This is a genomic window from Lactiplantibacillus sp. YT640 (assembly GCF_049745435.1).
In the GTDB taxonomy this organism is placed as follows: Bacteria; Bacillota; Bacilli; order Lactobacillales; family Lactobacillaceae; genus Lactiplantibacillus; species Lactiplantibacillus plantarum.
Genome location: NZ_JBMNVY010000018.1, coordinates 1 through 57,671 on the forward strand (window position 1 = coordinate 1; position 57,671 = coordinate 57,671).

Below are 57,671 nucleotides of genomic sequence, written 5' to 3' on the forward strand. Positions count from 1 at the left end.
TTGACTTCGCAAATGTTTTGCTCTTGATTCAAAATCAAGAGACCCTACACATTTGATTCGTCGAAACTTTGTTCAGTTTTCAAAGGTCTAAATCGTTCGTTGATTACCTCAACGCAACTATTAAAGTTTATCATCATCAGAACAAGCTGTCAACATCTTTTTATAAATTGTTTTGAATAACTATTCAATGTAAATGCTCACATCAATTTGAATATTCATAATAATGAGTAATGTTGCATATCGCTCTTAACGACAAGAAATATAATACCAAGAATAACGACCCGGGTCAACCCTTTTTATGAATTAATTTCAGAAAAGTTTTAAACACCGCTTAATGTCGCAATAGACTATATTCTACGGGGTTTTTATTAAGATAGCAAGCAAAAGTTCAATAAATCTCCCTTTAATTTTCAACGACTGTTTTTCAAAGTAAACCAACGCTAGCATAATGAATATTATTTCGCTGACAATCTACCAAATCAAGACAACCAATCAGTCAGCATCCCCACCTCATCACCGTACTTTATCGGTTCACAACATCCGCGACGCGCCTACCATTCCAACTTTGCATTTACTTGGGACTCCAAAATTGGTAATACTTCATCGTTCACCATCAGTGTCAATTCACACTGCGCAACAATCGGCTTAATAATAGTGTACCGCGCTGTGGTCAAAACAAGTGGCAGCTTATTTCCGCAACCAAAAAGGGATAACGCCGTCAGCGTTATCCCTTAGTTGATACGAGTTCGATTAATCAGAACTACTGCTTGAACTACTACTACTGTCACTTGAGCTAGACAGTTCTGGTGCATCCGTCTTATACAGACTCTCCGTTGATTTGCCCTTATGCTTCGAGAGAACACTCGTCTTCTTCTCAGCTTGGATCTCTTTCAATGATTTGAGGGTCTTAGTCAGCTTATAACTATAGTCCGACTTATTGACCTTCTTAAAGCCCTTAGGCGTGTAGAACCGTAGTAAGTCACCCTGGATGACCCGATCAGAGAGTGAGAGTTCCGTCGTCACATGATTTTGCATCTGTTTGACAGTATCCTTCTGCTTCGTCGTCATATCCGTTAGCTTCTTACCGGTCTTCGAATCATAGACTGTCCCACTGATCTTCGTATATGTCGGTGAGACAAAATCCCCGTTCCGGAAAGCCACTGTCTGGTTATGCTGTTTCGACAGTAAGTCCGTTCCGAACTGGATGTAACCCTTGTTCTTGATCCCTAACAGGTCAAAAATCGTTGGCAACGCATCAATTTCACCACCATACGTGTGGTTAATACCACCCTTGATTCCTTCAGAATGAATCATAAATGGTACTTTCTGGAATTGAGCCAAGTCGAAACTCGTTACCGACTTTTTACCCAATAACTGTGCAATGGCAGCCTTATGGTTGTTTGAAATCCCATAATGATCTCCATAAAGCACAATCATACTATTCTTATATAAGCCGGCCTTCTTCAAGTAACTAATGAATTCGGCAAAGGCTTGATCAAGATAATGGGCCGTTTGAACGTAGCCATCAACGGTTGAATCCCCGGTCGTCGTCTTATCGATCGACTGGTTCTTCTTATCCAATTCGTATGGATAGTGGTTCGTCAACGTAATCAGCTTTGCGTAGAATGGTTGTGGTAATTGCTCCAAATACTTAACAGAGTCTTTGAAGAAGATTTTATCCTTCAAGCCATAACCAATATTGTAGTCTGACTTCTCTTTATAGTAAGAAGAGTAGAAGAAGTAGTTATACCCCCACGACTTATACGCGTTATCCCGATTCCAGAAACTAGCCACATCACCGTGGAAAGCCGCAGTCGTATAGCCCTTTTGTGATAGGATTGCTGGCGCTGCCTGGAACGTATTCGACGTCCCATACTGCGTCATCGCTGACCCGGTTGGTAAACCAAACAAGGAGTTTTCCATCATCATTTCAGCATCAGAGGTCTTCCCTTGCGCCACTTGATGGTAGAAATTATCAAAACTCAAAGTACTCTTATCATGATAGAACTTGTTCAGGTTCGGGGTAACTTCCTTACCATCGACCTTATAATCAATTAAAAATTGCTGGAAACTTTCCAAATGAATCACGAAGACGTTCCTGCCCTTCGCTTTACCAAAGTATTTGACGTTCTCGCCAGCCTGGTTTTTCTTGAGGTAGGCTAGCACACTCTTCATATCACTACTACTTGCTTGGGCGCGCGTCGCACTTTCCTTTTCGGTCTGATAGAAGCTATACCCTGCATATGTGTTGAGTCCCAAGTACTTAACGATGTAGTTGTTATCAAAAGTCCGCGTCAATAAATCTGAACGGTCATGTTCAGACATGCCGAGGTCAACAGCAAACAACGCCACCCCAATCATGGTCAGTGTTGCAGCATACCGAATTTTGAAAGGCCGTGGATCGATCCGAATGACCTTGAAGGCTAATAACAGAATCAGCAACACGACATCTGCATAAACTAGGAAGTCGGTTCCATGAATGATCTGTCCCAAACTCTTTCCGAGGTTATTACTAGCAGCACCGGAACTCTTAATTACCCCCGCCGACATGAAATCAGAGAATTCCCGGTAATACAAGATATTGGCAAATAACCACGTCGTCTGTAGGGCGTCAATGATCATCATAATCCAATACTTTAAGCGACCACGGAAATATAGGGCAATACCGAACAGCACGATCGCTGTCGGAAATGGATTCAAGAACAAGATAAATTCCTGAACGGGTCCCTTAACCCCTAAAGTAAACTCGCTCTTATAAGCGATATATGTCTTTAGCCAAAATAAGACCACGGTTAGGAGGTAAAAGCCCAACGTTGTGTTGACCTTCCCAACCGTGTTTTTTATAAATTTAGGCATGGTAATTTCTTCCTCCGTTATTGCTATTAACAAATCCATATTATAACGGTTGCGTACTAGTTAGCAATATCTTGAAGATTTCTTCAAAAATTCTTCAACATTACAACGCGTCATAATATGGATCTATCGAAAATCTATCTGGATTTTGGGGGAATCTAGTTATCCGTTAGCAAATCGTATAATTCAATTGCCACGAGGTCAATGTTATCAAATTCAAACGTTTGGTCTGGATTGAATTCTTGTAACGTGTACGTCGAGGTAGCGGGATCATACGCTACTTGCCCACGTTGAACGCCTTCCTTTTCGAACCGCCGTGATTGCACTTCGGTTGCTTCAGTTGTGCGCATGGCTTCTAGTCGTTTGAGAATTGCTGATAGTTCAGATTTATCCATTATACTAATCTCGCTCCTTCAAGTTTTGTTTACATTCTAGCAAAAAATAGGACTAATAACACGTTTTTTTAGTAGAAAGCCCATTTTTACCACAAATTTTCACACTTATAATTATACCCTAACTTCCTGCTAAGACGGTGAGAAGTTGTGCTAAAATTAGAACAACTTATAAATTAAAGGAGTTCGGATATATGACACTATTTAGAGACGATCTCAATGAAACCATCAGTCACATTCAAGTTTCAACCATCCGCCAGTTTGACGAAGAAGTTAGTGCGATACCTGATATGGTCAAGTTAACGCTCGGTGAACCCGATTTCAACACGCCTGAGCACGTTAAAGCGGCTGCTAAAAAGGCGATTGATGACAACTACTCCCACTATACTGGCATGGCAGGTCTGTTGGAGCTACGCCAAGCGGCCGCCCACTTTCAAGAGACAAAGTACGGCGTCCACTATGATGCTGAAGACCAAGTCTTAGTGACCGTGGGAGCGACTGAAGCTATCGCAACTGCATTAACGACGATCTGTAATCCTGGCGACGCCATTATCATTCCGTCCCCAATCTTTCCAGCGTACATCCCCATCATTCAAGAAGCACACGCCAAGCCCCTCTTCATGGATACAGGCGTTAACGATTTTGTCATTACGCCTAAGATGGTCGACGATTTTATTGCTGCTCATCCTGACGAGAACTTCAAGGGAATCGTGTTAAACTACCCGAATAACCCCACTGGTGTCACCTATGTTGAAGATGAAATCAAAGCGCTCGCCGACTGTTTCCATCGCCATAACTTGTGGGTCGTATCCGATGAAATTTACAGTGAACTGACTTACGGTAGCGACCACGTCTCAATTGCTAAATTCATTCCTGACGAAGTGATCCTGATCAATGGATTATCGAAGTCTCATGCTATGACTGGCTGGCGAATCGGCTTCCTGTTTGCCTCTAAGGAAATGACGGCCCAACTTAAAAAAGTCCACCAATACTACGTCACTGCAGCAACCACGATTGCTCAGAAGGCCGGTGTTGAAGCCCTCACCAACGGAATCGATGATGCGCAACCAATGCGGCAAGAATACCAAGCTCGGCGTGATTTCGTTTATCAAACGATGTCGAAGCTCGGTTTCAAAATCGCACGTCCTACCGGAGCCTTTTATATCTTCGCGAAAATTCCAGCTGGCTTTGAACAAGACTCGATGGCATTCTGTAAAGACTTAGCACGCAAGAATCAGCTCGCGATTATTCCAGGGACTGGTTTTGGTGCCGAGGGGGAAGGCTACGTGCGTCTAAGTTACGCTGCTAGCATGGAAAAGCTCCACCAGGCCATGGATCGCCTCACTGCATATATGCAGGAACCTGCTAACCGTATCAACTAAGCAACGACAGTCCACCAGCTAACTGTCCTAGTTCATCACTGTTAGTCATTTCAATGACTGAATTGGATTCAACTCAAAAAGGTGCGCCAACTACTCGTAAATTACGATAGTTGGCGCACCTTTATTTGTCTTCAGCATCACACGATCTATTAAGCGAGCATCACTTTGCGAACGCATACGTGCCCGTGGTGGTCCGTTTTGCGGGCGCTGTTGCCCATTGAAGTGGTCCAAGCATCGTCAGCGCTTCAGGCGTCCGATAAATGACTTCCTTCGCCGTTCCTGACAATGGATCCGTCAATCGCAATTTAAGAACGGCCGTATTAGCAGCCAGATAATTTGGCGCTGTCCGATGTAATGGCCACAAAGCAATTTTGGTCTGCGTCATTGGCTGCTTACTATTCACCCACAGTTTTGAATTGTACTTCGTCACCAGACGCACTTTGGTCTGCGTCCCCGGAATCTGATAATTGATGCTCTTAGGCACAACCTGTTTATACTGCTCGGTCGTTTTGAGCATCAGCCGCAAGTTGTTGTTCGCCGTAAACTGCCACGCACCGCCAAGTGTTGTTGCAATCATCCGGTGGCCGTTCTGCCGGTATGTAGCGACTAAGCAAGCACCGGCCTGATTCGTATAACCGGTCTTCAGTCCATCGACTGGCACGCGGGGATCATAGTACTCGGCGCCCTTCAGGATCTCCACCGAAGTTGGGACCGTATACTTATGAATTTTGACTGAACGTTGATTAGCAACTTGAATAACATCGGGGTAAGCATCAATCAAATGTTGTGCAATGGTCGTCACAGCCCTTGCTGACACCAGATTTTGGTCCTGATCGCTGGTTCCCTTAATTTTTAAATCGTAATTTTTCAAATCAGTATTATCAAGTCCCGAAGCGCTAATAAAACTCGCATCCAAATGCCATTTGGACGCTTGTTGATTCATTAATTTAATGAACTTATCATTACTGCCAGCAACATACTCCCCCAGCGCAATGGCACCACTATTCGAAGACCCTACCAAGGTAGCTGCGAATAACTCCCTAACCGTAAACGTCTCCTTGGCGGGCATCGGCATTACGGATAAAGTTGCACTGGTTGCCATCTTACGGACATTTTTGCGAATTGGGACTGCATCCGTCCACTTGATCTGACCATGCTCGATGGCCCGTTCAACTAAATACAGCGTCATGAGCTTACTCAAGGACGCAATTGGTAATTTCTGATCGGCATTCTGCGCATAAACGACCTGACCAGACTTGGCATCCATCACGTAGGCGGCTTTGACCTCATCCGCCTTACTACTGGTCGCGTGTGCCGCTACATTGCAGCTCAACACCCCGCTGACTGTCGCTGTCAACACTAGTCCCCATACCAACCGTTGTTTGATTAACTTTAACATAGTACCTTCCTTTAATTCGTAACCGCGAAAAATGGGTCGAACAATGATGTCGGCCCATTAAAATTACTGTTCTTGTGAATCCGACCGGCTAGGTGCCGCAATCGGAATTTCTTCTGCTTTTTCAGGCCGCATCGCCATGGCGATCATCCCTAAGAATAGTCCTAAATAATACGTTAAGATCCGCCAGATCAGCATCGCTAAAATCAGCTTACTGTGGCTGGGAATGAACTTAGCAAACAACGCCGTGAAACCAAATTCAGCACCACCGGCCCCACCTGGAATCGGGAATAGTGATGTCACTAAGAAGATCAACACGTTCAAACTAGTCACCATAATCAAATTAACATCATCGATTCCCATTGCCCGCATAATAAAATACGGAATCAGGTAGTAAAACAGTAGCTGTAAGAAGGTGACGATACAAACTTCGACCAGCATCCGCCAGTCCTTGGTCATTCGAACGCTTTCTTCGTAGAACGAATCGATTTTTTCACTAATATTGTTTTCGAACTTGGCAAATCGCTCAGCTTTCATAAACCAGCTGACCGGGATCAAGACGATCTTCACCGCTCGTTTTGTAAAGTTGTACCAGTACATCACCAGCAACAGACCAACAATCACCGCAAAGTGAATCAGAAAACCTAACAAAACGTATAGTGACAGGTAACTTAACTTTTCAGCTAAATAATGAAAACCAATTAACATGGCGAATAAGAAATTCAATACCACCATGGCCTGAAAAACAACAAACTTCATCAATGCAACTGAACTTGCCCGCCCAGCGTCAATCCCTGATTGTGCCATCACGAAGATTTGGGCAGGTTGGCCACCCGAAGAAAACGGGGTGATACCGTTGAATAGTTGCTCGGCTAAAGGAACGCGCAGGGCACTCTTAAAGCGATAGTTCCGATAACGGTGCCTGACAAACTTTTGCACCACCACGGCTTCCAGACCGAAGTATAGTCCGACACACCCTAACGCAACTAATAACCACCACCAATTCAAAGTGAGAATATCGTCCATTAGATTGCTTAGTTTGACATTGCGCAGTGAGTACCACGAAATGCCGACGCCTAACGCAACCATTACGAGTAATGACCAGATATTTTTTCTTGTCATTGACTACCCCTCTTTTGCCTGTTGCAAATAAAAATCATGCCAAACTTTGGCAAGGCGCTCTTCCGAATAATCCTGAGCAGCCAAAACCGCCTTGTCATGCAAGAATTGCAACCCGGCTGGATTATGGCGTAACTGGTCGATCTGTCGTTGCATATCATCAACATCACTGGCCGCTTGATAGTAGCCATCAATGATTGCCCGGTACAAATCTAAATCCCGGAGCAATACTGGTGTCCCACAACTGAAAGCTTCCAACACGGACATCGGAAATAACTCGTTATAAGAAGGCAGTAAGAAAAGATCCGCCATATTATAATAGTCCACCAATTTCTCACGAGGAACGATGCCTGGAAACGACAGATTAGCTGGCGGGTTATCCACCACCTGCTTCAACTCCTGATAACCATCCGTAATTCGGCCAAACGAGAACCCACCGGCCCATACAAACTGGATATCTGGATTCTGCTTTGCAAGCGTAATAAAATCAGGAACACCTTTCCGATCCTGAATCTGACCGGTCCCGATAATCATGAATTTATTTTGATCATAGCCGTATTGTTGGCGCAAGCGCAACTGTTTAGCCTTAGTCATTTCGTAAAATTCACGTTTGCTGACAAAATTCGGAATATACGTTACATCCGCTCTTTTGATATGGTATGCTTCCAATTTTGGAATGAAGGTCGGGTTCACCACCACAATGTGGTCCATCCGCTTATAAAATGAGATTAAATAACGATTGAAAATCATTTGGAATGGTCGTGGCAACTTCAAGCTACCCTCGAGCGTCTCTGGTAAGAAATGCACGTAACCGATTTTACGGCCTCGATTAGGCATAAACGTAGACAGGTAAAACATTGGATTAACCGTATGGTAATGTGAAACGGCGGAGCGCCCATATCGATTGACTTTAATATTAAATTCATCCTGCCAATGGGTCCGCAACAACCGCATCAATTCTAGATAGGCGCTGCCGACTCCCTGACCCTTGACGGAGTCAGCTTTTGAAAACATGGTAATGTCTAACATAATTCGTCCCCTTACGCGTCATACGTCGAATAAGCATCCCCGTTTTGGCGGTGCTCATTGACGATTTGACACACGTTAATTACTAATATTCGCCGATTTATCCGCTGATTCAGAATACGCCAGCTGTACGTCTTGATAGTAGTTGATCACTTGCTTGCCGAAATACTCTGCGGAAATTTGGTAAAGCTTCTTCTGCCGTGGCTTGGGATCGTTAAAAGTATTGGGATGTTGTAAATAACGCACAACATCCTTGATCAGATCGGTCTCACTTGTAAAGGTCGTCCCCAGTGACGGATCATCAAGTAATTGATCCGTGTACGGACTAGCAGCCACTACCGTTTTAAGGCCAGCAGCCATTGCTTCAATGTACGTCAGCCCCTGTGATTCTGAGTTCGAAGCCGAAACGAACAGGTCAGCCATCTGGTAATAGTTATAAACTTCATCATTATCAATTTCACCGGTAAATTGTACGTGCGCCGTTAAGCCGGCGTCTTGAACCTGATTTTCCAGTGTTTCACGTGCCGGACCATCACCTACAATCAGGAGTTGGGCATTCGGCACCTGTTCTAAGATCGCCGGTAGGGCTGCAATGACTTCGTGAATGTTTTTCTCGTAGGCCAAACGACTCAAGGAAAGTAATACTGGCGTATCAGACTGATAGCCGAGTCTTTGCCGATAATCCACCGTCGACTGCTGCTCGTACTGATTAATGTCGATTCCAGTCGGAATAATGCGAATTGGCGCTTTAACGCCGTAGCCCGTCAGTGTATTTGCAACCCGCTCACTCGGTGCTACAATCCCGTTCAGATGATAACAATACGCCCGTGTGGCCTCCTTAACGTGGTATGGCTTTAACAACTTACCATTCGCAATATAATGTAGATAATCCTCATACATCGTGTGGTACGTATGGATACATGGGACTTTTAATTGTTTGGCAACAAACTTACCAATCATCCCCATGGAGAATTCTGTCTGCGTATGAACAATATCCAGGCCAAGATCCTTAGCAACCTGGTAAGCCTTAAAAAGCCCGCGAACGGCGATGCGCCGATCCGTGAACGAAACAAATGGAATACTCGTAAACCGAAAAATATTGCGTTCATAAATATTCTTATCAACATGGGGATCCGTGGTCGTAAAGATATAGACTTGATGACCAGCCCGTTCGAGTTGATTGCGTAACACCTTGATTGACGTTGCGACCCCACTCACTTGTGGATAGTATGTGTCTGTAAATATCCCGATATTCACGTAGATTCTCCCCTTATTTCCATCAATTAACCGTGCTGCTAATCGATGTTGCTTAACCGCGCTTAGATCATTATTTCATGATCATCACGAATTCGACTTAATGCCTATATTATAAACATTATATTGGTTAAATATCCGAGTTGCAAATAATCTTAATATAAATTAAGAGTTCATGACAAAATCTATCTGACCAGCTACACCTATAGAAAATGAATTCGAAATGATGAATTGTAATCGCTAGGCATCACTCAACACCGCCATTACATCGTTTCCACTACACCAACTCTTCACCGTCAACAGCGAGTAGCAATGTGCCCTGTGTCCATCATTGACTAGCGCGCGGTCGCAACTATGGACAATTGTCACAATGCCTAAATGTCCAGTCAATTCGCGTCATGTACTGTGCCAGCTCTCATCATACCGGTGCGGGTAGCCCACTCCCCGTCGTGCTAAACCCGGGGCTAGTACAAACTGGTTAATGACCCGCATTTACCCACAAAAAAAGAGCAAATCCACAGATTTGCTCTTAGTTTGATTGTTTATTTACCGAAGACGTTCTTTTCAACTAATTCTTTGACTTCTTCGTTAGTAACACACTCGTTAAGTGCCTTATCAGCTAATTTAGCCATTTCCTTAGTATCAAGTTTCTTCATTAATGAACGTGTCTTAAGCACGGAAGTTGAACTCATTGAGAATTCATCCAAACCTAAGCCCATCAATAATGGCACCGCAATCTGATCCCCAGCAACTTCACCACACATACCCGTGAAGCGGCCGTTCGCGTGAGCAGCGTCAATAACATGCTTGATCAAACGCAACAACGATGGGTTGTATGGTTGATACAAGTATGACACTTGTTCGTTACCACGATCAGCAGCAAATGAGTATTGAATCAAGTCGTTAGTCCCAATACTAAAGAAGTCGACTTCCTTAGCAAACTGGTCAGCTAAAATAGCTGCCGCTGGGATTTCAATCATGATACCAAGCTTGATGTCGTCAGCAACAGGCGTACCAGCTGCAACCAACTTGGCTTTTTCTTCCTCAAAGATAGCTTTGGCTTTACGGAATTCGTCAAGCGTTGCAATCATTGGGAACATAATCCGTAATTGACCGTAATGTGACGCACGTAATAACGCACGTAACTGGGTCCGGAAGATGTCATCACGATCGAGGGAAATCCGAATAGCCCGGTAACCCAAGAATGGGTTCATTTCATCAGGTAATGGCAAGTAAGGTAATTCCTTGTCACCACCGATATCCATGGTCCGAACAATAACGGGTTTGCCGTTCATCCCTTCGACAACCTTCTTGTAAGCTTCGAATTGGGTATCTTCGTCAGGTAATTCTGAACTGTTCATGTACAAGAATTCTGAACGGAATAATCCAATGGCTTCAGAGCCAGCATCCAAAACCCCATCCATATCGTCAGGTGTCCCGATGTTAGAAGCTAATTCAAAGTGCTTGCCGTCCTTAGAAACGGTGGCCTCGTTCTTCAACTTAGCCCATTCAGCCTTTTGCGCAACAAAGTCTTTAGCCTTTTGTTGGTAATCAGCAACTTCAGCATCCGTTGGGGCTACTAAAGCGTCACCGTTGATACCATCCAAGACGACCGTATCGCCTTCTTTGATATCAGTCGTGGCAGATTCAGATCCAACGACCGCTGGAATTTCAAGCGTCCGTGACATGATGGCTGAATGACTAGTCCGACCACCAATGTCAGTAATGAAGCCCTTAACATACTTACGATCAAGTTGAGCTGTATCACTAGGTGTTAAATCGTGGGCAACCACGATTACTTCGGAGTCAATTAAAGCTGGACTTGGTAAGGTTACCCCTAACAAGTGGCTTAAGACCCGCTTCGTTACGTCGCGAATATCACCGGCTCGTTCTTGCATATATGCATTATCCGTCATCGCTTCAAACATTGAAATGAAAGTATCAGTAACTTCCTTCAAAGCTTCTTCAGCATTGACTTTATCATCCTTGATCTTACCTTCAATTTGTCCGAGCATTTCTGGGTCAGACAAAATGGTGATATGAGCTTCAAAAACTTCTGCTTCTTCTTCACCCAAGTTTTCAACCGCTTTGTCTTTAATGACCTTTAGTTCAGCCTTGGAAGCATCGAAAGCGTCATGTAACCGTGCAACTTCAGCATCCGTATCGGAAACTGTTGTCTTTTCGAATGATAAATCTGGATCAACTAGCATATAGGCCTTAGCAATTGCAACACCATCACTGGCCGCAATTCCTTTTAGTACCTTTTCAGCCATTATTCAGATAATCCTTCTTTCTTCATCGTTTCAGTTAAAGCTGCGATAGCGTCGGCTTCGTCGGCACCTTCAGCAGAAATGGTAACGTCAGCGTCTTTACCAACACCGAGTGACATAACACCCATGATGGACTTTAAGTTAACGGACTTGTCTTGGTATTGCAACGTAATTTCTGAGTTGAACTTACTTGCTGATTGTACCAATAAAGTTGCGGGACGTGCGTGGATACCAGTGTCTGCGATAACGTGAAATTCTTTCTTTTCCATAACTATTCGATCTCCTTCAAGATAAATAAATTTAAAATTGGTTCCGAGTCAATTCGAGTTGCCGCCAACACGTATACTCAAGAGCCCTTAATAATGATGATAGCAATTATCCAATTAAAATACAAGCCCTTTCATTCAAGCTAGGCCTATTAATTGGTTGTCTTACCATCCTTCTCGAAATGGTAAACAATGCGGCCATCTAAGTCCGCCGTACCAATGACTCGTTTACGATACTCATACTTCATATAGGCATCGTGAAAAGCCATAAATTCATCCGGCGTTACGGTAAAACTGTCGCGTTCGCCATGACGCAACGCTTCCATTAACTGGGTATAATCCGTTGCCAAACAATTACCGCCTCCTCAAAGTTAGGTTGACACATTACTGCATCATTATTTTGATATTTACGAACAAAGTTCTCCGCCGCTCACTGGCTGTTGACGGTCACCAATGAAAAACGATGCGCTGCAAACATCAAAACTGGTCAGGCTCGATACATGCAAAAAAACCGCTTTGTACTATAATATAGACAGACAGTTACATCATCACTTATCCTAACCAGATAATTAATATACAACGAATCCGGTTACATGACAAGCTATGAGTTGCGACTATCCAGACTATTCAGAAATAATTGAATCAATCAGCCATTGCGAATTATCCCGGCCGCACGTCCAGTTTTGACCCTGAGGCTTTTCACTTGCAACAGTCCGTAAATTCGCTATACTAATAGTCAAAGGTCAACAAAGGTCAAAGAGCCGATGAACCTTTAACTATGATCCTAATCGATTTAGTTATATTTCTGATGCGAAAGGTGTGTGACAGCATAATGCTTTGTGACAATTGCCATAAGAACGAAGCGACGATCCATTTATATACGAGCGTCAACGGTCAGCGGCGACAAATCAACCTTTGTCAAAATTGCTATCAACTGCTAAAGAATCAGGAACAGCAACCAAATAACGGAGTTGGAGGTGCTGATATGGCACAAGATCCATTCGGTTTTGGTGGTCTTGACGACATTTTCCGTGCAATGCAGGGTGGCGTTGATCCTAATAACGCTTACCGGCAACAACAGACCCCACCGACCCAGCCAGCTGGTCCTAATGGCGGCAATCGTCGTGGCAATAACAACGGCGGTGGCCTCCTTGGCCAATACGGCTTCAACTTAACAGCGCAAGCTAAACAGGGCAAAATCGATCCAGTGATTGGTCGCGATACCGAAATTAATCGGGTTATCGAGATTTTGAATCGCCGGACCAAGAATAACCCCGTTTTAATTGGTGAAGCTGGGGTTGGTAAAACGGCGGTCGTGGAAGGACTAGCACAGAAAATCGTTTCTGGTCAAGTTCCACAAAAACTGTTAGATAAAGAAATTATTCGTTTGGACGTGGCTTCCCTTGTTCAAGGCACCGGTATTCGAGGTCAATTTGAACAACGAATGCAACAATTAATGAAGGAAGTTCAAAGCAATCCGAATATCATCCTCTTCATTGACGAAATCCATGAAATCATGGGTGCCGGTAATGCTGAAGGTGGTATGGATGCTGGGAACGTTCTGAAACCCGCCCTTGCCCGTGGTGATTTCCAATTAGTTGGGGCCACGACATTAAACGAATACCGCGACATCGAAAAGGATGCCGCCCTCGCCCGCCGGTTCCAACCGGTCACGGTCAACGAACCGAGCGTGGAAGAATCTATCAAGATTCTCGAAGGCATTCAGAAGAAGTACGAAGACTATCATCACGTTAAATACGATCAAGATGCCATTGTGGCAGCCGTCAAGTTGTCAAATCGTTACATTCAAGATCGTTTCTTACCTGATAAGGCCATCGATTTACTCGATGAAGCTGGTTCACGTAAGAACTTGACGTTGAAGACGGTCGATCCAAAGACGATTCAAGAAAAGATCGACGAGGCAGAAAAGCAGAAACAGGACGCCTTGAAGAAGGAAGACTACGAAAAAGCCGCCTACTATCGCGATCAAGTTGCTAAGTTAGAAAAAGCTAAGCCCGATGAAAGTTCAGACCAGCCTAATAACGATACTGCCACTGTAACGGTCAAGGACATGGAACAAATTGTCGAAGAAAAGACAAGTATTCCAGTTGGTGACTTGCAGGCTAAGGAACAGGCTCAAATGAAGACCTTAGCACCCGACCTTAAGAGTACGGTTATTGGTCAAGACCAAGCGGTTGAAGCAGTTGCCCGGGCCATCCGGCGTAATCGAATCGGTCTGAACGGAACTGGCCGGCCAATTGGTTCCTTCATGTTTGTCGGCCCAACCGGGGTTGGTAAAACTGAATTGGCTAAACAACTTGCTAAGGAACTGTTTGGTTCTCAAGATGCCATGATTCGGTTTGACATGAGTGAATACATGGAACCACATTCAGTGGCTAAGTTGATCGGTTCACCGCCTGGCTATGTCGGCTACGAAGAAGCCGGTCAGTTAACTGAACAGGTTCGTCGTCATCCATATAGCCTAGTCTTACTAGACGAAGTTGAAAAGGCTCATCCGGATGTCATGCACATGTTCTTGCAAATCCTCGATGATGGCCGGCTGACCGACTCACAAGGTCGGACTGTCAGCTTCAAGGATACGATCATCATCATGACTTCCAACGCTGGGACTGGCGACAGTGAAGCTAATGTCGGTTTTGGTGCCGCTGCTGAAGGCAAGACGCACGATATCACTAGCCGGTTGACGGACTACTTCAAGCCAGAATTCTTAAACCGGTTCGATGACATCATTCAATTCAACGCTTTATCTAAGGAAAACTTGATGAAGATCGTTGGTTTGATGATCGAAGACGTCAACGGTATGTTAGCTAACCAAGGCTTACACGTCCACGTCACAGAACCTGTCGAGGAAAAACTCGTTGAACTAGGTTACAACCCTCAGATGGGGGCTCGCCCACTCCGGCGTGTTATCCAGGAACAAATCGAAGATCGCATCGCCGATTTCTATTTGGACCACGGCGACGTTAAGAACATGGTTGCAAAAGTTGAAGACGGCAAGATTGTTTTGGCGGCTGAGACGAAGTCCGAATAAGATAATTAAATTTAGAGCCAGAAGCGTAAACAATCGTTTACACTTCTGGCTCTTTTTTGTGCCTACCTCAAATCCTCATTGAGTCGCTATGAATAGCCCGCGTCTCTGCCATAATTAAACGCCTAATTTAAAGTCCCATAATTGTCGTTCCAAATTATCACGCTCAATGCCAATATAGCGTTTTGTCACCTGCTCGCTCGAATGATTGAAAATCATCATCAATCCGGCAATGTCACGAGTCTTTTGATAATAATGATAGCCAAATGTCTTGCGCAACGTGTGCGTACCAATATCATCCCGCTCCAGGTACTCACCGGCCGTCTGAAAGACTCGATAGACACCATTAACGGTTAAAGCTCCGCCCCGACCACTACAGAATAACGGTTCATTTGCCCCCCGATACCGCGTAAAGTGGGCTAATTCCGTTTTGAGGTTTTTCAAAAACAACCAGCGCTTCTTGCCCGTTTTTTGTTCCATGATCATAACACGATCTTTGCCACGTACTTGCCCAACCTTCAGTCGTAAAATATCACTCATTCGTAATCCCGTGTTAATTCCAACCAAAACAATCATGCGATTACGTTCCCCATAACGCGCTTGTGAAACAGCCCATAAAAAATCATCGATTTCTTGGTCCGTTCTTAGCGGTTCAACATTATAATGCATACGCTCCATTACACCTCAATCAATCTTATTAAGTTTAAATTACTTAACCTAGAGTAAACTAAACAAAGTAATTGTTAACCTATAATGCTCCCCACTATTAAGTGCTAAAACAAAAGCGCGGGACAAAGAGTCTCCCCTTTATCCCGCGTTAAGGATATTACTTCACTTAATATCCGTGAACGTGTACATCTGCCTATAATTGCAAAGCTGATAATTGATCCGCTAACTGTGTTGCTGGCGTCGTGTCAAGTGATTTAGTCAATTGTGCATCAACATCTTTCATTCGATCCTGACCAGCCTTCGTAAGCGTTAAGACCCGTAAACGCCGGTCTTGTTTAATTGGTTGACTTTTCAACCATCCTTGGGTTATTAAGGTGCCAATGTTTTGTGCCAACGAGGCTTTCGCCACATTCAACGCATTTGCCACATCACCAATCTGGATACCAGGATGTTGTTCGACATAAACTAAGATCCGTAACTCGTTCAAACTAAGCCCTGTGGCGGACGACCAGTTCGACGTAAGTCGTTTTAAGTCCCGTTCAAGGTGCATGATATTCATAATATAATTAATTGGTTGTTGCATACTAACAGCATCCTTCCTGAAATTTGTACTTTTTTCATTAACCGTTCAAAACAAGCCATTGTCCCTTCGCATGATTTTTAAAAAAATGGTGCGAATCAATTATTAAGACGAATAGTTATATTTGTTAACAAACTTTATTAACAATATTATTATTGCATAATTACAAAATTTACACAAATAACTTTGACTACCGGTCACAGTTTAGCTGGTCAAAAATAGCCGTCTATCCCCGATTTAATCGGCTTTTTGACAATTGATTCCATCAATATTTTTTACATATTAAATTTATATGTCAAGTTAACATGAGTTAATTATAATGGTTATTAATTAATAAACTTATCTAAACAGTTAATTAAATATTCTACTGAATAATAAAACAGACGTCGAGTATTCGCACTCGCCGTCTGTTTTATTAGCCGTTACTCAGAAAATTCCGTAATTAACCCCGCGTCAACAGCCCGCTTGGTGTATATCGGGATTTCGTCTTCAGTTGCCCGGACAAAGTGCCCTGGTGCAATTTCGACCATTCGCCGCTTCTTACCGTCATGTTCGGTCGTTTCGTCATAAGGAACCTGCTTACGGTTACGTTCAAACTCTGGATCAGGTACCGGCACCGCCGAGATCAAACTCTCGGTGTACTTGTGTAACGGATGATTATACACTTCATCCGCAGGCCCAATTTCCAGAATCTTACCGTAATGCATAACGCCGATCCGGTCACTGATATACTTAACCATTGACAAATCATGCGCAATAAATAAATAAGTCAAGTTCTGCTTAACTTGTAATTCCTTCATCAAGTTAACCACTTGGGCTTGAATCGAAACGTCCAGCGCAGAAATTGGTTCATCAGCAATGATGAATTTAGGCTCTACCGCTAACGCCCGGGCAATCCCGATCCGTTGACGTTGACCACCTGAAAATTCATGTGGATAACGACTAGAGTGGTCCTTGTTAAGACCAACCGTCTCCAATAAGTCTTCAACCTGCTTGGTTCGGTCTGCATCATCCTTGGCTAAACCGTGAATATCAATCCCTTCCGCCACGATATCCTTGACTTTCATTCGTGGATTCAATGAGGCGTATGGGTCCTGGAAAATCATTTGGATCTCCCGGCGAAATTCATGGCGTTCCTTCTTGGTGTGTAATTTGGAAACGTCCTTACCGTCAAAAATGATTTCACCATCAGTTGGTTCATATAAGTGAATGATGGAACGTCCGGTCGTGGTCTTTCCTGAACCAGATTCACCAACTAACCCAAATGTTTCACCTTCATAAATGTCAAAGGAGACGTCATCAACGGCCCGGACTTCATCTTTTTTGCCGACATTAAAATACTGCTTTAAATGGCGAACTTCTAGAATTTTTTTACGTTCATCAGGCATGTCTACTTACTCCTTTGCTACGGGATTTGAAATTGGTGCTTGCGGTTTTTGCATGGCCGCAAACTTTTGCTGACGCCGAACGATTTCAGCAGGTGGCGTTACCTTTGGGGCATCTGGATGAAGCAACCAGGTTGCCGCGTAATGGGTATCAGAAACCTTAAAGAATGGGGGTTCCTTCTCCGTATCAATCTTCATCGCGTAATCGCTCCGCGCTGCAAAGGCGTCACCAACTGGTGGTTCCAACAAATCTGGTGGGGTCCCTGGAATCGCTAATAATGAGCCACTTTCAGTATCCAAGGTTGGCATCGAATTGAGTAACCCCCAGGTATAAGGATGTTGTGGATTGAAGAAGATCTCATCGACTGTCCCGTATTCCACGATTTTACCGGCATACATCACTGCGACCCGATCAGCCATTCCGGCCACGACACCTAAGTCATGGGTGATAAAGATAATCGACGTATCAATTCGATTTTGTAAATCCTTCATCAAGTCCAGAATCTGGGCTTGAATCGTCACGTCCAAGGCAGTCGTTGGTTCATCAGCAATCAGGACTTCAGGATAGCAGACCAATGCAATCGCAATCACAATCCGTTGCCGCATCCCGCCTGAGAATTGGTATGGATAATCATTGATTCGGCCTTCAGGATTAGTAATCCCAACCAATTTCAACATCTCTAGCGCTTGGGCGATCGCTTCTTTTTTCTTCAAACCCTTATGTTTCATCAAAGGTTCCGCAATCTGCATCCCAATCCGCATTGTTGGGTCCAATGATGTCATTGGGTCTTGGAAGATCATGGCAATATCCTTACCACGAATGTGTTGCATGTCTTTTTCGGACTTTTTAATAATATCTTCACCGTGGAACATAATGCTCCCACGTTTAATTTCAGCATTAGGTGCTAACAGGCCCATCAGTGAACGTGTCGTCACTGACTTACCAGACCCTGATTCACCAACAATTGCCAAGGTTTCACCCTTACGTAAATCAAAGCTAACGTCACGGATGGCTTTAACTTCGCCCGCATAAGTATGGAAATTGATTTCCAAGTTGCGGACCTCAATCACATTTTCTGGTTTTTCCATAGTGCTGCCGTCCTCCTAACGTTTTGACTTTGGATCAAACGCATCGCGCATCCCGTCACCTAACAAGTTAAAGGCGAGCATCAAGATGATCAGCACGATGGCTGGGTACCACATCTGATATGGCAAGAATTGGAAGTTCTTCTGCCCATCAGAGATCAACGTCCCCAATGAAGCTTGTGGTGAACTGATCCCAATCCCGATATAACTCAAGAACGCTTCGAAGAAGATCGCACTTGGTATCGTGAACATCGTTTGAATAATAATGACACTTGAAAGGTTTGGTAACAAGTGTTTCCAAGCAATCTTGACGGGTGATTCACCCAGTGTCCGTGCAGCCAAAATAAAGTCTTGATTCTTCAATTGCAAGGTCTGTGCTCGAGTCAGCCGGGCCATCGTGGTCCAACCAGTGATCGCGATAGCCGCAATGATTGAGGCCATCCCAGTCTTCGTGAAGGCCGTGGCCATCAACACCATGATAACCAATTGTGGGATGGACGAGAGGATTTCAATCACACGTTGCATGAATAAATCGACGCGCCCACCTTTCCAACCGGAGAGTATCCCGAATCCGACCCCAATCGTCAGGTCAATCAAAGTAGCAATCAACGCAATTTCAAGTGAGATCCGGGTCCCATACATAATCCGCGCCAGTAAGTCCCGGCCCAGATAATCAGTCCCGAGAAGATAATGCACGTCAGACTTTGCACCGGCCGCCGCATACGCATCAACGTCCTTACCAGATTGAGTCAAGTGACCATTCAAACCATGGATACTAACACCCGGAATCTTCGGAGGGAGGTTCGCATACCGTGGCGACTGTGCATTAGGATCAACATGGTAGACTGCCCGTCCACCAAATGCCACTAAGAATAAGAATACTAACACGATAAAGCTGATAAAAGCGGTCTTGTTAGACTTCAATCGCCGCCATACATCTTGGCCGAACGTTAAGGAAGGTGCTGCGATCCGTTCATTATCAGGACCCGCTTGTTTATCTAACGGCTCGAAGTCGCCGGGCTTAATATCGATACTACTTGGATTTTCTGCCATTAACTAGTCCCCATTTCCATTTAAACGAATCCGCGGATCAATAATTCCGTAGACAATATCGGTCAACAATAATAGTAAGCAAAGGAGTGCTGAATAGAAAATCGTCACACCCATGATGGTTGGGTAGTCGTTAACCAGAATTGATTTAACGAATTGTTCCCCAATCCCAGGTACTGAGAAGATATTTTCAACAACCATTGAACCCGTCATCAAGGCGGCGGCCAATGGTCCAATCAGCGTAACCATTGGAATCAAACTGTTCCGCAACGCATGGTGATACACGATACCAAATTTCGACAACCCTTTGGCTTTAGCTAGCTCAATATAATCCGAACTCAGCACGTCCACCATGTCGGTTCGGATAAACCGAGCCGTTTCGGCCAGCGGACTGGCGGCCAAAGCTAACGTTGGTAAGATCGTGTAAGCGAAGCCTTCCCAACCAGCAACAGGGAACCAACCAGCCTTTAAGCCGAGGTAGTATTGTAACAGGATGGCTAACACGAAACTTGGAACTGCGATCCCTAAGATCGATAAGATGGTTGCTAAACGGTCGGCCCAAGTATCCTTCTTGATGGCCCCAACGGCCCCTAGGATAATCCCAAAGACGATTCCGACGACCATCGCTTGACCACCTAACTGCATTGATGGTCCCATCCGGCTACCAATCAGGTAACTGACGGCTTGATCAGAGAACTGGAAGGATAGCCCTAAGCTCCCCTTGAAGATCCCGCCAATGTAAATGAAGTATTGCAACCAAACAGGTTTGTCCAACCCGTATTGGGCCAAGATCGACGCCTTTTCGCTAGGGGTCAATTTAGCTTCATTTTGCAGCGGTGTTCCGGGCATTAACTTCATTAAGAAGAACGTGGCGGTCGCCACAATGAATAATGTCAGGAACAAGTAAAATATCCGCTTTAAAAGATACTTTCTCATGAGAATTCCTCGCATTCTATTAAAATCAACTTAAAAAATAATGACATCCCTCATTATAAAACAAAATGGTAAGGATTAACAATGTGTCAATCCTTACCCCTTTGCTTCACATTCATTCAGTTAAAGCACACACACTTTTTTCTGTGGATTTACATCATTATTTTACGGACATGTACTTGAAGTTGTAGTTTGAGCCCGCAGTGTTGTAGATGATGCCCTTCAGATTGCTCCGAGTCAACGTTGCTGAGGCTTGTTGATAGATTGGGATGACCCCTTGATCATTCATCAATTGCTTTTCAGCAGCAACCATGTCAGCCCAACGTGCAGTCTTGTTATTGGCATCGGCACCTTCCGCCTTCTTCACAGCATCGTCGTATGCGGCACTGTCATACTTCCCATTGTTGTATGAGTTGTCGGACGTGAAGAGTGACAAGAAGGAAATTGGGTCGGTAAAGTCAGCATTCCAGGCAGAGATAACCGTATCGAAGTTCCCGTTTTGTGACCGTTGAAGACGGGTCTTGAATGGGACGTTCTGGTTAGTAACGGTCAAACCAGGTAATTTCTCCCAAGCACCTTGAATAAATTCAGTAGACTTCTTACCACCATCAGTATCGTCAGAAAGAAGCTTGATGTTCAGCTTAGTTTCACCAATTTCTTTCATCCCTTCTTTCCACAACTTCTTAGCTTTCGTTAAGTTGTAGTCAACTGCAGAAGGAACGGCAGCGTCAGTCGTAAAGTCCTTACCAGTTGTCGGGTTTTTAGCTAAGTCTTCAGAAACGTAACCTTTAGAAACGGTCGAACCGTTACCTAACGTATTATTAACGTAGGACTTCCGGTTAATTGCTAATGACAAGGCCTGACGAATCTTCTTGTTCTGGAAAGCTTTGGCTAAAGTCTTATCGCTATCCTTACGATTAAATTCAACGTAGAAAGTTGAAGCCGTCTTCCGAACTAAGTAGTTCTTATCATTCTTATAATTCTTAACTTGTTCGTTGGAAAGTGTCGTAAAGTCGAGCTTATTGGAATTAAATAAGTTCAAGCCAGTTGAAGGATCCTTAACGACTTGGTACTTGATGCTGTCCATCTTAACAGCTTTCTTATCCCAATAATCGTTATTCTTCTTCAAGGTCCATGACAAGTTTGTCCCAGTCCAACCAGTCATCTTGTAAGGGCCGTTATAAACCATGGCCTTACTGCTCGTCCCATACTTAGAACCGTACTTCTTAACCACTTTTTCATTTTGTGGGAAGAAGTTGACAAAGCCCATCAGCTTGTCAAAGTAAGCAATTGGCTTATCCAAAGTGACCGTCAACTTGTAATCACCATCAGCCTTGATTCCTAAACTAGAAACGGGCTTCTTGCCATTGACGATAGCGTCAGCGTTCTTAATCCCTGAATATAAGTATGCGTATTGTGACGCAGTCTTTGGATTAACGGTCCGTTGCCAACCATAAACAAAGTCTTTGGCAGTAACTTTATCCCCGTTACTCCATTTTGCGTTCTTCCGTAAAGTGAACGTATATGTCTTCCCACCATTAGTAACCTTAGTGGATTTCGCAATTCCGGGTGTGACCTTCCCGTTCTTACCGAGACGGTATAACCCTTCATTAGTGTTATTCAACGCGTTAGAACTAACCACATCGGTGGACTTAGAAATGTCCATCGTTGGTAATTCGGCTGATTCGGTCCAATTGGCCGTTTGCTTAGAACTTGAAGAACTCTTGCTTGAGCCACAAGCAGCTAAGAATAGTACGGATGCGCCGGCAACGACGGTTACTTTTGCAGCTGTTTTGAAATTCATATAACCCAACCCCTAACTTTAAAATAGTTTGTGTGTGCTTTTCCCTCGAAAAGTTAAAGTAATTGTATATTATAAATAAATTAAAATCAATCCTAAACTCTAATTTTTATCATTATTTCGTCATAATCGTCTTAATTATTTCATTTTGCGATTATTATCCATACTGATAAACATGCCTGAAATTACTGATATATAAGCAATTATATTCTCACATCAGTGTTCAATTATCAAGTGAACACAATCGGCAATTTTTCTTAATAAATAATTCAAATAACGATAAAAATGACGATATTAGGTCTTTTTTACGTTAGTCAAAACAGCTAAAAGTGCACAAATAAAAAAGAATGCTGATTTTTTATCAGCATTCTCTTATTATTAAACAATATTGGCTAGTTAAGTACTCGTACATCGGCATAAAACACACCAGCCCGTGAATTTACACCAACTTAGATTCTTTCCACATTAACCTCGAAACAAGCTGGTAGCCATTTTAGATGTGCGCCCATTTTAATCACGACTCAACCTGATTAATCAGCTCCGTCTAGCCTAGTTACCGAGATACCCAATCACCGAAGCAACAATCAAGATGATGAGAACAATCGTCGTAATCCAAACATATAAGTGGTCTTTTTCCACTGCAAAGGCGTAGATAGAGACCGCAACCCGCAAAGTTGGCGTTAAAATCAATAGAAATAAACCTAACATAATCACGGCATATGGTTTAAGTGCCACAATGCCGGCTAGAATATCAGCGACCGTATGGGGTTCCATACCATTTGCATAACCACCATTGCCCTGAATCAACATCAGAAGCATCCCAATAATAATCACGATTGCAGAAACAATGACGCCAATTCGTAGAATATACCCAATCATCATTTCAACGGCGTGCATCTCTTGCGCTTTAGTTGTTTTTTGCTTATCCATTAGATGGTCACCCCGAATCCTTTAGCAATCATTTGAATTCCCAGATAGAGCATCACGGGCACAAAGATCATGCGAATCAAGCGTGGCTTGAGCCGCGTCATGATTCGTGAGCCGATTAAGGCACCGACGATAATCCCGATAGCTAATGGGGCCGCGATTCCGGGTTTGATTGACCCATTAAAGAAGTAGACCATCGCACTCGCTGCCGCCGTCACCCCCATCATCAGGTTAGAAGTTGCTGATGACGGTTTAAGCGGCATATGCATAATCGTATCCATGGCTAGCACTTTGAACGCGCCACTCCCGATCCCCAACAAGCCACTGGCGAAACCAGCACCGAACATCATGGAAAAACCACCCGGCACGTTTTCAACCTGATAATCAACTTGCTTATTCAATGCTTTATCATAATAAGTACCATTTAAGTTCAACTGTGTCGCCAGCTTGTCATCTTTGACTGACAGTAATTCACCGTTCTTACTCATTAATTTACGAATCATATTATACGTCGTGAAAACTAACAGCGCCCCAAATAGGAAGTACAGGAATGTTGCATTAAGCACCCCCGTCAACACTGCACCGAGGACGGCCCCGACCGTCGTCGCAATTTCAAGAAACATCGCGACGCGTAAGTTCAACATCTCATCACGTAAATATGCAATGGTAGAGCCCGAACTCGTGGCAATCACGGCGATAATACTGGCCCCAATCGCATACTTAATATCTAATCCCAAACCAAGTGTCAGGATTGGTGTGACGATCATGCCACCACCGATACCTAAAATAGCACCGAAAATTCCGGCAATTACCCCAACGCCGAGCATTAGCCCTAACGAATAAATCATTTCCTTCACCTTCACCCTTTAAATTTCAATTGTTAGTGTACCATTTAAACCGATTGATATCTAATTATTAAATGAAGGTTAGCGTATCCCCAGTACGACAGTCATTAGGCTTATTTTGCGTCTGAAAACACCACTTCAATTTCTAGCTAGTGTAATCGGTAACAACCCGATTAAATCAGCAATCCACCCTTAACCGCGATTAAATTTTTAGATATCAAACTGATTAAACTAGTCTAGCGACTGCGCTTGCTGGAATTGTGCCATCAAACCGGCAACTAATGGGGTCGCTAAGGCTTCCGGGGTCGTTGCTAGGGCCAGTTGAGTCTGAAAACGATGATCTGCCAATGATCGAATCAGCACGTCACCACCGTCATAGGTTTCAGCCAATGACCGTGGCACCAGGGCCACTCCCAATTGGTGATTAGCCCAGTGCATCGCCGTGCGGGCATCATCACAAGTCATGATGTAAGTCGGCGTAACCGACGCTTCCAGAAAGGCAACGTGGAATAATTCATTAAAACGACGGTACTTGATCAATGGTAACGTAGCGAGGTCACTTAGTTGTAACTGGCGCCGCTTTTCAAACCGTGAATATCGCTTCGGAATGACTGCTGCCATCCGTTCTGCGGGAAAGTAACGACAGACTAGATGTTGCGCGTTGAACGGTGTTCGTAACACCGCCACGTCTAGCAACCGTTTATGCAGATCGTCTAACAACTCATACGTATTGCCTTCCGTAATCGCAAGCTGAACATCGGGATGTTGCCCTAACCACTTTAGTAATGCCGTATTCGGCATGACCCCTGCCGAGGATGAAACTGTCCCCAGATTAATGGTCCCCGTCACGCCGTGTGCCAGGGCCCGGACCTTGTTCTCCGCAGTCGCCGACAACTGCGTGAGCTGTTGGGCATACCCCACCAGTAGCTTGCCAGCTTCAGTAACAGTCACACCCTGAGGCAAGCGATTGAAGAGGGTGACGCCTAGTTCAAGTTCTAATTGCTTAATCTGATAGCTCAGTGGTGGCTGCGCCACGTGCAAGCGTTTGGCGGCCGCTGTCATCTGACCTTCCTCTGCCACGGCCAAAAAATATTGTAATTGTTTTAGATTCATCCGTTAACGCCCCCTGTTATTAAATATTAGTATACACGACTGACAAAGCGGGAATTTTACAATTTATTTAAGACGTGCCAGAACCCTTGTGAATGCGTTATACTAGTGATAATTAATTTATTAATGAAAGGAGTGGTCACGTGTCGTTTCTTGACCGACTTAAAGGAATGCTTCAGGCACTAAACAGCACGGAAGCCGCCACAAGCGCTACTGAGGCACCACGTTCCATTGCCGCACAAACTGCCGCAGCACCTACAGTTAACCAAACAGAAGCATTAGTTCTCGTTCACCACCTAGATCAGGATGGCAATGAACTGCAGGCTGCTGATATGATTGCTGGCACCATTGGCGAAGAGATTCACTTGCCAGCCGTCAGCATCACCGGCTACCACCTCGTCCATATCGAAGGCTTGACTCGCTGGTTTACGACCCCACAGGCTAGCATCACGTTGACTTACGAACGCCAAGCTGGCCAACCAGTCTGGATGTACGCCTATGACATTGACCGCCGCGAACTAATTGGCCGGCCGACCATGTACCGGGGGAAATTAGGAACCCCTTACGAAATCAGTGCGCCGACCGTCGCCGGTTTTAAGCTCCTCCGTTCCGTAGGCGACGTGACTGGGGAATACACGACCACTTCCAAGACGGTCCTTTTTTTCTACCGCAATCAAAATTGGCAGCAAACTGACCTCAGTACTGGTTTTGTCCAAGTCAACAAGTTGACCGCCGTTTATCCGTATCCTGGGACAACTACGACCAACTATTTAACTAAGCTCCAGCCCGGTAGCACTTATAAAACGTACATGCGCGTTCGCTTAGTCACTCACGAGACCTGGTATGCGATTGGCGATGATCAGTGGATTCCGGAGACGCACCTCCAATTAACTACCGGTGACACACTGTTACTCAAGTTGCCAGCCGGCTACCGCGTCCAAAATAAACGGCCTGTTCGCCAAACCGGCGTTGTCAGTTTTGTCCCTGGCAAACAGGTCCACACATACATCGAACCATATGGCCGCTATTTAACCACCGTCACTCATGGTGACACGGTCAATTTGATTGAGCGAATGGCCGACGACAACGGGGTCGTCTGGTATCGCCTGCAAGATCAAGGTTACTTGCCGGGCCGTTATTTAACGAAATTAGATCCACCGTTTGCTTAAACAAGACTTTTGTTCGATTAACGCGAACCATGCTAAAATGCGCCACTCGCTAGCTTCAATCTAATCTAGCGAGTGGCGCATTTTAATATCTACTTATCAACAATTATGCGCATCAACTCGATGCCCCGATTCGTCAGCAAGAAACCTTCCTGGCTGTGGTGCATGAAGACTAACCCTTCAAACTCGCGATCACCAGCAAAGTTCGCCTCACCGACCTGACTAGTCGTCAAGTGTCCCAGTTTAGCCGCTGGAAGTGACGTAATACTCTCATCGGAGACCAGGTAGAGCCGACCAGTAATCTCGTTATATCCAATCGATTGGGCGAAGAAACCCGGATTATTAGCTAACCCCTGCGCGAGTTGTTCAAAATGTACACCAGTCGTCGAACTGATTGTGCCACGATAAAGCGTGACATTGCCATTTCTGAGCTGACTCGCATGCGTCCAATAATAGGCCTGCCCAGCGCGATCAAAAGTCAGTTCATCACCTAGACGCCCGCTACCAGTAGTAAAGGCAATTTTAAGATCCGGCGTCAGGGATTGCGGATTTAGTCGCGCAACACTTGCAAGCTGATCACGTGCCGTCGATGAAATAAACCACAGCTCGTTCGTCTTAGGATTTAAAGCTAGTGACTGAACGTGTCCCGCCGTAAACTCCGGCCCCACTTCAATGGCGGCCAGCACCCGACGGTCAAAAGCCGTCATCTTCCCGTCGAATTGGTGAGCTGCTGCTACTCGGACCATCGCCATCTTCCCTGATTGCCCAGCCCCTAAAGCCATCAGGCGTTGCCAATCATAGCGAACGACCCAGCCAGTCTGGTCGGCGCCACCCAACTGTTGATCATTGACGTACATGACGTACAAGTACCGATTGTCAGCTGAAAACGTCGCACTCTGTGGGTCATTCAACAAGCGGCTCCCTAACTGTTGCGGTAAATACAGTGCTGTTTTGAAATGATAATGGTCGCGATAGCCACTACTCTGGCGCAACGTGTCTGGCTGATTTTGTAGCCCTTGAGTCGCTAGATACGCGGCGGTAGGACGAAACAAAATATGCTCAGTGGTGTACCGTCCCGCCCCTTTTAAGGGCAAATAACTCAGCTTATTGGCCGCGCGCGTCACCCCATGTTCCTGTTGATCCGTTGTCACCACGCGCATCGGTTGCCGCGTGGGTGTCTTAATATCAGTGGCCCTGGTTCCGACAACTCGTACGGTGTCCGCCAACGCCCAGCTCAGTCGCCCAGCAGTCCCGTGACGCACCTGCCAATAAGTCACTAACCGCTTGTTTTGTGTCACCATCACCTGACCAACCCGTTGCCAGTGACTAGTCGTCCGGGCCGTCCCACGTGGCGTTAATTGCATCGTTGCACGATTTAATTGATATAAGCGCGTTTGTTTCGATTCAAGTTCACAATTCCGGGGCGCTAAGCTTTGCACCGCTGGCCACCGTACCAAGTTCGTCGCCGCGTGCACCGTCATCGGGCCCCACAACCCCATTCCTAACATCAATCCCAGCATCCAGCGTCCCCTTATTTTCAATCTCATCGCCCCCTACAATCTAAATTGCAGATTGATTGTATCGTAATTCTCTCACCTTAGCAGTGCTACAACGTTGGTTCACATGGTGAATTTACATGGACCGATAAGCATGTTAGAAGAACCTCTCATATCACTTCTATCCGGTCCCGCCACACAAAAAATGATGAGACCGCCAAATCAACTTGGCAGCCCCATCATTTTATGAACTATTCACATATTTGTTTGTGCTTTTGCTTGAGACACATTGTAACTTTTCTATCCGTTAAATCAAGAGCAGCCAGCTTAGGCCCGCTGGGAAAAGTTCGAGTTAGCGACCAATTGCACCAAGTTAAGTGGCCGTTCATCAGCCATTCGAGCGGGTTCCCGAAACGTGCTCGGTGCCACTGAAGCCTGTGCTTGCTACGCCAACGGACTAATGCCAAAACCGCATTAATCCGTTGGCTAGGCAATGCTCAGTAACCAAATTATTCTTAGCTGGAAGTGATTTTCTTCCGGCTTAGAATAAGACTCGTATTTGAGCTGACGCGGGTTGTGCGTTAGCTCAAATCGATGTCGGCTTACGTTCCAGCAATTGTCACCCAGCCCCGGAGGTCGAAATAGGACGCACATCGGCTGACGAACAGTAATCTAACTAGATTGGTCAGCTAAGTGTAAACCACAATATAAATCCTAGAGCTTCGAGGTCAGCTTGACATCCGGATACTTATCCGCAAACCAGCGTTCGGCAAAGGCATTTTCGAATAAGAAGAGCGGTGCCCCGTAGCGGTCCTTGACCAATAGATTCCGCGAACTGGACATCTTTTCATCCAATTGTTCGGGATCGATCCAACGGGCAGTCTTGCTACCCATTGGTTCCATGACAACTTCCGAATTATATTCATTTTGCATCCGGAATTTGAAGACTTCAAATTGAAGTTGACCGACTGCACCAAGAATATAGTCACCCGTTGAATATGAAGTGTACAACTGAACGGCCCCTTCTTGAACCAGTTGTTCAATACCTTTATGGAAAGACTTTTGTTTCATGACGTTCTTGGCTGTAACGCGCATGAAGAGCTCCGGCGTAAATTGCGGTAACTTTTCGAATTGAACCGCATTTTTGCCAGCGTAAATCGTATCTCCAATTTGGAAGTTACCTGTGTCGTAGAGACCGACGATATCGCCAGCAACGGCAGTTTCCACCGTTTCACGGGTATCGGCCATGAATTGCGTAGAGTTGTTTAAGCGCATCTTCTTACCAGTCCGCTGCAAGACCACGTCCATCCCCCGGTCAAATTCGCCAGAACAAATGCGGACAAAGGCGATCCGATCACGATGGTTCGGGTTCATGTTGGCTTGGATCTTGAACACAAAACCGGCAAATTCATCGTCGGTTGGCTGAACGACTTGGTCATCACGAGTCTTATGAGCAGCGGGTTTAGGCGCATACTGCAGATACGTCTTCAAGAACGTTTCGACCCCGAAATTGGTGAGGGCGGACCCAAAAAATACTGGCGTCATGTCTCCCGCCATTACTTTAGCTTCGTCAAAATCATTACCAGCTTCGTTGATCAATTCGACTTCATCCAACGTGTCACGATAAATACTGTCCTTGGTCAATTCATTACTAGGATCAAGCTCACCGTTCTCGTCTAGTGGTAAGAACGTTTCGCCATGAGCTTCATTATGATAAAGTTCCACACGGTGATTGTAACGATCGTATAAGCCCTTTAAGCCCTTACCCATACCCATTGGCCAGTTCATTGGATAAGTTTCGATTCCGAGGACTTCTTCGACTTCGTTCAACAAGTCCAATGGTTCGCGACCATCACGGTCCAACTTGTTCATGAACGTAAAGATCGGAATGCCCCGCATCTTACAAATTTGGAATAACTTCTTCGTTTGTGGTTCGATCCCCTTAGCCGAGTCAATGACCATGACAGCGGAATCGACCGCCATCAAAGTCCGATAAGTGTCTTCCGAGAAATCCTCATGTCCGGGCGTGTCCAAGATGTTGATCCGTTTGCCATCGTAATCGAATTGCATCACGGAACTCGTTACTGAGATTCCCCGCTTCTTTTCAATTTCCATCCAGTCAGACTTGGCAAAGTTCCCACTTTTACGGGCTTTAACCGTTCCGGCCTGACGAACAACGCCACCAAACAATAACATTTGTTCCGTAATGGTGGTTTTCCCGGCATCCGGGTGAGAAATAATCGCAAAGGTACGCCGGGTATTGACCGCGGCGGTTAATTCTGTCTTATTCATTAAAAATTCCTTTCATCATAACCTGTATATTCAACGTGCACGGTGGTACCGTCCCACCGTAAAAAAACATAGCCTTACATATTTTACTGATATTTGACCAAAAAATCCAGTACCACCGACCATCTTGCACCGATTCGGTGGGAATTCACTTAACAAAGTCATGACAGACCAGTTGCAATCGTTTTCAAGGCCATGCTTTTAAATTAAGGCCGCGTTTTATTTGGCATGTTAAGTTAAGTTGTGTACAATGTATTTGTTTTTAAATAACTGTGATTTGGGAACGAGGAGGATTTTAATATGTCAGAAAAATTTGACGTTGTATATCTAGGTAGCGGTCACGGAACGTTTGACGGGGCCATTCCGTTAGCGGCTCGTGGCAAAAAAGTAGCCGTCATTGAAGCTGATTTGATTGGTGGTACCTGTCCTAATCGGGGTTGCAACGCTAAAATCACCTTAGACCAGCCGGTAGCATTAAAAAATCAAGTTGCTAACTTCCAAGGATACGGTCTGCGTGGTGAACCGACGATTGATTGGCAAGCCAACTTTGACCACGAACGCGACGTCATCGCCGGCTTACCAGATATGATTGCTGGCTTAATGACTAGTGCCGGCGTGACCCTCATCAATGGCCGCGGGACGTTCGTCGACGACCATACGATTCAGGTGGCGGACAAGACGTATACCGCCGATAAGATTGTCATCGCAACAGGTCAGCATCCACATCGTTTGGACATTCCCGGCACTGAACTCGCCCATGACAGTAACGACTTTTTGAATCTAACCACTTTGCCACACCACATCACCGTGATTGGTGCCGGCTACATCGGACTCGAATTCGCCAACATGGCACTAACAGCCGGCAGTCAGGTCACCCTACTCATGCGTGGTGACCAAGCACTTCGTCAATTCCACCAACCATTCGTTGAACGATTATTGGCCATTCTCGTGAAACAAGGTTTAGTCCTAAAACGTGAATGGGTGCCAACTGCGATCAAGTCGACTGGTGACCACTTCGAAGTCCTCAGTGCGGATGACAAGATTACAACGGACTGGATCTTGGATGCGACGGGCCGCCAGCCCAACACCGCAAACTTAGGACTTGAAAAAATCGGTGTGGACTACACAGCAGCTGGAATCACCGTCGACGACCACTTGCAAACGAGTGTCGCTGGCATCTACGCATCCGGTGACGTTCTCGCCAAGGATCAACCAAAATTAACACCCACTGCTATCTTTGAGTCGCAATACCTGACCCACCTATTCACGGGTGACACCAATGCCCCCATCAAGTATCCGGCCATTCCATCGGTCGTCTTCACGTCCCCACGATTGGCCCAAGTTGGTACACTTCCAACCAGTGACACTCATGATGTCAAAGTTACCGTCAATGATTTAAAGGATGACTGGTTCCGGCAGACAACGCGCGATGTCACCGGCCATAACTTACTCGTGACGGATGACCAGCACCGGTTGATTGGTGCCGCTGAACTCGGTGAACAGGCCGAAAATACCATTAACACGTTGCTACCAGCGATCCAATATCAATTGACACCGGCGCAACGTGAACAACTCGTGATCCTCTTCCCAAGTATCGGCGCAGCCGTTTGGTCAGCAATTTAACAAATTTTTTCTTGGCAATCAGGCCTGTAAAACCGGGCTTGGTTGCCTTTATTTTCAGTCTAATGAAAATAATTTACAAATATATGGTTGATTTATGTAAATAGTTTTATTACAATGTAAGCGAATACAAAAAGTACTTAATATTTTTCATATAAAAGAGGGGTTTCATCATGAAATTAGGATTGATTGGCTTAGGTAAAATGGGAATGAACTTAGCGTTGAACATGCAGGATAACGGGCACACGCCAGTGGGAATGGATCTTAACCCCACTAATCTTAGTACCGCCAGTGCTCACGGGTTGGCGACGGCCACGGATCTCACCAATTTGCTTGACCAGTTGCCAACACCACGGATCGTGTGGATCATGGTACCCGCTGGTAAGGCAACCAACAGCGTTATCGAACAGTTAGCCCAGACTTTAAGTGCAGGTGACATCGTCCTCGATGGCGGTAATTCGCACTATCAAGATAGTATCCGCCACGGCGAATTACTGGCAAGTCACCACATCAACTTCTTAGATGTCGGGACGTCGGGCGGTCAAGCTGGTGCACGCCACGATGGCAACTTTATGATTGGTGGCGACCCCGCCACTTTCCAAGTCGTCGAACCACTATTTAAAGCGATTGCCGCTCCCAATGGATATTTGTACACCGGCCCTGTTGGCAGTGGTCATTACCTGAAGATGGTCCACAACGGAATTGAGTATGGTATGATGGCAGCAATAGGTGAAGGCTTTGACGTTTTACAGCATAGTCAGTTCACTTACGACAACGCGGCCGTCGCCAAAATGTGGAATAACGGCTCAGTCATTCGAAGCTGGTTAATGGGCTTAGCTCAAGATGCATTCAGCAAGGATGGTAATCTAGATGACATCAAGGGTGTTATGCATTCATCCGGTGAAGGTCGCTGGACCTTAGACGCGGCCCTAGACCAACAAGTCGCCACCCCGGTCATTGCGATGGCCTTGATGATGCGCTACCGTTCAGAAACCGATGACACATTCACTGGTAAAGTTGTTGCCGCCCTACGTAACGAGTTTGGTGGCCACGCTGTCGATCACGAATAGGAGGAACGAAGCACCATGACTTACCTTATTGGAACTGATTTAGGAACCACAAGTACCAAATCCGTCTTGTACGACCACCAGGGTCACGTAATTGCGAGTGCCAACGTTGGCTACCCACTCTATCATGATACCGTGACCACGGCCGAAGAGGACCCGCAAGAAATCTGGCAGGCAGTCCAAGCGACCATCCATCAAGTAAGTGCTGGCATTGATCCCGAAGACATCGAAGGAATCGCCTTTTCATCCGCAATGCACAGCTTGATCCTACTTGACAGTCAGAAACAACCGCTGACCCGGGTCATCACTTGGGCAGATAACCGGGCCGCACAAGACGCCGCTGAATTGAAAAGTCAACCCCTGGGCGATCGCCTATATCACCTTACGGGAACGCCGATTCACCCGATGAGTCCCCTGGTTAAGCTTCACTGGCTTGCCCATCATTCACCGGAATTACTAGCACAAACCTGTCACGTAGTCGGAATTAAAGAATACTTGATTTACAAAATGACGGGCCAACTTCAAATGGATTATTCAATGGCCAACGCCACTGGCCTATTCAATCTTTATAACTTCGATTGGGAACCTGTCGCGCTCGACTATGCACACATCACCCGCACGCAGCTACCACCATTGGTCGATACCGACGCCGTGATCGATGGACTGACACCAGTCGCAGCATCAACCCTGGGACTCGCACCCACAACGAAAATTATCATGGGTGCAAGTGACGGTGCCCTTTCAAACTTGGGGGTGGGGGCTGATGAACCAGGAGTTGCGGCCATTACGATTGGCACTTCCGGTGCTGTACGGGTGATGACGAAACAACCATACTTGGATCCTGAAGGTCGACTATTTTGTTACTACGTCGCGCCGCACCACTGGATTGTTGGTGGGCCGATCAATAACGGTGGTCAAGTCTTCCGGTGGGTCCGCGATGAGCTCTTCACTACTGAAAGCCAAACCGCCCGTGCGAATCAACAAGATCCATACGACCAATTGACAGCGCTTGCCGCAACCGTTCCCGTCGGTGCCCACGGACTCTTATTTCACCCCTACTTAAGTGGTGAACGCGCGCCTCTCTGGAATGCGGATGCCCGCGGTTCACTGCTGGGCGTCACCACGACCACGACCAAAGCCGATATTGCACGTGCGGTCTTAGAGGGTATCGTGATGAACCTGAATACTGTCCTACAATTGACGGCAGCCGCCGAACCAGTTCATGCGATTCGGGCCACTGGTGGCTTTGCCCGTTCAAGTTTATGGCGGCAAATTTTGACTGACGTATTGGGACAACCCATTACGATTCCAGCGAGCTTCGAAAGTTCCTGTCTAGCAGCGGCCGTGATTGGACTCAAGGCACTGGGGCATATTGATGATTTAACCGCGATTCACGCCATGATTGGTGCAACCGAAACTTATCAACCCAACGCCGCCAACCACCAGTTATATCATCAACACCAAGTCGTTTTTGACCACGTAACGGCGCAATTGGCACCGTTGTATCACGAAATTGCTACTCTAAATCGTTAGGAGTGTCCACTATGCCATTTGTTGTTCTTACACTCGGCATCCTACTACTATTACTATTAATTATTAAATTCAAGCTGAATACTTATATTGCACTGATTGTTACGGCCGTCGTCGTCGGAATCGGACTAGGGATGCCATTAACTAAGATTGCTACTAGTATTCAGAACGGGATTGGCAGTCAACTGGGTGAGTTAGCACTAGTCTTCGGCTTCGGTGCCATGCTCGGCCGCTTAGTAGCCGATGCTGGTGGTGCTTACACGATTTCCACGACACTATTGGATATTTTCGGGCGCAAACGGCTACAAATTGCCATCGTAGTCGCCTCATTTATCATCGGGATTGCCCTCTTCTTCGAAGTTGGGATCGTCTTGTTGATTCCAATCGTCTTTGCCATTGCGATCGAAGCACAAGTTCCCGTTCTCTATCTGGGGATTCCCATGGGCGCCGCATTATCTGTTACTCACGGATTCTTACCACCGCACCCGGCACCAACTGCAATTGCGACGACGCTAAATGCGAACGTGGGTCATGTGCTACTATTCGGGATCATTATTGCGATTCCAACTGTTTATATCGCAGGACCGCTCTTTTCACGCTGGGCGCAAAAGATGGTTCCTGACGCATTCACCGGTAAACCACACCTGCCACTTAGCAGTAACAAACGTCAATTCAAAGTATCTGAAGCACCCGGGTTTGGACTCAGTGTCTTAACGGCGCTCTTCCCCGTGATTCTGATGACAATCACCACCGTCTACGAATTAGTCGTTGATCACGGTGTGACACCTAAAAACCCGTCGACCCTTGACCAAATCATTCGTTTGATTGGGGCACCCGGAATTGCCATGTTAATTTCACTATTATTCGCCCTCTGGTCAATGGGGATTCACCAACACAAGACCAATAAGGCCATCACGGCCACCATCGAAGATGCCACTAAGTCAATTGCCATGTTATTACTAATCATCGGTGGGGGTGGCGCCTTCAAACAGATCTTAATTGATGGGGGTGTTGGTAAGGCCGTGGCCCAGTTGTTCAGTGGCAGCAGCATCTCACCACTGATTCTTGGCTGGCTAGTCGCTGTCATCTTACGGGTCTCACTCGGCTCCGCTACCGTAGCGGCCCTCACGGCAGCCGGCCTAGTTGCGCCGTTAATGACGCAAGCTGGTATCGACCCCGCCCTGATGGTAATTGCCATCGGCTCTGGGAGTGTCGCCGCTTCTCACGTGAACGACGCTGGTTTCTGGATGTTCCGGGAATACTTCGACCTGACCGTCAAGCAAACGCTGCTTACATGGACGATGTTAGAAACGATCATCGCTGTCTGCGGTCTCGGAGGCGTGTTGGCGCTCAACGCCATCTTCCATTAAGCCCTTTGAACTGGCTGAATGCTAACTATAATCCGCATCGAACCAGTCCATGGTCATTTAGGCGTGACTTACTAATAACTGTTAATTAAAACACCGCTGTTACGCAGCTTGAAGTTGCGGGTAACGGCGGTGTTTTGTGACTGATAAATCATCTAGCTTAGTGGTTAATCCTTGGATTGCATCCCTAAATCGTGCTTGATACGCGTCGATGAGATGCCTTCAGTACGGGGCAAATAGACCACCTCGCAGTAGTCTTTTAGAAAATCAAACTTGCCGTGCCAATCGTCACCCATCACGAAAATATCAATATCGTTATCAACGACATCCCGGATTTTTTGATCCCAGCTTTTCTCAGGTAACACTTCATCGACATAGCGAATGGCTTGCAAAATATACTTACGATCCTCATACGAGGTGTACGCATGCTTACCCTTCTCAGCATTGAATTCGTCGGTCGAGACGCAAACGGTCAAATGATCGCCCAAGGCCCGTGCACGCTTAAGCAACCGAATATGGCCTTTATGCAACAAATCGAATGTCCCATACGTAATTACTTTCTTCAAAAAATCACTCCTTATGCCACGTTCAAGCTTAATTCACCAATTATAGCACAGACTACTTTTTTGATTTAGTGGTCGTCGTCAAGTCTGCTTTAGTCGCCTTAGCAGGTTGCGGCTGATAGACCGTCGTTTGCTTACGCAAGTGCTCCTCATTTCGTAACTCGACAATATTATAGAGGTAAATAACCACGGTCCGGACCACAGCATAGAACGGAATCGCTAAAATCATGCCAAGAATTCCGGCAATATTTCCCGCTGCTAGTAATAAAATAATGATCGTTAACGGGTGGATTTTGAGTGTCCGCCCAATAATGTTGGGATAGATTAAGTTCCCATCAACCTGTTGAACAATCACGACTACGATAATCACGTACACTACCTGCATCGGTGACTTGGTGAAGGCCACGATGAGTGATGGCGCGATCCCAATGTAAGGTCCTACGTACGGAATAATGTTTGTCAATCCAGCAATCACGCCAAGCAATAACCCGTATGGTTGCGAGATCAACATGTAGCCAATCGCCGTAAACGTCCCCACGAAGAGACACTCAATAACCTGACCACTGATATAACTAGAAATCGTGTCGCCCATCTTTTGTAGTAAACCAATGACTTCAGGCCGCTGTTTCTTCGGTAAGAACCGACTGATAGCTGGAATGAATTTCTCACTATCCTTCAACATATAGAACAATACGACTGGAATCGTAATTGCCATGATCGTCACACTCGTAATCGTGGAAATCACCGTAACAACACTACTTGATAATGATGACAAAAAGTTCTGAGAATACTTACTGATTTCACCATTGAATTGCTTGGTGTACGAGCTAATATCAATTCTTTTCAGTACCGAACTATTATTGATCAGCTTAGTAGCGGCTTTTTGCATCTCAGTGGCAATACTTGGTAGGTTATAAATCAGTTGTGTCACCTGACTGACTAACCGTGGCAACAGGGAAACCGCTCCCCACACCAGTAACCCGAATAATAGCACAAATACGATAGCCACAGCTCCGGTTCGAGAAATCCGAAACTTCTTGTAATGAACCTTAGTCAACAACTTGACCAAGGGATTCAACATATAAAATAAAAATCCTGAAATCAAAATTGGCATGAACACGACACTTAAAAACGTGCCGATTGGCTGAAACAAAAAACCAATGTTCGTGCAGACCCAGATCAAGGTCGCCACAATCAAAATTTCAAGTGACCAAAATAACAAGGCCGAATCTTTTAGGCGCTTAAACACTCGCGCTCCTCCCTTTCTTGGTGCAACTATTAATGCGTTAATTATACCCTATTTCACTTAGTCCGAATACGATTTCGATATTTCTCACAAAATCTATTTAAAATCAATGAGAATAATGGTAATTTAATTAATGAACGATAAACTTTCAAAGGAGCGCTACATTATGTCACGTAAAATTGCCATTATCGGAATGGGACACGTCGGTTCAACCGCCGCTCACTACATCGTCGCCAATGGCTTTGCCGATGACCTTGTCCTCATCGATACGAACACCAGCAAAGTTGAAGCAGACGCGCTTGATTTTCAGGATGCAATGCCTAATTTACCTTATCACACGAATATCATTATCAATGATTATAGCAGCCTCATTGATGCCGATGTCATTATCTCAGCTATCGGGAATATTAAGTTACAAGATTCACCAACTAATGACCGCTTCCTAGAATTACCCTTTACCAGCACACAAGTCAAAGACGTCGCTGCTAAAATCAAAGCCAGTGGTTTCAACGGAATTCTAGTCGTCATTACTAATCCCGTGGACGTCATCACATCGATCTACCAAGCGGTTACCGGGTTGCCAAAGAATCACGTGATTGGGACAGGAACACTACTGGACTCTGCACGAATGAAACGAGCGGTCGCCAGTGCACTACACCTGGATTCACGGTCCGTGGCCGGCTACAACCTGGGTGAACACGGCAATTCTCAATTTACAGCTTGGTCAACGGTACGCGTGTTAGGTCAACCAATTACCAAATTAGCCGCTGACCGCGGTTTAGATTTGACCAAACTAGACGCCGAATCACGCGACGGTGGCTTCCGGGTCTTCCATGGCAAAAAATATACGAGTTATGGCGTGACAACGGCCGCGGTGCGCTTAGCCAACACGGTCTTGAATGACGCCCTCACCGAACTCCCCGTTTCAAATTTCCGGGAAGAATACGGCGTATACCTTTCATATCCAGCCGTCGTTGGTCGTGACGGGATCGTCGAACAAGTTCAATTGGATCTCACAGACGAAGAATTGAAAAAATTACAAGTTTCAGCTGATTATATCAAAACCAAGTACGCTGAAAGTCAGACCGACTAATCAGCACTCAAATGTCAACGAACTAACACTTTCAAAAAGGCACCACCGACATGATTATGTCGGTGGTGCCTTTAGCTTATTGGACTAAGCGAACCTTGACTGGCACGATTAGTTCTTTGTTATTATTTAACTGAATTCCATGTCATGATGATTCGTTTTGGCTAATTGGCTGACAATCTGCAACCAGTCTTTCATACTAACCATTACCGCTGAATCTTGGGTGCTGGGATTTTCCACCTCAATGGTATCGTGGCCTTGATTAACAATCGTTAACAACTGGTTGATATTCTTTTTTGCTAATGCGGTAGTAACTTTTTTCATACGCCCATCTCCCAATCCGTTCCATAATTGGTGCCATTGTGCACCATCCATTCAAGCCCGTCAAGCGCTGCTAGCAATTATTCAAGTAACTGAGCAATATTTTACACTAAGCAGGTCCCAGTTGCACCTAAAAGAACCGAGTTTTACTTAAAATTAAAGTCGCGGGGTCTTGAACATCGACTTCAAGACGTTTCTGATAATTTTCATCTGTTCATTAGTAATCGGCTGACCGTCGTATTCAAATTGGTTTTTCTTGTTTTCAATCACTTTTTTAAGATCAACAGCAGCGGCATTGATCGCCTTAGCTGTCGGTTCTTTATCCTTACCAACCAATTTGGTATAACTCGTACCGAGCACTTGAGCAACTTCCTTAAGCGTACCGACTGACGGCGTGTGCTTTTTCCAACTATAGATAGCACTCGCACTTAAGCCTGCTAAGGTCGCCACTTCCGCTAAGGTCAGTCCATTCTTCTTGGCAAATTGCCGAATATTCTTAAGTAATTCACCGTTATCAATCTTCAAAAAAGCCAAGTTCGTCACTCCTATCGGTCAAGATCTAATCAATTATTGTTAATCCACTCAAGCTGTTGACATTACTTAATCGAACCGCAACTCATTTGCAACAACTTTGTTACAATGAGCGCTTATGATGGGGTCAGCGTTATTGAATGAGATGGACATGGGGATTTTCGGGGAGGAAATACATATGAAACAACGTCTTATCACACTGATTGTTGCTATTTTAGGCCTCACGGTGGAGCTTTGGCAAGCACCAAACGTCGATGCCAGCTCAACGAATCGCGTCATTAAAACCACTAATCTTACTAAAAGCGCCTACCTGACGAAGAATACTCAGGGCGGCTTCTATAACATGAGTGGTGCCGCAAATAATCTTAAAATCCAGAGTCGGGGAACGCTTCGACAATATGGTAATACCACTTGGTTTGTCACCCAACAATGGCAAATTCGCTTAGCTAATAATACCACGGCTAATTATTATTTTGTAACGAGTGCTAATACCCGTGTTCGTGGCTGGGTCAAGACCGGCTCCCTCAAGAAGAGCACCAGATCTTTCACCAACCTCTATAACGTGGCCAAATCCAAACTTGACCATCGCTATGTCTATGGTGCGGTCGGTCCGAACACGTTCGACTGTTCCGGTTACACTAAGTATGTCTTCCAGCAAGCTGCGCAGAAAACCTTACCACGCGTGGCACAAGCTCAGTACCGACAATATCCCAAAATTTCCAAACAGCGCGCCCAAAAAGGCGATTTAGTCTTCTTTGGTAGTGGCACAGGTTCGATATCACACGTCGGTATTTATGTTGGTGGTGGAAAGATGATTGACGCTCAGGACAATGGTGTCAAAAATGAAAAAATCTACGTTCCGTGGTGGCACGCGGTTGGCTATTCACGACCAGTCAACTTTGGCGCTTAAAAGTGTAATTCCTATTTTCACCCGACCCACAGAGGCGACTTGTGGGTCGTTTTTTATTGTCCTAATTATCATGACTTGTGTCAACCATGACGGCTGGTAATCACCTCTTATTATTCAATGTCGAGACGCAACCAGAACACAAAAGGGAGCACCCCAGCACGGAGTCACTCCCTTTGTACTTTAATTACGCCGCTGACAGACCGTCAGCAGAGCTATTGCCGACGTGATAATTCTTGATAGCGACTATACCAGATATCAATGTAGTCTTGTGAAAACGGGCCTTTTTTGTTTTTGATCCAATCAACTAAGACTTTCACATTTGCTTTTAAAATGCGATCAGTATCAGCCGAATAACGCCATTGGGCACCGTGTTCTTCGTACTCATCAACATCCAACAACCGCCGCTCACCATCGGGAAAGACTTTGACATCCAAATCATAGTCGATGTACTTCAAAGCCTCTTTATCTAACACGTATGGTGATGCTAAGTTGCAATAGTATGAAACGCCGTTATCGCGAATCATCGCCACGATATTAAACCAATAATGCTTATGAAAATAAACGATTGCAGGTTCCCGCGTCACCCACCGGCGACCATCATCCTCGGTGACTAGTGTGTGATCGTTACAACCAATTAGTACGTTCTCGCTTGTTTTGAGTACCATTGTATCGCGCCAAGTTCGATGTAAACTTCCGTCGTGCTTATAGCTTTTAATCGTAATGAAGTCGCCTTCCTTAGGTCCCTTAGCCTCGCGCGCCATATTAACCCAACTTTCTAAAATGAGGGTAAATTTTCATCGAATTTCATTAAACATTATACCAGATTTTTATGGCGTGCGGGCAGGTAATTCAACCTTTTCATTCATCAGCAACTTGTTCGTCGATAAATCGATTGATATCGTCCATCATGAAGCCCTTTTGAAACAGGCTGCGTTTCGTGCGCATCATGCGTTCACGAAACGCATACTTGCGATTGCGTTGCCACAACTTCTGGCCCTGCGTCACAAGGGCGGCCCACTGTTCATCTTCATCCGGTTGCAATTCCAAACTAGCAATCGCCGCCGTGATCGTATCATTGTCAAACCCCTTCGTCATCATCCCTTGACGAACTTTTTGTTGCATTGTCTTGAAGGCTTGCCGGTGATAACGTTTAGCCAACTTGCGCGCTAGTTCACCGGCGTTATCAACTTGTTCTTCAGGACTAAACTGCCCGGCCAGCGCGTCATCAATCAGCTGCTCGCCCACACCCTTTTGTCGTAATTTCTGCCGAATCACCCGTGGCCCCTTGTCACTGGTCCGTTTGGCCGTCCGCACAAAGGCATCGGCATACTGTTGATCATTCAATAACCGTAACTCGCGTAATTGTTGCATCGTCGCGTCAATCACCGTTTCGTCGATCTCTTCATCCCGCAGCTTGTCATGGACTTCCTTCTCCGTCCGCAGTTGATGTGATAAATAATCTAATGCGCGCGTATAAGCCTTGGATACATCGTCAGCCGCAATCATTGTCGCTTGTAGTTGTTCATCAACTTCCATGCCCTTGAAAACACGGAACTTGATCATCACTGACTCACTGATTGGAAAAGCATACTGCTCGTCTAAGTATATGTTGTAGCGCCCCGCACGTTTCTGGGCTACGATTTTCGTCACTTTCTTCGTCACGGACATCCCCCTCCTCTCATTTAATCATCACGATTATAGTTTACCGAAAAACTGCCGGGTCAACCAACTAATTTCCCCAGGCAGTGCTAAAATTCCATAATGTTTTAAGACCTGATCGGTGTATGACTGCATCATCGCTTGATCCGCATCCAATACGGTCGGTGATGACTGATTTGGGACTGCGCGGCGGCGATGGTGTTCCTGGACTGCTAGTTGCAGTTGCCCCGCCTTAGCCAATTGACGAGTAACGATCCGCTTGCTCGCATCGACGCGAACCGTGATGGGACCGTCATAAATCAAAGCAGTCATAAAGCCTTGATCTTCGATATGCGCCAAATAATGTCGATTATACCAACTAGTCGTTCCCCGTTTGGCCGTTCCTAGCGGCATCAAGATGGCAGCACCATGAATCACCGGTAGTTTATGCATCGATAGTCCTAACTGACTAGCCAGCCGTTTAATTAGTTGGGTCCCAGAAAAGCCTAGTTGGACTGCATAAGTCATCATGATTTGTCGCGTTGTCAGCTTAGTCTTAATCAGTCCTCGTTGACGGTCAAAAATCAAGGTATTCTCGGCGCATGCCAAGTGTTTAATGTCAAGCAGAAAAATTGTCTCCAGCACGTCGATTATATCAATATCTGAACGCGTCGCTATTGGTAATAATCGCTGTGGCTGTCGGGTGTCCCAAGTACCAGATTCGAGATGCCAAAAAGAGTTAACGTGATGCGGATCGTCAATATTTTGGGTCATAGGTGGTAAAGCCCCCTAGAGATAAGTATTTTCTCTAACATTCACCGGCTGAACGCCCCCGCCCGTTCGCGGTTAATTAGATTAATCACATCATAACAATTACATACAATCTAGGAAAGCACTTGGTCATTGAATTGCTCAAATCTAACCGGAACATTAATAATGAAAACAAATCGTCACTTTTCAGTCCGTTTTCACCACCTGCACCATTACTGACCACTCACTACACTAGAATCAACCTTGGCCAAGGTAATTAACGATAAAATGAGGTTATTTCAATGCACGCTGACCGTTTTGATAATCAAGCCGCCTTTGACCTACTCGCACATCCGGAACACCAACGCCTGTTGTATGGTGCTTTGAAGGCCGCACACGTGACCAAATATCACCCGCAATTTGAGGATTGCGTTACCGTGGCACATCTGACCTGGCTAGCCGCCTATCAGAACTATGAGCCTGAACTGCCTGCCAACTTGGCAGACTTTCGCAAATTTGCTTTTCGGCGCATCAAGTGGCGAACCGTTGACTATTTGCGTAACCAAACTTTGCGGACACAATCGCAGGTCAAGCTGGAACACGCCCTGCCCATCGCCATTGACCCGATGGCTGATCAAGAGATCCATTGGCAATTAGCCGCATTATTAACGGAACTCTTAGCACAATGTCGTCCGGGTGAACGCATTTACCTTACTGAATTTTTTCTGGAAGAACAGTCGGTTGCAAGCATCATGCACCGTCATCAAGTCAGTCGTCGGACCGTCTATAACTGGCGAACCCGCTTGCTCACTAAAGCTCACCAACTCTATCAGCAACAAGCCCGTAACTAATACTAAAACCGACATTTGCTCAATACGAAAGGAGCCCCATATGCATAATTGGATGAACACTCACCTCATTATTACAACAACTGACATCAAACAACATCAGGTGCATCAACACTGGTCCGCTGGTCGGGAGCTAACGGACGCTGATCTTGCCACTCTAATGGCCGTCCTCAGGCCACTATTTGCTGACACGATTATCAGTATTACTGTCCAAACTGTCACCGAGTTTGCCGACTAAACACTCACCAGTCAAAAAAGTTTAATCAAACGGTGCACAAATCGACTGGCTCAGCCGTCTGTATTAATGTAAGCTGGCCAGCCTACCACCACAAAATTCGAGGAGGAACTCATCATGACTAAAACTTGGTTAAAAGCTACCCTGACGGTTCAAACGACAACGGAATTGGACGAACAACGTAAACAAACGTTTAACGGCATCGCCCAAGACGCGACTGACGAACAACTCGCTGCTTTTGGTAAGATCGTCGAAGTCTTGACGGGCGATCAATTCATGGCCGCTAACTTGGTCAACGCTTACCGCTACGATCCACAACCCGTCGCTTAACACACTCATAATATAGGAGGAAACGCCCATGAAAACTTTAGACTTAAGCTTTAAAACTAGTACTAACAAGGTTCACCACTTGAAGTTACACTACGCCAACGATAACTTGAGTAAGGATGTCGTTAGCAAAGCCATGGCGGATCTAGCAGCCACGAAGCTGTTCGTTAAGGACGGCGAGAACCTCGTTGCCGAACCACTCGCCGCCAAGTACGTCGAAACCATCGAAACACCAATTATCACCGCACCAAAGGCTTAATCCGCGTTACCTGCTATTACAAGAATCCCCGGTCAATTGCTGACCGGGGATTCTTTATTATATTCAGTTAGCTTATGGCACCACGTTCGGCACTAGATATCACAAGAAAGCCGGATTGCCCTAGTCTCATTGCGATCAACTGGATAAATCTCGATAATAATGCTATTACCGACCGGATGCCAATCAATCGCTTTGACGAGTGCTCGCATAAATGTCCGCGTAATTTGGGTTTTGATTGAAATGCCGCTACGCTCAATATCATCATAGAAAATGACCCGCTGATCTAACTTATCGACCTTAAAGTAGTAGTACGCAAAGTGGGCCGTCCCCCGTTTCAAAATTAAGTGGTACGAATTATTATAATCCGCGGGGAAAACCGTGATCCAATCGTCATTCATGTCGGACATCCTTTTCACTTGAATTTGAGCTCTTGTCTAATTGTACCGTGAACGGCGGGGAAAACCTAGGGAGAATGTGAGAAACTTGAACTACTGAGCCTAGCATCATTCTGTTCATTAACTAATTTTACCACGCGTTTTATTTAGTCATTATTATCGCGTTTCAGGCTACTAATAATTGCATCTTGATAAAATGCTGGTAAATTATAGTTAGCCAAATTGTAGCTAGTCAAATTAGTTAAAACTAGCCATCCGACAATTATGACTTAAATACTAGTTTACTCTAACACAATGTTTGCTATAATAAACTTAAACGATACCGCAAAGTTAATCATATCAAGTATGTTTACTTGATAGCTATTTTGTACTATAATCATTAGGTTGTATCAATACAGTACATACATAGTCAGTTTGCGGTAACCCGAACACTAGTAATAGATTAATCTGACTGTGATTTACGGGGGAAAATATTTAAAGGAAGCATAGGGTGTTACTTATGGAATTGAAGGAACGAGAAATCAGACCGATTACGATTGACGCCGGGCGTCAGCATCGTCGTTATGGTTATCGGTTCATTAAACGCGTGTTTGACTTTGTTGCTAGCCTCTTAGGCCTCATCATCTTATCACCACTCTTCTTGCTAATTGCAATTGCGATTAAAGTTGAAGATCCTAAAGGCGCCGTCTTCTACTCGCAGACACGGTTAGGTCGTGGCGAAGTCCCATTCAAGATGTATAAATTTCGCTCGATGGTTTCCAACGCCGATGAATTGTTGGAAAAATTACTTAAAGATAACGAGATTGATGGTGCCATGTTCAAAATGCAGGATGATCCCCGCGTAACTAAGATTGGGCGATTCATCCGTAAATATAGCATTGATGAACTACCACAATTGCTAAACGTCCTTCAAGGCTCGATGAGCTTAGTTGGACCCCGGCCGCCATTGCCACGAGAAGTCGAAGAATATTCCGACTATGACAAACAACGGTTAGCCGTCAAGCCAGGTTGTACCGGTTTATGGCAAGCAACCGTTCGTAACAGTGTCGGTTTTGATGAAATGGTCAAGTTAGACTTAACTTACATTTCTAAACGGAGTGTCGCATTTGATGTCTACATTCTGTTCAAGACCGTGGTCATTATGTTCAAGACCGTGGTCATTATGTTCAAGCCTAATGGCGCTTATTAAACATCAAAACAAAATGCGCAACCAAACTCAAGGGGAAATTTGGTTGCGCGTTTTTGTAACCCATTGATTTGAACACACCACGCACCATTCGCTCGCCATACCATCAAAGTTATCTCCCCGCTCCTGCAATCATCATTGATTCCTCGACCCTACCGGCCAAATTTTTCAGTCCCTAATCATAGTGTGCACGAACACAACTCACTGGGATTCTCCAAATATTAAGCTATTCTCCCAATTTAATTATCGTTGATATAACTATGTCGCTCCTCAGTTAATTAACAATAAAAATACTTTCTAATTTATAAAATAATAAGTTTGTTAATAACCAACCCTAGCCAGTTAAAACCACTATCAACCGGCTAATTGGCTGTGATACAATGAATTGAATGTTGAGAAATTCAACGTTAGACTGCTTAACTGCCACAAGGAGCCACTCATGCGAATCATAAGGAATTACTTTTATACAGCGGGGTATAACCTCTTAATTTTACTAACGCCCCTCCTAACCGTCCCGTATATCTCACGGGTCTTAGGGCCGACCGGCGTCGGTATCAATGCAACGACCAATTCGATCATTACTTACTTTCTATTGTTCGGAACGGTCGGTATTACAATTTATGGTAATCGCGAAATTGCCTTTATTCGCGATAATCGGGGGCAACGCTCACAAACTTTTTGGGAAATTGAAATATTACAGTTATTGACCATCAGTTGTGCTTATCTCGCCTTTTTAGTTTTTCTTTTTTTTGAGCACCAATTGCAAATTTATTTTTTCTATCAATCATTTTATATTATTGCGGGTGCTGTTGATATTTCCTGGTACTTTATGGGTCTCGAAGATTTCAAGAAAACCGTACTCCGTAACATGCTCGTCAAGATTGCTTCTGTAATTGCGATTTTCGTATTCGTGAAGACTCGGCAAGACACCGGAATCTACATTTTGATTTTAGCGGGCTCACAAGTTTTGGGCAATCTGACACTGTGGCCATACTTACGACATAGTGTCGAACGGCCCAACTGGCGTCAATTGAATCTCTTTCGGCATCTGCGGCCCTCATTAGCGTTATTCGTGCCACAAATCGCCACGACGGTTTACCTTGCCTTGAATAAGACCATGTTATGGCAAATGGATTCGCTAACCGCCGCCGGATTTTATGATTACTCCGACAAGTTGATCAAGCTCGTTTTAGCGCTCGTGACAGCGACTGGAACAGTCATGTTGCCCCACATTGCCAACCTCTTCATGAAGCAGCAACTTGAACGCGTTAAACAATACTTATACATGTCCTTTGACTTTGTGCTCGCGATTGCGATTCCGATGGCCCTCGGCGTGGCAGCGGTCGCAACGACGCTCGCACCCCTATTTTTTGGACGGGCATTTGGGGCAGTCGACCGACTGTTGATGATTGAGGCACCCGTCATCATCCTAATTGGGATGAGCAACGTGCTTGGTCAGCAGTTTCTGCTACCGACTAAGCAGACTAAGACCTATACGATTTCCGTCACTATCGGGGCCCTCGTCAACATCGCTTGCAACATCCCACTTATTTGGTTCTGGGGCGTGGCCGGTGCCATGTGCGCCACGCTCATTTCCGAAGTGTGTGTCACTGGTTACCAGTTAGTCGTGACTCGACATACGTTAGCGACCAGACAATTATTTACGGCTAGTCTGAAGTACGTGCTCGCCGGTGTGATCATGTTCGTCGTCATTTACGCCTTGAATATCAATATGACCGCTTCTTACCTCAATCTGGCCTTACAGATTGGCATCGGTGCCCTGATCTACATCGGACTATTGTTCCTGCTTCAGCCGCCAGTACTGACTAATGCTGCGAAATTGCGAACCCGGATGTAATAACCCTACGTTTGATTACTAATTCATACAACAGACTTAAAATGCGCCACTCACTAGTCCGATCATCGTCTAGTGAGTGGCGCATTTTTAAACTATTAAGTTGTTATCTCATTAATTTGCATGCCGCATCATTCATCAGCGACTGACTCCCACTTACCACTTCAATATTCTAATTAATCGCAGGCGCCCTAAAAATGAGTCCGTTTAGCAGCTTGTGGGAAGAACTTACGTTTCAACAGATTATACGCTTTCGCCGGTAACTGTTGCTTTTCCATGTACATTACCGGGACTTCCACGTACTTAAGTTGGTTGTGGTTGATCCACACGTCCAATAGGAACTCAGATAAGTACCCGAAAACGCGAGCTTCTTGGACATCGTAATCCGCAATATCGATCCGGTCACGCACAGCAAACAGAATATCAAAGACCCATTTGGCATAGTCGTCAAACTTAGGACCCGCCATAATCATCATGTTAAACATATGCGCCGACGTTTGATGCATCAACTGATCAAAATCATCTAAATAGGCGGCATGACGTTCACTAATAACCGTTCGCATCATGTCCAGTGGTTCCCGATGATGTGCGTGAACGTAATGTGAATAATTCGATTCAATATAATAATGGCGCTTTTTTGGTACGATGACATCATATTGCTGCAATAAACTTTCAATTTCGGTCATTGATAAAATACCGGCTAATTTACGTTTGGGTGCCTCAGACAAGTAGCGTCGATATTGATTCAAGCCCTTAACATCCGCATGGCAGTTCTTCCAGATCCAGTACATCGCCGTTAGCTCGTTAAAGTTCGGGTTGCTTGCCGAAATGTTGTCACCGACGTCATCAGGTTGATAATTTTGTGGTGCACCCCCATGGATCGCAGCACCAACAAAAATAGGTCGGTAAGTTGGATCCTGTGGCATTTGATACGGCTTATGAGCCGCTACATAAATTTGTACTTTCATTTGCCAGTCCCCCTCTGGTATGAAATTTGTGCTTCAAGTCATGATAAATTTTCCATCATTTAATAATGCAAGTATTTGCACGTGACTGTTAGGTCAATTAATTATCTCGGCATTTGCCGGATTATACACAGTAATTTAACGACGTTGTAGCCGGCGAAATAGATACTGCCGAGGTAAAAAACAAGCTCGAATTCCCGGAAGATGCGGAATTGCCAGCATGGCAACCGTCACGAAGCCAATTCGGTAACTGATTGCGATGATCGTCGTCACGAGTGGTCCCATATGGGTAATCAAATGATTCGTCAACCATCCTTCAATGCCAATCACGTTTAGATCGATCAAATGAAAACACAGAACCACTAGCGATAACTGACCGTAGCGTTTTAACCACTTAATCGGCCGCGCATTCGGATAATGACTAAGCCAGTCACTGACGCGAATGATACACAAACTGCCAGCAACGCCCCCCATGACGCTAATCAACAGATTAGGCGATGTTGGAACTGTCAACGCAAAATAACCCTGGAAAGCACTCACTAACCACATGAACGTGAATAATAAATACCAAGCTGATGATATCCGACTTAGCAGGGCTGTTTGTTTAACGAGGTAGCCAGCATATAAAAAGAGCTGTGCTAACAACGCGGCGTTAACGGCCCACGGTAAATAAGCGACTTGACCGAGCCAACCACCTAAGATTGCGAAAATAGCGAACACCCCGCCCCGTACAATGGCCTGACGCCAGCGCTGATGACGTCGGGCCGTTAGTAGCATCACACCATTGAACAGTTGCAGCGCAATAAACATACTGAGCAAGAACCACACGGCCCCAATCGGTTGAACTTGCCAGTGCCACGGATTGAACACTGCCGAACCGGCCCCGTATGCCGTGGCAATTAGTCCTTGTCGCCAGCTTGGAAAATACGCATTAAGGAGCGGATTCGGTAATAATCGGGCTATCGCACTTACGACTAAGAGCACAACTGCCGTTGCGAGATACGGTAGTAATAGGTTAATGATGCCACGCTGACATTCTTGTCGTGCCGGGCGTGAGTGATACAAATAACCGCTCAACATGAAGAAAATCGGCATGTGAAAGGCGAAGATCAAACTACCGAAGAATTGCCCGTTATAGGGGCCCAAGGTATGACCAACCACGACCGCTAAAATTGCGATTCCCTTTGCAATATCGATCCACTCAATTCTTTTGCGCATTAACTGAGCCTCCTATTAACTGGGAGCCACCAAATAAATCTGGTAATATCCGTTGCAACCAGCGGACATGTCGTAATAACCATACTAGTTCAACACTAACGATCAGCACCGCAATACTCCAGAGCCAACCAGACCACCACGCGCCAATAATTGGTGTCAGCAACCGATTAATGACCATAAATGGTGTAATCAGTAGACCGGCCACCAGCATATCACCATAACCCGTTTGAACAAAGTTATGCCGGCGTACTGCTTTGGACCGTGGCCGGTTCATCATCCAGGTGGCAATCGTCACCCACAGCGTCAAACATGGAATTGCCTGAAAGGTTTGGGCAAATGGCTGGCTGCTGATAAGGTCAAAATTCTTTTCCAGATTCACTTGATACATCGTGACCGACACCATCACGGCATAGCACCCACATGTCAGCAGCCACGCCACTAAGAGGTGTTCTCGCGTAATCCGGTGTAACACCTCCGTTTGGCTCAACCAATACCCCATCAATGCAAAAAAGCAACCGGCCGTAATCGCGAGCAGCGGATTAACACTGATCGTCGTCAAGCCAGTGAAATAGGCCAAGATTGGTACCATGCCAATAAATACGAGCTCCGCCCAAAATAGGTATTGCTGAATCGCAACACTCGCATGGTGTGCAATCACCCTTAACAACGGCAAGGTGACAAAGAAGCCCAATAGTTCATATAAAATATCATAAAAGCCCACCGGCGCTTGGGCTAACGCGGTAAAAAAGCCAGCGATGTTAAAACTAGTTAAACTGCCTTGCGTCACCAAGTCTTCAAGATAGAAGGCCAGTGAGAATAAGGTAATTCCACCCATTATCCATAAGACTCGGCGAATCAACTGCGATACTGGTAACGCCGCGCGTCGCAATTGATAGGCACCCAGGGCCATTAATAATAAGTTGGGACCTGCTGCCGTCATCAATGCAATGACGAGCTGCGGATAGAACCAGATACTTTGTGGTTGGTGGCTAAAACTAAATACCGCGTTCATCCCGGTATCACCGAATAGAATTAACATCAGGGCGATGATCAGGATCAACCGCTGGACCCGATAAGCCTGTTGATGATTCATCGGCACGACGCCCCCCTTCGAATAACGACAGGTTGGTCAAATGCGGGGCCGACTGCCGTTTGATAATTTGGTAAATCAGCGAATAACATCAGAATAAAGACGTTATACGTTACTTCTAAGAAGTGCTGATCAAACATACTACTGATGGCAATGGCCACAAAGATTACCGGCAACAAATAATCGTGTTGCCGCGTACGTTGATACAAAAACCAGGTCATACCGATAATTATAATCAGCGTTAATAGTAATCCGTATGAAATCAACATATTTAAGAATGACGAGTCAATGAAGAAATACGTTGCATCACCAACACCATTGGTAAACGTTTCAAACCGATCGCCGCCCCAACCATTAATTGGAATCGGGGCTTGGCCGAATAATTTAACGCCATATGCTAATAACGCGTTATTTCCTAGCGCGAGTCGCGTGGACAAGGTATTATTGAGCGCTACCAGCAACCGGTCTTGATAATTAAAAATATTCGACAACCCAATAATTAGCCCACTAGCAAGTGGTAACATCAAAAAGCTATACCGAATCATCGGCCGAAGCCACCGAAGCTGACGGCGATAGATATAGACCAAGTACAAGCTGATCAAAACGAGTAAAGCAATCACATCCGTCATCGTTTTCGTAAACTGGTAAATCATTGCCAAGCCAAACAACACAGGTAATAGCGCTACTAATCGAAAACGACGGGCCAATAAATACAAATACGCCGCACACAGATAGAAAATATGGGCCGCAAAATCAGTGGTATACACGACACCAAACGACTGACGTAACCCATCGGCAGTTGCAAACGTAATATTTTTAATCAGTCCGACTTCCGCAGCAACTAGCGCTAACAAGAGAATCGTCCCCACGACGCCCAAATAAACTTGAATGATCTGCCGAAACGAAACTTCCCGGGCTGCAATCACCAACATGATTGTCGGCATCAAATAATGCGCACCCGATGTGAGCGTCACGACAGTCACCAGTACAAGTAAACTGACTTCTCCAATAATTTGGCCGGGGGTCAAGGTATCTAAGCAAACCACGAGGCCCAGTAATGCGGCCAAAGTCGCTAATTCAATCAAAACGCCCACTCGATGCGGTATCATCTCGTTAAAGGTCGTCGTCTGTAGTGTGACTGAGGCTAAGTAGATTCCAAAGATAATCAGATAGAGCGCATTACGGTGCTGCTGTATACTTGCTCCCCTACGTCTCATCATCGTGCCGCCCCCAACCCTGACCATATTTCACGAGGTACGGACTCAGCAACGCTAAGCCGCCCCCAACAACTAATATTAACTTCCAAAGCGCCCCGCGGATCACGTTCGTCTCACGCGTTACGGTACGTTTAACTGTCTTCACTCGATAATTTTTTAAGCCCGTCAGATTAGCTTTAATCGCCACATTGAACGCCTGAACATTCTGCTGGGCCACTTGCCGTGAACTACTCGTTGCTGTCACTCGCAAGACCGGTCGCCGCGCAACTGGTGCCGCTTGGACCGACTCACTCAGTTCCTGAATCGGTTGCCAAATGCCATAATGCGCATAGGCATAAGTGCTGGCTCGAGTCAGCACTGCACTCTGGTGTGGCATCACGTTGAACTGCGTGATAGCTTTGATATCCTGGCGTCGCTGACGTTTTAGACGGGCTGTTGACAGCCCTGAACGTGGCGTTTGCGCAATCCGAATATCAACAGATGCTTGATACACCGGCTTAGGTAGCCATCGATTGCCCGCCCATCCAAGGCCGACGCTTAGCATAATGATCAGCAATTCGAGCGGCAACCACCGCCACGCTAAAATAAAGCGTTCCTTTGGCTGTACCTTCATATGCCTCACTCACTCCCACGTAGACTAATTTGAAATTGGCTCCAGAGATAATCAGTGACCAATAGATGCTGCTGCCCCACTGCTTTAAATCGCCGATCAAGCAACCGATAACGTGGCTGTTTCTGAACCTTTTCAGCTGTCGTCAAGTCAAATATTAACCGGTAGCGATGCTTGGTGGTCGGTATCAAATTCACCGCGGTCACTCGTTGTGACTGCGCATGATTTAGCTTAACGCGACCAACCAACCTGACCGGACGCGTCAACCGATTGGCACGATAAACGGCCAACTGCGTACCGCGCTGACGAAACAGGTATAAGTGTTGATCAATCAAGCTCATTCCAGCAACTTGGCGCGCTGGGAGCTTTCCTAGTTGTAACGCGTGCCAAGCTTTGACCCGTCCAGTCTTCGTGAGCTGTCCATAATAGAGTTTGGCGCGACTGCTTTGGCGATCAATGCCGCGAACCACAACAACCGCTGAACGAGTCGTACCTGGAAAGACGGCCTGAACCCGACCTTGCTTAAAATCAGCCCCGTTAAAGTTCAACCGTTGATGTTGCCAATCTTTAAAATTAGTCGTCCAGTAACGGTCTTGCCCATCTATCAACGTCAAGCGGCCATTCGCGTACCAGACACTCGGCCGCGACAATTGCACGTGCGGATAACTAATTGGTAGTTTCGTCCATATCCGGCCGTCTTGGCTGGTACTGATACGACCGTACGTTGTCGCATCACCACGCTGCTGTCGATTTTGAAAGACCGGCGTGGCGGTATTCTGAGTACCGGCCTGTAAATACCGTGCTTGACGTAGCGTCTTGCGTAGCTCCACCGTCGTCTGTGCAGAACGATACTTTAGATGCACTGTTTGATTACGGCGCGGCAACAAAGTCGCCAATGGATCGCGATTCGTTAAGACATAGCCGTTAATGCCAGACTGAAATAAATTGCGGTGATTGACCTTACCTACTAAGGTAATTGGTCCGGGTGAAATAATCGGCGTCCCATTTTGATCAGTTTGATAAATCCGCGTGACCGTGTCTTGACCGCGCTGAATACTCAGGGCGTAGCAAGCATATCCCAATAATAGTGCGAGCAATGCTAGGCTCCCCCACACAATTGCTAGCCGTTTTCTCATCTTCAATCATCACACATTCTTTTATTTGGTCGTTGCAAATTCCGACGCGACTGTCACTAAGGCCGCGTGAATCACTTGGTGCATGTCATAGTAGCGATACTGGCCTAGTCGACCACCAAAGATGACTTGCGGTTCAGCTGCGGCGAGCTTCGCATACTGTTTGTAGAGCGTATTGTTGGTTTGATTATTGACCGGATAATACGGCTCGTCACCCCGCTGCCAGTTCGCTGGAAATTCACGCGTAATCACAGTTTGATCCGCATCGCCCTTACCGAACTCAAAGTGTTTGTGTTCGATAACCCGGGTATACGGCGTCTCAGCATCAGTGTAATTGACTACGGCATTACCTTGATAATTATCCACGGGCACGGTTTCAGTCTCAAAACGTAGTGAACGGTAGGCTAATTCCCCTAACTGATAGTCAAAGAATTGGTCAATCATCCCGGTAAAGACGACTTTCGGGTATTGGGCAAGATACTCAGCCTTATGCGCAAAGAAGTCGGTGTTCGTTTCCACGGTAATTTCAGGATGAGCTAACATCTTCTCAACGATCTGCGTATAACCACCGATGGGAATACCTTGATAAGTATCGTTAAAGTAATTGTTATCGTAAGTGTAGCGTACCGGTAACCGCCGAATAATGAACGCTGGTAAGTCCGTAGCCTTTTGTCCCCACTGCTTTTCCGTATAACCCTTGATCAGCTTTTCGTAAATATCGGTCCCAATCAACGCAATTGCTTGTTCCTCCAAGTTGCGTGGTTGGTGATCACCGAGATTCGCCGCCGCGCGTTGTTCCGCAATCTTAGCGGCTGCTTCTGCCGGTGTCCGAACGCCCCAGAGTTCACTGAACGTATTCATGTTGAACGGCAAGTTGTACATGTGGCCCTTGTAATTAGCGACTGGGCTATTCGTATAACGGTTAAATTCCGCAAATTGATTAACGTAATCCCAAATTTCACGATCCGAAGTGTGGAAGATATGAGCCCCGTATTGGTGGACTTGAATCCCCGCCACTTCCTTAGTGTAGATATTACCAGCAATGTGGTCGCGCTTTTCAATCACTTTGACCCGTTTACCGCGCAAGGCTGCTTCATGAGCAAAGACGGCACCAAATAGTCCCGCACCAACTACCAAATAATCGTATTGTTCGTTCATGTGAATTCCCCCAAAATTAACTTGTTCTTGGTGAATTATAACAAACATTACGTGATAAACAATCGCTCAACATACGGATATAATGGGTTTTAATCAAATATTGGGGCTTGCTAAATTAAGTTTACTATCTAAATAACAAATAATATTATGATTACCGGTTTCAACCATTGCGGCTAAATACAAGCAATCATCTGAATGCTTGCTGGTGGTCACTGGTCAAAAGACCAATAAACGTTGCTGTAAAAACAGTAAAATTATCCATTCGAATTACAAAATAAATCTAAAAATTAAATTTTGCTTTTCCGTCTAAAATGTCACCAAAACACAAAACTAGTTGTGCCAAGAAGTTTTTTCTCAGCACAACTAGCTTTTAATTCGTTGTTAATAATGATGAAGCTGATGTCCAAAATTGAGTCGGCCTGGTTTAGTAATCTGACCTTAAATTGCAATAATCACTGGTTTCGCCTGTATACGGTTCCCATGTCATCAGACAGTTCACGATCAGGCCCACACTAAAACTTCTGTCCCGGCATGAAGTTGGGATTCAAGCCCTCACGCTCGCGACTCGCATCACGTAACGCCTCCAAGTAAACTCTGATAACCATTTTGCGATAGCCACGATAAAACGGTCCACAGAGTTTAATGGCCAATCGGGCGTAGAATCCAAGCAACCATCCGAGACTGACCAATGAGTTTGCACGCCACCGCTTAATCGTAATCAAGCGATTGCGCTGCCCGTAATAGAGACGCCAATCGGGTACGAATTTAGACTTGAAGTCCAGGGAAGGTAAAGCCGTCTTGTGAATTAATTTAGCCGCACTCACATTGACCGGTCGACTCAGCTTGGCCGTCCGTACCGCGTACTCACAGTCATCCCACCAGATAAAGTAGCCAGCGTCCGCCACTCCCACTTGCTTGATCACAGCCACACTCATGAAAACACCGCAGAAAGTGTACTGGTCAAACTCAAAATTACCGCGATATTCACTTTCAGGGACCGCCTGCGCTTGAAAGGTACTCCAATTGGTGAACCGGTTCCGCTGATCCGCTTGCAAACGGCCATCCTCAATATACACACTCCCCGTCAAGATTTGGCGATTTGGATGATTTTGCTGATAAGCAATTAGTTTTTCAAAATAGTCTGGCTCAAAAATTGCATCATCATCGGACATTGAAACCCAATCCAAGTTCGGATCTGCCGCCGCAATCTGCATCCCCCGAGCAAAGCCCCCAGCACCACCGATATTTTTGGTCAAATACCGGTAATCAACACTTGGATTAGCCAAAATATCAGCTGTTTGTAATTCAGCTTTTGTCCCATCCGTCGAATGATTATCAATAATAATAATTTTCGCGGGTGGGACCGTCTGATTCAGTAGTGCCGTAATTGATTCGATTAGTAATTGTTTGCGGTTGAAAGTTACCACAATCGCCCCATATTGCATGTTTGTCCACTCCTTGTCTTAGCCTAACGTCCTTTATGGTAAATAATCTTGATTGCGCCCAAGCCGGTCATGCCAACCATCACGGTAACCTTGAACATACGCTTTTATCAGTGGCCCCGCTTGGCCCCATCTATCCCGAAAAAGCAAGATGGCGAATAATTTGCGCGCTAAAAAGCGACGGGCATACCAGCAGGTAACCCGAGTTTGCCCACGGTGTTTGAATAATGATGCCAGCCGATTACGCATCACGTAATATTCCTTCCACGGCGCTATAGCAGTACGAGTATACGTCGTTTTGTGTAGGACCAACGCGTCGTGGACATTTAGAAACTGACCATACTTGCGAGCCCGGAGCGCATATTCAAAGTCATCAAACCGAATAAAGTAATCCTGTTCAGGTAGCCCAATTCGTTCAACAATGCCGCGACTCATTAAGATACCCACAAACGAAAAAATATCATACTTAAAGTCCTGCGCATAGTCGGCTTCGGCTATGGGCTTAACCGTCAGTGTTTGCGAATTGGTAATCATTTCACGATGCATCGCATCATGGTGTCCATTTGGTAATAACACCGATCCTGAAAATACGCCTTGTTGCGGCTGAGTCACAATCGCTCGCCGCATCGCCGCAAAGTAGCCGGTCTGAAAAATCGCATCATCATCAGAAATCGAGATCCAATCACAGTCAGTCTGCAATGCTAGCCGGATTCCAGTTGCAAAACCAGCGGAACCACCAAGATTTTGCTGACAACG

Annotated in this window: 53 protein-coding genes (1 of these 53 running past the window's edge); 15 read left to right on the forward strand and 38 right to left on the reverse strand. The window is 45.6% G+C overall.

The genetic code is table 11. From position 1 onward, the window contains the following. Positions 1 to 750: 750 nt before the first annotated feature. Positions 751 to 2,856, reverse strand: a complete 2,106-nt coding sequence (locus ACOV1R_RS10965; RefSeq protein WP_217203238.1) for an LTA synthase family protein — start codon at positions 2,854 to 2,856, stop codon at positions 751 to 753. A 155-nt stretch (positions 2,857 to 3,011) separates the two neighbouring features. Next, positions 3,012 to 3,248, reverse strand: coding sequence for a YkuJ family protein (locus tag ACOV1R_RS10970; RefSeq protein ID WP_003643297.1), 237 nt, complete (start codon positions 3,246 to 3,248; stop codon positions 3,012 to 3,014). Positions 3,249 to 3,439: 191 nt separating this feature from the next. Here ACOV1R_RS10970 and ACOV1R_RS10975 point away from each other — a divergent pair, with 191 nt between their 5' ends. Further along, positions 3,440 to 4,627: a pyridoxal phosphate-dependent aminotransferase gene (locus tag ACOV1R_RS10975; protein WP_003644209.1), complete on the forward strand. Its 1,188-nt coding sequence runs from the start codon at positions 3,440 to 3,442 to the stop codon at positions 4,625 to 4,627. A 160-nt stretch (positions 4,628 to 4,787) separates the two neighbouring features. Here ACOV1R_RS10975 and ACOV1R_RS10980 read toward each other — a convergent pair whose 3' ends face one another. The 7 genes from ACOV1R_RS10980 to ACOV1R_RS11010 form a co-directional block, all read right to left on the reverse strand. Next, on the reverse strand, positions 4,788 to 6,026 hold the full coding sequence (locus ACOV1R_RS10980; RefSeq protein ID WP_015380113.1) for a D-alanyl-D-alanine carboxypeptidase family protein: 1,239 nt from the start codon (positions 6,024 to 6,026) through the stop codon (positions 4,788 to 4,790). Between the two features lie 63 nt (positions 6,027 to 6,089). Continuing rightward, positions 6,090 to 7,145 (reverse strand): lysylphosphatidylglycerol synthase transmembrane domain-containing protein, encoded by a 1,056-nt coding sequence (locus ACOV1R_RS10985; protein ID WP_003643294.1) that lies wholly within the window; start codon positions 7,143 to 7,145, stop codon positions 6,090 to 6,092. Between the two features lie 3 nt (positions 7,146 to 7,148). Next, entirely contained in the window at positions 7,149 to 8,171 is a 1,023-nt protein-coding gene (locus ACOV1R_RS10990) for a glycosyltransferase family 4 protein (protein WP_003643293.1), read from the reverse strand. A gap of 75 nt (positions 8,172 to 8,246) precedes the next feature. Next, positions 8,247 to 9,425, reverse strand: a complete 1,179-nt coding sequence (locus ACOV1R_RS10995; RefSeq protein ID WP_003643292.1) for a glycosyltransferase family 4 protein — start codon at positions 9,423 to 9,425, stop codon at positions 8,247 to 8,249. Positions 9,426 to 9,964: 539 nt separating this feature from the next. After that, on the reverse strand, positions 9,965 to 11,695 hold the full coding sequence (gene ptsP / locus ACOV1R_RS11000) for a phosphoenolpyruvate--protein phosphotransferase (protein WP_003646541.1): 1,731 nt from the start codon (positions 11,693 to 11,695) through the stop codon (positions 9,965 to 9,967). Then, positions 11,695 to 11,961 (reverse strand): phosphocarrier protein HPr, encoded by a 267-nt coding sequence (locus tag ACOV1R_RS11005; protein ID WP_003638282.1) that lies wholly within the window; start codon positions 11,959 to 11,961, stop codon positions 11,695 to 11,697. The genes ptsP and ACOV1R_RS11005 overlap by 1 nt, the downstream gene beginning before the upstream one ends. Positions 11,962 to 12,110: 149 nt before the next feature. Continuing rightward, positions 12,111 to 12,308, reverse strand: a complete 198-nt coding sequence (locus ACOV1R_RS11010; protein ID WP_003646540.1) for a hypothetical protein — start codon at positions 12,306 to 12,308, stop codon at positions 12,111 to 12,113. A gap of 482 nt (positions 12,309 to 12,790) precedes the next feature. Between ACOV1R_RS11010 and ACOV1R_RS11015 the strand changes: the two genes are divergently transcribed. Then, the gene (locus ACOV1R_RS11015; RefSeq protein ID WP_003644206.1) at positions 12,791 to 15,010 is read left to right on the forward strand and encodes an ATP-dependent Clp protease ATP-binding subunit; all 2,220 of its coding nucleotides are present in this window, start codon (positions 12,791 to 12,793) and stop codon (positions 15,008 to 15,010) included. 114 nt (positions 15,011 to 15,124) lie between these two features. Here ACOV1R_RS11015 and ACOV1R_RS11020 read toward each other — a convergent pair whose 3' ends face one another. The 10 genes from ACOV1R_RS11020 to ACOV1R_RS11065 form a co-directional block, all read right to left on the reverse strand. Continuing rightward, complete coding sequence (locus ACOV1R_RS11020) at positions 15,125 to 15,676, reverse strand: tyrosine-type recombinase/integrase (protein ID WP_003646539.1); 552 nt, start codon at positions 15,674 to 15,676, stop codon at positions 15,125 to 15,127. A 193-nt stretch (positions 15,677 to 15,869) separates the two neighbouring features. Beyond that, on the reverse strand, positions 15,870 to 16,259 hold the full coding sequence (locus ACOV1R_RS11025; RefSeq protein WP_003643287.1) for a MarR family winged helix-turn-helix transcriptional regulator: 390 nt from the start codon (positions 16,257 to 16,259) through the stop codon (positions 15,870 to 15,872). A 419-nt stretch (positions 16,260 to 16,678) separates the two neighbouring features. Next, positions 16,679 to 17,644: an ABC transporter ATP-binding protein gene (locus ACOV1R_RS11030; RefSeq protein ID WP_003643241.1), complete on the reverse strand. Its 966-nt coding sequence runs from the start codon at positions 17,642 to 17,644 to the stop codon at positions 16,679 to 16,681. A gap of 6 nt (positions 17,645 to 17,650) precedes the next feature. Beyond that, positions 17,651 to 18,730: an ABC transporter ATP-binding protein gene (locus ACOV1R_RS11035; RefSeq protein WP_054519208.1), complete on the reverse strand. Its 1,080-nt coding sequence runs from the start codon at positions 18,728 to 18,730 to the stop codon at positions 17,651 to 17,653. A 15-nt stretch (positions 18,731 to 18,745) separates the two neighbouring features. Next, a complete protein-coding gene (locus ACOV1R_RS11040) occupies positions 18,746 to 19,780 on the reverse strand; it encodes an ABC transporter permease (protein ID WP_003643239.1) in 1,035 nt (344 codons plus the stop codon). A 3-nt stretch (positions 19,781 to 19,783) separates the two neighbouring features. Next, positions 19,784 to 20,713: an oligopeptide ABC transporter permease gene (gene opp3b, locus ACOV1R_RS11045; protein ID WP_003644204.1), complete on the reverse strand. Its 930-nt coding sequence runs from the start codon at positions 20,711 to 20,713 to the stop codon at positions 19,784 to 19,786. Between the two features lie 157 nt (positions 20,714 to 20,870). Next, positions 20,871 to 22,514: a peptide ABC transporter substrate-binding protein gene (locus tag ACOV1R_RS11050; RefSeq protein WP_003643237.1), complete on the reverse strand. Its 1,644-nt coding sequence runs from the start codon at positions 22,512 to 22,514 to the stop codon at positions 20,871 to 20,873. A 546-nt stretch (positions 22,515 to 23,060) separates the two neighbouring features. Then, positions 23,061 to 23,441, reverse strand: a complete 381-nt coding sequence (locus ACOV1R_RS11055; RefSeq protein ID WP_003643236.1) for a DUF1634 domain-containing protein — start codon at positions 23,439 to 23,441, stop codon at positions 23,061 to 23,063. Next, complete coding sequence (locus tag ACOV1R_RS11060) at positions 23,441 to 24,286, reverse strand: sulfite exporter TauE/SafE family protein (protein ID WP_054519176.1); 846 nt, start codon at positions 24,284 to 24,286, stop codon at positions 23,441 to 23,443. The genes ACOV1R_RS11055 and ACOV1R_RS11060 overlap by 1 nt, the downstream gene beginning before the upstream one ends. A 228-nt stretch (positions 24,287 to 24,514) precedes the next feature. Beyond that, a complete protein-coding gene (locus tag ACOV1R_RS11065; protein ID WP_003643233.1) occupies positions 24,515 to 25,396 on the reverse strand; it encodes a LysR family transcriptional regulator in 882 nt (293 codons plus the stop codon). 140 nt (positions 25,397 to 25,536) lie between these two features. Between ACOV1R_RS11065 and ACOV1R_RS11070 the strand changes: the two genes are divergently transcribed. Then, the gene (locus ACOV1R_RS11070) at positions 25,537 to 26,562 is read left to right on the forward strand and encodes a MucBP domain-containing protein (protein ID WP_128485053.1); all 1,026 of its coding nucleotides are present in this window, start codon (positions 25,537 to 25,539) and stop codon (positions 26,560 to 26,562) included. 89 nt (positions 26,563 to 26,651) lie between these two features. On the opposite strand, the gene ACOV1R_RS11075 is transcribed toward ACOV1R_RS11070, so the two are convergent. Together ACOV1R_RS11075 and ACOV1R_RS11080 are read right to left on the reverse strand one after the other, a co-directional pair. Continuing rightward, the gene (locus ACOV1R_RS11075; protein WP_054519175.1) at positions 26,652 to 28,106 is read right to left on the reverse strand and encodes a hypothetical protein; all 1,455 of its coding nucleotides are present in this window, start codon (positions 28,104 to 28,106) and stop codon (positions 26,652 to 26,654) included. 663 nt (positions 28,107 to 28,769) lie between these two features. After that, positions 28,770 to 30,347 carry a peptide chain release factor 3 gene (locus ACOV1R_RS11080; protein WP_003643227.1) on the reverse strand — a complete coding sequence of 526 codons (1,578 nt, stop codon included), beginning with the start codon at positions 30,345 to 30,347 and terminating at the stop codon, positions 28,770 to 28,772. A 297-nt stretch (positions 30,348 to 30,644) separates the two neighbouring features. On the opposite strand from ACOV1R_RS11080, the gene ACOV1R_RS11085 reads away from it, so the two are divergent. The 4 genes from ACOV1R_RS11085 (at position 30,645) to ACOV1R_RS11100 (ending at position 35,931) form a co-directional block, all read left to right on the forward strand. Continuing rightward, positions 30,645 to 31,967 (forward strand): dihydrolipoyl dehydrogenase family protein, encoded by a 1,323-nt coding sequence (locus ACOV1R_RS11085; protein ID WP_217203237.1) that lies wholly within the window; start codon positions 30,645 to 30,647, stop codon positions 31,965 to 31,967. Between the two features lie 170 nt (positions 31,968 to 32,137). Further along, a complete protein-coding gene (gene gnd, locus ACOV1R_RS11090; protein ID WP_021357221.1) occupies positions 32,138 to 33,034 on the forward strand; it encodes a phosphogluconate dehydrogenase (NAD(+)-dependent, decarboxylating) in 897 nt (298 codons plus the stop codon). 15 nt (positions 33,035 to 33,049) lie between these two features. Next, entirely contained in the window at positions 33,050 to 34,564 is a 1,515-nt protein-coding gene (locus ACOV1R_RS11095) for a gluconokinase (RefSeq protein WP_003643224.1), read from the forward strand. An 11-nt stretch (positions 34,565 to 34,575) separates the two neighbouring features. Further along, the gene (locus ACOV1R_RS11100) at positions 34,576 to 35,931 is read left to right on the forward strand and encodes a gluconate:H+ symporter (RefSeq protein WP_003643223.1); all 1,356 of its coding nucleotides are present in this window, start codon (positions 34,576 to 34,578) and stop codon (positions 35,929 to 35,931) included. Between the two features lie 164 nt (positions 35,932 to 36,095). Here ACOV1R_RS11100 and tagD read toward each other — a convergent pair whose 3' ends face one another. After that, positions 36,096 to 36,494, reverse strand: a complete 399-nt coding sequence (gene tagD, locus ACOV1R_RS11105; RefSeq protein ID WP_054519174.1) for a glycerol-3-phosphate cytidylyltransferase — start codon at positions 36,492 to 36,494, stop codon at positions 36,096 to 36,098. Positions 36,495 to 36,546: 52 nt separating this feature from the next. Next, entirely contained in the window at positions 36,547 to 37,740 is a 1,194-nt protein-coding gene (locus tag ACOV1R_RS11110) for an AI-2E family transporter (RefSeq protein ID WP_003643221.1), read from the reverse strand. 163 nt (positions 37,741 to 37,903) lie between these two features. Here ACOV1R_RS11110 and ACOV1R_RS11115 point away from each other — a divergent pair, with 163 nt between their 5' ends. Beyond that, positions 37,904 to 38,830, forward strand: a complete 927-nt coding sequence (locus ACOV1R_RS11115; protein ID WP_021357073.1) for an L-lactate dehydrogenase — start codon at positions 37,904 to 37,906, stop codon at positions 38,828 to 38,830. A gap of 126 nt (positions 38,831 to 38,956) precedes the next feature. Here ACOV1R_RS11115 and ACOV1R_RS11120 read toward each other — a convergent pair whose 3' ends face one another. After that, positions 38,957 to 39,151: a type II toxin-antitoxin system Phd/YefM family antitoxin gene (locus ACOV1R_RS11120; RefSeq protein WP_003645953.1), complete on the reverse strand. Its 195-nt coding sequence runs from the start codon at positions 39,149 to 39,151 to the stop codon at positions 38,957 to 38,959. Positions 39,152 to 39,304: 153 nt separating this feature from the next. Beyond that, complete coding sequence (locus ACOV1R_RS11125; protein ID WP_016511296.1) at positions 39,305 to 39,682, reverse strand: helix-turn-helix domain-containing protein; 378 nt, start codon at positions 39,680 to 39,682, stop codon at positions 39,305 to 39,307. 175 nt (positions 39,683 to 39,857) lie between these two features. Here ACOV1R_RS11125 and ACOV1R_RS11130 point away from each other — a divergent pair, with 175 nt between their 5' ends. Next, a complete protein-coding gene (locus tag ACOV1R_RS11130) occupies positions 39,858 to 40,589 on the forward strand; it encodes a C40 family peptidase (RefSeq protein WP_021357252.1) in 732 nt (243 codons plus the stop codon). A 212-nt stretch (positions 40,590 to 40,801) separates the two neighbouring features. Here ACOV1R_RS11130 and ntdP read toward each other — a convergent pair whose 3' ends face one another. The 3 genes from ntdP to ACOV1R_RS11145 form a co-directional block, all read right to left on the reverse strand. Then, positions 40,802 to 41,350, reverse strand: coding sequence for a nucleoside tri-diphosphate phosphatase (gene ntdP / locus ACOV1R_RS11135; RefSeq protein ID WP_003643214.1), 549 nt, complete (start codon positions 41,348 to 41,350; stop codon positions 40,802 to 40,804). Positions 41,351 to 41,447: 97 nt separating this feature from the next. Then, the gene (recX, locus tag ACOV1R_RS11140) at positions 41,448 to 42,251 is read right to left on the reverse strand and encodes a recombination regulator RecX (RefSeq protein ID WP_080474059.1); all 804 of its coding nucleotides are present in this window, start codon (positions 42,249 to 42,251) and stop codon (positions 41,448 to 41,450) included. Between the two features lie 33 nt (positions 42,252 to 42,284). Next, entirely contained in the window at positions 42,285 to 43,001 is a 717-nt protein-coding gene (locus ACOV1R_RS11145) for a hypothetical protein (protein ID WP_033610100.1), read from the reverse strand. Positions 43,002 to 43,279: 278 nt separating this feature from the next. Here ACOV1R_RS11145 and ACOV1R_RS11150 point away from each other — a divergent pair, with 278 nt between their 5' ends. From ACOV1R_RS11150 to ACOV1R_RS11165, 4 genes are all read left to right on the forward strand, one after another. Further along, positions 43,280 to 43,828 (forward strand): sigma-70 family RNA polymerase sigma factor, encoded by a 549-nt coding sequence (locus ACOV1R_RS11150; protein WP_054519172.1) that lies wholly within the window; start codon positions 43,280 to 43,282, stop codon positions 43,826 to 43,828. Positions 43,829 to 43,868: 40 nt separating this feature from the next. Beyond that, entirely contained in the window at positions 43,869 to 44,063 is a 195-nt protein-coding gene (locus tag ACOV1R_RS11155) for a hypothetical protein (RefSeq protein WP_054519171.1), read from the forward strand. A gap of 114 nt (positions 44,064 to 44,177) precedes the next feature. Continuing rightward, complete coding sequence (locus ACOV1R_RS11160; protein ID WP_021357389.1) at positions 44,178 to 44,390, forward strand: hypothetical protein; 213 nt, start codon at positions 44,178 to 44,180, stop codon at positions 44,388 to 44,390. A gap of 28 nt (positions 44,391 to 44,418) precedes the next feature. After that, the gene (locus ACOV1R_RS11165; protein ID WP_021357388.1) at positions 44,419 to 44,646 is read left to right on the forward strand and encodes a DUF2922 domain-containing protein; all 228 of its coding nucleotides are present in this window, start codon (positions 44,419 to 44,421) and stop codon (positions 44,644 to 44,646) included. 92 nt (positions 44,647 to 44,738) lie between these two features. Here ACOV1R_RS11165 and ACOV1R_RS11170 read toward each other — a convergent pair whose 3' ends face one another. After that, positions 44,739 to 45,044 carry a hypothetical protein gene (locus tag ACOV1R_RS11170; protein ID WP_021357387.1) on the reverse strand — a complete coding sequence of 102 codons (306 nt, stop codon included), beginning with the start codon at positions 45,042 to 45,044 and terminating at the stop codon, positions 44,739 to 44,741. Positions 45,045 to 45,540: 496 nt separating this feature from the next. On the opposite strand from ACOV1R_RS11170, the gene ACOV1R_RS11175 reads away from it, so the two are divergent. Continuing rightward, positions 45,541 to 46,230: a sugar transferase gene (locus ACOV1R_RS11175; protein ID WP_054519170.1), complete on the forward strand. Its 690-nt coding sequence runs from the start codon at positions 45,541 to 45,543 to the stop codon at positions 46,228 to 46,230. Positions 46,231 to 46,666: 436 nt separating this feature from the next. Continuing rightward, positions 46,667 to 48,085, forward strand: a complete 1,419-nt coding sequence (locus ACOV1R_RS11180) for a polysaccharide biosynthesis C-terminal domain-containing protein (RefSeq protein ID WP_097558253.1) — start codon at positions 46,667 to 46,669, stop codon at positions 48,083 to 48,085. A 188-nt stretch (positions 48,086 to 48,273) separates the two neighbouring features. On the opposite strand, the gene ACOV1R_RS11185 is transcribed toward ACOV1R_RS11180, so the two are convergent. The 9 genes from ACOV1R_RS11185 to ACOV1R_RS11225 form a co-directional block, all read right to left on the reverse strand. After that, the gene (locus ACOV1R_RS11185) at positions 48,274 to 49,050 is read right to left on the reverse strand and encodes a DUF4422 domain-containing protein (protein WP_021356757.1); all 777 of its coding nucleotides are present in this window, start codon (positions 49,048 to 49,050) and stop codon (positions 48,274 to 48,276) included. A gap of 135 nt (positions 49,051 to 49,185) precedes the next feature. After that, complete coding sequence (locus tag ACOV1R_RS11190; RefSeq protein WP_054519215.1) at positions 49,186 to 50,265, reverse strand: acyltransferase family protein; 1,080 nt, start codon at positions 50,263 to 50,265, stop codon at positions 49,186 to 49,188. Beyond that, positions 50,249 to 51,358, reverse strand: coding sequence for a hypothetical protein (locus ACOV1R_RS11195; protein ID WP_054519216.1), 1,110 nt, complete (start codon positions 51,356 to 51,358; stop codon positions 50,249 to 50,251). Before ACOV1R_RS11195 ends, ACOV1R_RS11190 begins: the two co-directional genes overlap by 17 nt. Next, positions 51,355 to 52,575, reverse strand: coding sequence for a hypothetical protein (locus tag ACOV1R_RS11200; protein ID WP_044430185.1), 1,221 nt, complete (start codon positions 52,573 to 52,575; stop codon positions 51,355 to 51,357). Before ACOV1R_RS11200 ends, ACOV1R_RS11195 begins: the two co-directional genes overlap by 4 nt. Further along, entirely contained in the window at positions 52,562 to 53,185 is a 624-nt protein-coding gene (locus tag ACOV1R_RS11205; RefSeq protein WP_187351486.1) for a polysaccharide biosynthesis protein, read from the reverse strand. The genes ACOV1R_RS11200 and ACOV1R_RS11205 overlap by 14 nt, the downstream gene beginning before the upstream one ends. Positions 53,186 to 53,190: 5 nt before the next feature. Further along, a complete protein-coding gene (locus ACOV1R_RS11210; protein ID WP_225914140.1) occupies positions 53,191 to 54,318 on the reverse strand; it encodes a polysaccharide biosynthesis protein in 1,128 nt (375 codons plus the stop codon). A 21-nt stretch (positions 54,319 to 54,339) separates the two neighbouring features. After that, positions 54,340 to 55,473 (reverse strand): UDP-galactopyranose mutase, encoded by a 1,134-nt coding sequence (gene glf, locus ACOV1R_RS11215; protein WP_003644178.1) that lies wholly within the window; start codon positions 55,471 to 55,473, stop codon positions 54,340 to 54,342. A gap of 512 nt (positions 55,474 to 55,985) precedes the next feature. Further along, complete coding sequence (locus ACOV1R_RS11220; RefSeq protein WP_021357577.1) at positions 55,986 to 56,918, reverse strand: glycosyltransferase family 2 protein; 933 nt, start codon at positions 56,916 to 56,918, stop codon at positions 55,986 to 55,988. 33 nt (positions 56,919 to 56,951) lie between these two features. Beyond that, a protein-coding gene (locus tag ACOV1R_RS11225; RefSeq protein ID WP_053338797.1) for a glycosyltransferase family 2 protein crosses the window boundary here: on the reverse strand, positions 56,952 to 57,671 show its 3' portion. 189 nt of this gene lie beyond the right edge of the window; only the last 720 of its 909 coding nucleotides appear in the window; its start codon lies beyond the right edge, outside the window; the stop codon is at positions 56,952 to 56,954.

What these genes read in the sequence shown, in the direction of transcription:
- ACOV1R_RS11205 (WP_187351486.1), bottom strand. Translation starts at nt 53,185, where the DNA reads ATGAAGGTACAGCCAAAGGAACGCTTTATTTTAGCGTGGCGGTGGTTG.
- ACOV1R_RS11200 (WP_044430185.1), bottom strand. Translation starts at nt 52,575, where the DNA reads ATGATGAGACGTAGGGGAGCAAGTATACAGCAGCACCGTAATGCGCTC.
- ACOV1R_RS10980 (WP_015380113.1), bottom strand. Translation starts at nt 6,026, where the DNA reads ATGTTAAAGTTAATCAAACAACGGTTGGTATGGGGACTAGTGTTGACA.
- ACOV1R_RS11150 (WP_054519172.1), top strand. Translation starts at nt 43,280, where the DNA reads ATGCACGCTGACCGTTTTGATAATCAAGCCGCCTTTGACCTACTCGCA.
- ACOV1R_RS11115 (WP_021357073.1), top strand. Translation starts at nt 37,904, where the DNA reads ATGTCACGTAAAATTGCCATTATCGGAATGGGACACGTCGGTTCAACC.
- ntdP (WP_003643214.1), bottom strand. Translation starts at nt 41,350, where the DNA reads ATGGCGCGCGAGGCTAAGGGACCTAAGGAAGGCGACTTCATTACGATT.
- opp3b (WP_003644204.1), bottom strand. Translation starts at nt 20,713, where the DNA reads ATGAGAAAGTATCTTTTAAAGCGGATATTTTACTTGTTCCTGACATTA.
- ACOV1R_RS10985 (WP_003643294.1), bottom strand. Translation starts at nt 7,145, where the DNA reads ATGACAAGAAAAAATATCTGGTCATTACTCGTAATGGTTGCGTTAGGC.
- ACOV1R_RS11165 (WP_021357388.1), top strand. Translation starts at nt 44,419, where the DNA reads ATGAAAACTTTAGACTTAAGCTTTAAAACTAGTACTAACAAGGTTCAC.
- ptsP (WP_003646541.1), bottom strand. Translation starts at nt 11,695, where the DNA reads ATGGCTGAAAAGGTACTAAAAGGAATTGCGGCCAGTGATGGTGTTGCA.
- ACOV1R_RS11220 (WP_021357577.1), bottom strand. Translation starts at nt 56,918, where the DNA reads ATGCAATATGGGGCGATTGTGGTAACTTTCAACCGCAAACAATTACTA.
- ACOV1R_RS11005 (WP_003638282.1), bottom strand. Translation starts at nt 11,961, where the DNA reads ATGGAAAAGAAAGAATTTCACGTTATCGCAGACACTGGTATCCACGCA.
- ACOV1R_RS11065 (WP_003643233.1), bottom strand. Translation starts at nt 25,396, where the DNA reads ATGAATCTAAAACAATTACAATATTTTTTGGCCGTGGCAGAGGAAGGT.
- ACOV1R_RS11085 (WP_217203237.1), top strand. Translation starts at nt 30,645, where the DNA reads ATGTCAGAAAAATTTGACGTTGTATATCTAGGTAGCGGTCACGGAACG.
- ACOV1R_RS11130 (WP_021357252.1), top strand. Translation starts at nt 39,858, where the DNA reads ATGAAACAACGTCTTATCACACTGATTGTTGCTATTTTAGGCCTCACG.
- ACOV1R_RS11120 (WP_003645953.1), bottom strand. Translation starts at nt 39,151, where the DNA reads ATGAAAAAAGTTACTACCGCATTAGCAAAAAAGAATATCAACCAGTTG.
- ACOV1R_RS11100 (WP_003643223.1), top strand. Translation starts at nt 34,576, where the DNA reads ATGCCATTTGTTGTTCTTACACTCGGCATCCTACTACTATTACTATTA.
- ACOV1R_RS11155 (WP_054519171.1), top strand. Translation starts at nt 43,869, where the DNA reads ATGCATAATTGGATGAACACTCACCTCATTATTACAACAACTGACATC.
- ACOV1R_RS11180 (WP_097558253.1), top strand. Translation starts at nt 46,667, where the DNA reads ATGCGAATCATAAGGAATTACTTTTATACAGCGGGGTATAACCTCTTA.
- ACOV1R_RS11060 (WP_054519176.1), bottom strand. Translation starts at nt 24,286, where the DNA reads ATGATTTATTCGTTAGGGCTAATGCTCGGCGTTGGGGTAATTGCCGGA.
- ACOV1R_RS11030 (WP_003643241.1), bottom strand. Translation starts at nt 17,644, where the DNA reads ATGCCTGATGAACGTAAAAAAATTCTAGAAGTTCGCCATTTAAAGCAG.
- ACOV1R_RS11080 (WP_003643227.1), bottom strand. Translation starts at nt 30,347, where the DNA reads ATGAATAAGACAGAATTAACCGCCGCGGTCAATACCCGGCGTACCTTT.
- ACOV1R_RS10970 (WP_003643297.1), bottom strand. Translation starts at nt 3,248, where the DNA reads ATGGATAAATCTGAACTATCAGCAATTCTCAAACGACTAGAAGCCATG.
- ACOV1R_RS11050 (WP_003643237.1), bottom strand. Translation starts at nt 22,514, where the DNA reads ATGAATTTCAAAACAGCTGCAAAAGTAACCGTCGTTGCCGGCGCATCC.
- ACOV1R_RS11095 (WP_003643224.1), top strand. Translation starts at nt 33,050, where the DNA reads ATGACTTACCTTATTGGAACTGATTTAGGAACCACAAGTACCAAATCC.
- ACOV1R_RS11195 (WP_054519216.1), bottom strand. Translation starts at nt 51,358, where the DNA reads ATGAATCATCAACAGGCTTATCGGGTCCAGCGGTTGATCCTGATCATC.
- ACOV1R_RS11015 (WP_003644206.1), top strand. Translation starts at nt 12,791, where the DNA reads ATGCTTTGTGACAATTGCCATAAGAACGAAGCGACGATCCATTTATAT.
- ACOV1R_RS11175 (WP_054519170.1), top strand. Translation starts at nt 45,541, where the DNA reads ATGGAATTGAAGGAACGAGAAATCAGACCGATTACGATTGACGCCGGG.
- ACOV1R_RS11055 (WP_003643236.1), bottom strand. Translation starts at nt 23,441, where the DNA reads ATGGATAAGCAAAAAACAACTAAAGCGCAAGAGATGCACGCCGTTGAA.
- ACOV1R_RS11190 (WP_054519215.1), bottom strand. Translation starts at nt 50,265, where the DNA reads ATGCGCAAAAGAATTGAGTGGATCGATATTGCAAAGGGAATCGCAATT.
- ACOV1R_RS10975 (WP_003644209.1), top strand. Translation starts at nt 3,440, where the DNA reads ATGACACTATTTAGAGACGATCTCAATGAAACCATCAGTCACATTCAA.
- ACOV1R_RS11075 (WP_054519175.1), bottom strand. Translation starts at nt 28,106, where the DNA reads ATGAGATTGAAAATAAGGGGACGCTGGATGCTGGGATTGATGTTAGGA.
- gnd (WP_021357221.1), top strand. Translation starts at nt 32,138, where the DNA reads ATGAAATTAGGATTGATTGGCTTAGGTAAAATGGGAATGAACTTAGCG.
- ACOV1R_RS11035 (WP_054519208.1), bottom strand. Translation starts at nt 18,730, where the DNA reads ATGGAAAAACCAGAAAATGTGATTGAGGTCCGCAACTTGGAAATCAAT.
- ACOV1R_RS11145 (WP_033610100.1), bottom strand. Translation starts at nt 43,001, where the DNA reads ATGACCCAAAATATTGACGATCCGCATCACGTTAACTCTTTTTGGCAT.
- ACOV1R_RS11040 (WP_003643239.1), bottom strand. Translation starts at nt 19,780, where the DNA reads ATGGCAGAAAATCCAAGTAGTATCGATATTAAGCCCGGCGACTTCGAG.
- ACOV1R_RS10965 (WP_217203238.1), bottom strand. Translation starts at nt 2,856, where the DNA reads ATGCCTAAATTTATAAAAAACACGGTTGGGAAGGTCAACACAACGTTG.
- ACOV1R_RS10990 (WP_003643293.1), bottom strand. Translation starts at nt 8,171, where the DNA reads ATGTTAGACATTACCATGTTTTCAAAAGCTGACTCCGTCAAGGGTCAG.
- ACOV1R_RS11025 (WP_003643287.1), bottom strand. Translation starts at nt 16,259, where the DNA reads ATGCAACAACCAATTAATTATATTATGAATATCATGCACCTTGAACGG.
- ACOV1R_RS11170 (WP_021357387.1), bottom strand. Translation starts at nt 45,044, where the DNA reads ATGAATGACGATTGGATCACGGTTTTCCCCGCGGATTATAATAATTCG.
- ACOV1R_RS11020 (WP_003646539.1), bottom strand. Translation starts at nt 15,676, where the DNA reads ATGCATTATAATGTTGAACCGCTAAGAACGGACCAAGAAATCGATGAT.
- ACOV1R_RS11160 (WP_021357389.1), top strand. Translation starts at nt 44,178, where the DNA reads ATGACTAAAACTTGGTTAAAAGCTACCCTGACGGTTCAAACGACAACG.
- ACOV1R_RS11185 (WP_021356757.1), bottom strand. Translation starts at nt 49,050, where the DNA reads ATGAAAGTACAAATTTATGTAGCGGCTCATAAGCCGTATCAAATGCCA.
- glf (WP_003644178.1), bottom strand. Translation starts at nt 55,473, where the DNA reads ATGAACGAACAATACGATTATTTGGTAGTTGGTGCGGGACTATTTGGT.
- ACOV1R_RS11210 (WP_225914140.1), bottom strand. Translation starts at nt 54,318, where the DNA reads ATGAGAAAACGGCTAGCAATTGTGTGGGGGAGCCTAGCATTGCTCGCA.